We start from the raw sequence: 57,671 nt of genomic DNA, 5'->3' as shown, positions 1-57,671 counted from the left end.
GGAAAAATTCCTTCAATTCGCTGCACAGCTGTGCGGCTAATGTCTTGTTATGGGCAATAAGCAATGTGGGTCGATTTAGTTTGGAAATCACCTGCGCCGCTGTGAACGTCTTGCCCGTTCCCGTAGCGCCAAGCAGTGTCTGATACCTCTTCCCCGCTTGAATACTTGCTAGCAGATTCTCAATTGCCTTAGGCTGATCTCCCTGAGGCAAGAAATCCGATACTAGCTCAAACGGTTTATTGCTCTTCGTTACTTCGTTCATGTAATCACCCGCCCATTGAAAAAAGTCGTGTTCTATTAACTTTTAAACAATTGTTTCCGATAAATAATATGATCTATCGACGTAGATTGACTCCGTTCGACTTTTTCCTTTATAGGAATACTTGTTCCCATATATTATACCTTTTTTCATCTTTTGTTGCAAACGATTAAAGCTTTCCTCTATTAGTGGGTTACAGGAATTTTTAATCATATAGATCTGCATGAAGAGAAACATTAATTTATTGAATCTAGGGGTGGTAAGAACGTGGATTTAACAACGATTATAGGTCTTGTAATAGGATTGGGAGCTCTTCTAGGCGGTTATATGTGGGATGGCGGCCATATTGGCGCGCTTATTGTCCCAAGCGCCATGTTAATTATTTTCGGGGGAACAGCAGGGGCTATAGCAATAAGCTTCCCTATGTCCCGTCTAAAGGAAATCGGTAGAGCACTAAGCATGGCATTCAAAGAAACCAAAAGAGAGCCCGGCACTATTATTGAAGAGCTTGTAGATATGGCCACGGTTGCCCGCAGAGAAGGTGTACTTGCTCTAGAGCAGCGTGCAGTGGAACATCCGAACAGTTTCTTGCGCGGCGGTCTTATGATGGTTGTTGATGGAACCGACCCTGAACTGACACGTCAAATTTTGGAGCTCGAAATGGATGCGCTTGAGCATCATCATGAGGGCTGGGCCAAAATATTCGAAACAGCAGGCGGCTACGCACCTGCGATGGGGATTATAGGTACCGTTATGGGACTGATACACGTTCTGGGCAATTTGGCTGATCCGAGCAGCTTGGGCCCCGCTATTGCCGTTGCATTTTCAGCTACATTATATGGTGTTGCTTCTGCGAATGTAATATATCTACCTATAGCAACCAAAATAAAAATTCGCAGCAAAGAGCAAATTTCTGAAATGGAATTGATGCTTGAAGGAATTTTAGCTCTGCAAGCCGGCGAAAATCCTCAGTTGATTCAAAAGAAACTGAAGTCCTTCCTTCATCAAAACCATAAGAAAACGGAAGGTGATACCAGTGGCGAGGAGAAATAAGAAGCACGCCGAGCATGAAAATCACGAGCGCTGGCTGATTACCTATGCAGATTTAATCACGCTGCTTCTGATCTTCTTTGTCATCATGTATGCGATGAGCAAGATTGATACGGAGAAATATCAAATCCTGTCACAAGCACTTAATTTTGAATACAAGAAGGCCGATTCCGTGCTCCCTCAAGGTCAAGGAGTGCTCGGCCGTGTCAGCACAGCCAAGGCTAATGAAGGCGATAAGTCCGAAAACGCCGAGAAGGAGAAAAAAGAGAGGGAAGAGAAAGAACAAAAACAAACTCGTGAGAAGCAGTTGGAAAATTTATTGGAGCAGATACAGCAGTATATTCAGCAGCAAAGCCTGCAGGCTCAAGTGTTCGCAGCCAATACGCCCAAGGGCATTTCTGTTACTCTAAATGATCTGTTCTTGTTCGATCTCGGAAAGGCTGATTTGAAAAAAGAGGCTTTCCCCATTTTAAACCAACTGGCTACAATGTTCCCGAACTTGAATACAACGATCAGTATTGAAGGCCACACGGATAACCTGCCATTGGCAACAGGGTCTCTATACAAGGATAACTGGGGACTTTCAAACGAACGCTCGCTATCCGTGCTTCGTTACTTCATTAATAACTCAGGCCTGGATCCGAAAAAATTCATATCCACTGGCTATGCAGATACGCGTCCTGTAGTCGGAAATGACACTCCAGAAAATCGGGCCAAAAACCGTCGCGTTGAAATTGTTGTGCTGCGTGAACCGAATTAATAAGCGTCACAAGCGGAGCGGTTTTATTCAGAAAAAAGCTGCTGGAACTCAGGTTCCGGCAGCTTTTTTTCCTTCAATTTTATTAGGCTGTGAGGCTGGTCCTACATAGGTCTGCTGCCAGATCGATTGTTGAAGACCCCTACGAGCTTCCTGCTCAAATAAGAAAATATATGAGATTGCTTTTCTTCCGCATAATACATCGCATCTTGATCAGGAGCCAAAATAATGCCCAATTGATGATGCTCGTCAGAGAATAAAGCTCGCTTCAGAAACTTGCTTTCCCCCTCCAAATTAAGCACCTCGAGCTTGCAAAATGCCGGGTTCTGCTGCATGGCTTGGAACAGCTCCTGCTTCGTAACTACCGCCACTCCGTTCACCTTGTGAATGACTTCTCCTGCGGTCAGCCCCATATCAGCCGCCGCACTGCCCGGTAAAATGCCCAGAATCTTCAGTCCGCGCTGGTCATGAACATAATAGGGGATTCGCTTCGATTCATCCCATCTGCTGTACACCCGCAAAGCTTCATGAAGCAGTATGCAGCCCAGTGATGCAATTATCGTCAGGACAGGCCATACATAGGCCAGGAAAGCCAGCAGCAGTACGGAACAGGCATATAGAGCCAACAGCTTCGCTGAGAGGCGAGCTTTCTCCTTCGGCAGTCGGGACAGAGTCAGCTCAGCAAAGCCGATCATGACGGGGAAGCTAATAATCGTCCAGCCGCCGCTCCACAGCCCTCCACCCACTAGAGGCGTCCAAGGCAACGGGATTGCACTGCCTCCTTGCAGTGGCACCAGCAAAAATAACACAACAGGCCAGAACCCTTGCATATTATAGCCACCGACGATTTTACCCCGCTTGCTTGCGTAAAACATCGGCGTAGCTGTCTTGGCCCCCTGCTGCCTCACTAACAGTGCTTCAATCAGATGAAGGATCGCAATAAGTGCGAGCAGTGACGGCATGTTCAGATTGATCAGCGTATTCACAATCCAGGCTAGCAGATCGGATGCTGGATTCAATCTTGAAGCAAACGAAACGCATAGCACATGCAGAACCCCTATAATCCCAATAGCATAAGCCCAGCATAAAAATCTCACACGAACAAAAAGCAGCAGCAGCGATATGACCCACAACAAGAGCACCGTATCAGCTTGAATGGTAGCTCCAACAACGGCCATAACTACAGAAGCCACTAATCCGCCGATCCACCCCCACAATAATGCCCGCCACGTTTCGGTTAATAAGGAGTGCAGCTTCGTATGAAACAATTTACGTTCAAACAATATTTGCCTGCGGTATTGCAGGATGACAAATAAAATACCAACATAATAAAACGGATGCATGAACAATTGAAGCAGGGCTTGTAGCCCTCTTTGTGCCACTTCCATGAACACGGTCATTGGACTGCTCCTTCTTAGATACATTAAAAAAGAAGGCTGGAATAAATCCAACCTTCTTACTCTTTCGACGCTGCTTATTCAATTTCCTTCCGCTTACTAACATTTCCATTTCAGCTAATCGGAATTTTTACCCTGTACCCTACCCATTTGTACTACTTGGGCATTACGGACTGCAAGTGCTGAGTCGCCGCTTTTAGCTGCAGGTCATTTTTAGGGTCCTTGATTTCGGTCAAAATCGCTTTTTCAATCCGTGTCGCTGTCTCCACATCAACTTCGCCTGTTATAGGCAAGCTTTGCATCCGTTGGAAAGCCTTGACAGCTAGAGCCGTCTTATCGCTGAAGTAACCGTCTGTACGATCCGGGGTTAGTCCCAGCCCTGTCAGCATGGTTTGTAAGTTTTTAACGTCTTCGCTATTGGTATCCGGCTTCAGGGTTGTTTTCTTACTCAGCGGAGCTACCTTGAAGAAGGCAGGCTGCTCAACCGCGATATCCGGTGCAATTCCTTTTTTATGAATCCAGGTGCCATTTGGCGTTAACCACTTGTACACCGTCATCTTAATGTTGCTGCCATCGGCCATTTCCTTCTCAAAGGTTACTTGGACCGTACCCTTACCGAAGGTCGTTTCACCGATCAACTTGCTGCCGGAAGAATCATGCAAGGCTCCTGCCAATATCTCCGAAGCGCTGGCGCTACCTTTGTTGATCAGTACAGTAACAGGATAATTTTTACCTGTTCCCTGTGAAGGTGTATCTTCCTGCTCGCCTTTGCGGTTTTCAATCTTCACAATAGGCTTGCCCTTAGGTACAAAAGGTTCGACAATTTCGACAACGGCGGACAACAGACCACCCGGATCGTTACGAACGTCGATGATTAATCCCTTCATCCCTTTTGCTTCAAGATTTTTCAGCTCGTCTTTGAATCGTTTGGCCGTGTTGCTGGAGAACTGGCGAATCTCGATTTTACCGATATTGCCCTGCAGCATCTCCGCATAGACGGTTTCCACATCAATATCATCACGTACAACAATCATTTGAATCGGCTCAGGCGAGCCCGGCCGCATAATGTCCAGCTTAGCCTGCGTTCCCTTCGGTCCGCGAATTTTCATAATCGCCTGGTTCAAAGTCAATCCGTCAAGCTTCTCTCCATTTACAGCAATGATGACATCATGCGTGTGCAATCCCGCTTTCTCAGCTGGAGAGCCTTTAATAGGCGCCATGATAGTTACCTTTCCATCCTCAGAAGAAACCTCAGCCCCAATGCCTTGAAACGAAGATGTAATACTCTCGTCGAACTGCTTCGCTTCTTTTTGGTCCATATAAACTGTAAAAGGGTCCTCCAACGCCGACAGCATGCCGTTAATCGCTCCGTTGACTACTTTATCACGATCGACTTGCGATAAAAATTTGCTGTCTATCAGCTGGTACGTGGTAGCGATCTTGTTCAAATCCTTAGTACTCAAACCAGACTTCACGGTCGCCGTGCTGCTATCTCCACCTACCGAAGCAAAGATCGATGGATGCACAATCGTTAGCGTCATAATGCTGCTGGCGAACATGGCCAACAAAATAAATGCCAAAACCGCACGTCCTTTAAATGTCATTCCTTAGTATACACCGCCTTTGCTACTTACCTTATCGACTGGCCGTCCGTTTAGTATATGACAAGCTATTTGAAATTATTAACAGCGATTATTTCAAATAAGGTTTAGGATCTACGGGATTTTCATTAATCCGAACTTCAAAATGCAGGTGGTTACCCGTCGATTCGCCGGTTGATCCGACCTCTGCAATTTTTTGCCCTCTTTTGACCGTATCGCCTTTTTCCACATCCGTTCCACCGTTACGGATATGCCCATACAAGGTCCAAACTCCGTTGCCATGGTCAATAATAACACAATTCCCATACCCGCTCCACCAGGAAGCAACGATCACTTCACCATCGGCTGCAGCTAGGATGGAGGTTCCGTTAGGCGCACCAAGGTCGATCCCCTTATGCGTCGCTTTCTTGCCAGTAAACGGGTCTGAACGTGTTCCGAAATCGGAGGTCATAGGCGAATTTTTCGCCAATGGGTAACCCATCCTGCCTCCTGTGAACGCCGGAGTCGAGTTTACCGCAGGAGGAGCAGTGCCTTCCTTCTTGGCTTTGGCTGCAGCCGCGGCTCTGGCTGCTTCCTCCGTAGCCTTGCGCTTCTCGGCAGCCAGCGCGGATTCCTTGCGCGCATACTCAAGTAATACTTTCTCCTGATCCTCGCTTATGTCCTCCAGCTCCTTCTCCTTTTTGGAGAGGCTCGCTATCTTGACTTCCTTTTCTTTCTCTTTGGTCACCAAATCGGCCTTAACAACCGCTGTCTGGCTATATAAATCCTTAACCTGATCGAGCTGCTGTTGAACCTGAACCTGCTTGTCCGCTATCATTGCACGGTCTTTTTGATTGGATTCCAATATCTTTTTATCTTGATTCACAATGGATTTCAATGCATTCAAACGGTCCAGAAAATCACCGAAATTCGTTGAACTGAGCAGAACGTCAGCGTAGGATACGACTCCGTTCATATACATAAGGCGAACCCTTGATTTCAGAAGCTTATCTCTACTTTCAACTCGCGTTTCAGCTTCCTCAAGCTGCTGGCCGGTTTCCTGCAAAGTATTCTTTACCGTACTAAGCTGGCTATTCAGTTCGTTGAGCTTCAGGTTCGTTGCCTCAATTTGACTAAGCAATGAAGTAATATCTGAGCTTGTCTGCTGCTTTTCCTGATGTACCTTGTTCATTTCGGACTGCGCTTCATTCGCTTTTTGCTGAGCGGTTGTTTGCATTTTTTTCAGCTGGCTTATCTGCTGCTCGATTTTCTGCGTTGCCGTCAAAGCAAACGCAAACTGCGGCACAACAATGGTTCCCAACAAACCTGATGTTACAATTAGAGACAGAAGAGACTTTTTCAACTTTTCATTTCCTCCCCAATCCGTTTATTACACCCGTAAAAACTTGCGAACCGACAACGTGCTTCCCCATATTCCGATAACAATTCCAATTCCGAGCAGCAGCGCGGATATCGTGTAGTAAACCTGTTCAAAAGGCAGCAGCTTGATCATAAGCAAGTTCAAGTCCAGCTGCGTAGAATCCATGAGCTCCCAGTAACCATACAGCAAAATGACCACAGGTATTACCGAACCGATAATCCCGAGCAGTGCTCCTTCTATAAAAAACGGCCAGCGGATAAAAGAATTCGTAGCTCCAACCAGCTTCATAATCGAAATTTCGCGGCGTCTGGCAACAATCGTAAGCTTGATCGTATTGGATATAAGGAACATTGCCGTCAAAGCCAGCCCCGCTACAAGTATAAGTCCTGTATACCGTACGATTTCGGTAACCTTGAACATCGTCTCTACCGTTCCTTGTCCATAGCTGACGCGATAAATAGGCTTGGTAGGGAGGCTGTTATTGATAGCGCTTATCTTTTGAGCGACGCTTGCAACCTCACGCGGTTCAGTAACTTCTACTGTGAACGAATCGTTCAGCGGATTGTTCTCGCCATCGAATCCGTCAAGCAATTGCTTGCCGCTCTCGCCAAGCTTATCTCTTAAATAGACCAGCCCTTCTTCCTTGGACACAAATTTCACCTTGTCCACCATGGAGAAGGATGCAATCTGACTCTGTAAAAGCTGAACCTGTTCCTTCGGCGTGTTCACTTCGAGGTAGACGCGAATTTCAACCTGCTGTTCAATTTGCGCAGCAAGATAGTTTACGTTCAAGGTCAGCAGCAAAAAAATACCTAAAACAAACAACGAGATGGCTATTGAGCTTATCGATGCGAATGACATCCAGCCATTGCGGACCACATTCTTCCCGCCTTCGCGTAAGTGGCGGAACCCTGTGCTAATCCTCATAGCCGTATTCACCCCTTACTTCATCACGGGCTATTTGGCCCTGCTCAATGGCAAGCACACGCTTGCGCATCGTATTGACAATTTCTTTGTTGTGCGTTGCCATAATAATAGTAGTGCCGCGGAAGTTAATCTCTTCCATCAGCTTCATAATCCCCCATGATGTGTCCGGGTCCAGATTTCCTGTCGGCTCATCGGCAATGATCACGGCTGGATTGTTAACAATCGCGCGAGCAATAGCTACACGCTGCTGCTCTCCTCCGGATAGCTGTGTTGGCAGAGAGCCTGACTTATCCCTCAGCTTTACCAGCTCCAGCACCTCTAGCACTCGCTTCTTAATAATTTTCTTGGGAGCCTCGATAACTTCCATAGCAAAAGCGACATTTTCAAACACAGACATTTTCGGCAAAAGTCGATAATCTTGAAAAATAACTCCAATATTGCGGCGCACATACGGAATTTTCCGCTGCTTCAGCTTCTCCAAATTAAACCCGTTGACAAATATACTCCCCTTCGTCGGCCGTTCTTCTCTATAAATCAATTTCATGAATGTCGATTTCCCTGCGCCTGATGGTCCCACGACATACAAGAATTCATTGCGGTCTACTTTTACATTGATCCCTTTTAGCGCATTGCTTCCATCGGGATACGTTTTCCATACATCGTTCATTTCGATCACAATATCACATCCTGATTTTGAACTAGCTTATAAACTTTCGACATAAATAGGTAAAATCCTTCGTTGTGAAAATATTTCAACATATTTTCACATTTTGTGCGGATTTTTGAAAGAAGGTATTCATTTATTTTTATATAGGAAACTTCCTCTGAGTGCCGCATATACATAACTTGTACGGGCACGGCTTGTCAATCATTAGGCTTGAAAAAAAGGAGACGTATCCCATGGTGCGTTATCGTGTTTCTATTCGTTATCTCTTGGTTGGCTTGCTGCTTTTTGCTGCATCCGCCTGCGCTTCAATGGCTTGGTATGGATTGCGCGATGAGCTTCCGCATGGACTAACCATAAATAATTGGAATGTAGGAGGTACTCCGCTTCCGGAGCTTGAGCGTCAGCTGACGCTTAAGAGAGAGCAGATGCTGCAGCAAATCGTTCGTCTGAACAGCACGCAGCCTAATGTTCCTTTGCAGCCCGCCGATTGGACAATGGAGCAGTTGGGGCTGGATATCCCTCTTCAGCCATTACTAGCTCGTTTCGAACCGCTGAGATCAGGCTCTCCATTTCAACGGGCCGTATATCGGTGGAAGCTGCGCGATCAGAAGTGGATGCTCTCTTTCGACATGGATGCATCCATACTGCAGAAAACATTAAAAAGAGGGTTTCCCGCCCTCTATGAGGCACAGCCCCAGGATGCTCAAAGAATCATAGGCCCTAATGATGCAGTCAGCTACGTCCCTGAAGTTCCCGTAATGCGGATTGATGAGCAGGAACTGCTGAAGCAGCTGAGGGGAGTTATCCCCCCTATAGAGGCTGTTGCTGCAAAGAAGGAAGAGTCTCCCCTTGCAATTGCTTTGCCTTTTATTAAGGAGGAGCCCAAGCTTACCGTCTCTATGCTGCAGTCGCAGAAGGTGGAGCGCAAAATCAGCGAGTTTACAACCACTTTTCTGCAAAATGGAGAAGGCCGCATTCATAACATCCGTTCCACCGCATCCTCCATCCATGATCTGATCATAAAGCCAGGCGACGTATTCAACTACGCTACCTATATTGCTGAAACGGAGCAAAAGTTTGGATTCAAGGAAGCCCCCGTTATATTAAATGGCAAGCTTGTACCGGGGATAGGAGGCGGCATTTGCCAGGTTTCCTCCACTCTTTATAATGCAGTTCTGCGCGCAGGGCTTGATATTGTAGAACGGCGTAATCATTCGCTGCCGGTCAGCTATGTTCCATTAGGTCAAGATGCCACCTTTGCCAGCGGATATATTAATTTCAAGTTTCGAAACAGCACCCCCAATTATTTACTTATCCGCACTTCCACAGATGAACAAAAGATTACCGTTAAACTGTTCGGACAAATCCCGGCCGATCTGTCCTATACCATCGAGTCAAAAACCGTTCAAACCTTGCCCTCTCCGCTCAAATACGTGGTGAATCCGACACTGCCTAACGGGAAACAAGAAAAAATTAGTGAGGGCAAACCAGGTTACATAGTAGAAACATACCTTTATAAAATGAAAGACGGGATTACCGTCAGTCAAGAGCGCATCTCACGCGACACTTACTCGGCTCAGCCTACAGTGATTGCAAGAAATCAAGCGGGTGTACCTGAAGGTCAGGAGGCTCCGAATCCTTCGCGTCAACCGCAGACACCTTTGCTTGAAGACGGGATTAAAGGACCTGTTTTCAGATAGGCGTGTGCAAGAGAGTATAGTTACGATTCAGATGAGGATTATTGTACTTGAACCTATTGAAGCGAATAAACCGGAGGGCGATGCTCGATCTGGAGCTTTCTCTTTCACTGTGGACTCGGGTCATGCATAGATGTTACGTCTGTAGCAGTATTGATGGATATGAATCAAACAACAATTGATTTGTGGATAAAAATGATTAAGTTGCAGACTTATCCACAAAGTTATCAACAAAACACCCGTTTCTGTCCACAACCTATCCACATCCTTTATATATTGTGAACAGCTAAACAATAACAAATAACCCAAGCCAGGAGTTATTCCCTGCTTGGGTTATTATTTGAAAGGAGCCAGATAAGTAGGTACCTTATCTGCTTTTGTTAAAAAACTGCTCGAACCACTCATTCGTCTGATCCTTCACGGCTTCAGCACGAGCAATAGCTTCACTCACTTGGTTAGTCGCTGTGCCGCCATACACGTTACGAGCATTCACCACTTGCTCTGGTTGAAGCACATTGTAAATGTCCTGCTCAAACAGCTTGGAGAACTGGTGGTACTCCTCGAGCTTCAAGTCCAGCAAAAACTTCTGGTTCTGGATACAATACAGCACGGTTTTACCGATGACTTCATGCGCCTGACGGAACGGAAGTCCCTTGTTTACCAAATAATCGGCAATGTCTGTCGCATTGGAGAAGTCTTGATTCACAGCTTGACGCATCCGGTCCTTGTTCACCTTCATCGTACTGACCATAGGCGCGAACAACTGGAGCGCTCCTTGCAGAGTGCGGACGGTATCGAACATGCCTTCCTTGTCTTCCTGCATATCTTTGTTGTACGCAAGTGGCAAAGATTTCAGCACGGTCAGCAGGCCGAACAGGTTGCCGTATACGCGGCCGGTTTTACCTCGGACAAGCTCGGGCACGTCCGGATTTTTCTTCTGCGGCATAATGCTGCTGCCGGTGCAGAAGGCGTCATCGAGTTCCACGAAGCGGAACTCGGTGCTTGACCACAGCACCATTTCCTCCGACAAGCGGGAAAGGTGCATCATGATCATCGAAGCATTCGACAGAAATTCGATGATGAAATCGCGGTCGCTCACCGCATCGAGCGAGTTCTCGTACACGCCATCGAAGCCAAGCTGCTGCGCTACGTAGTGGCGGTCAATCGGGAACGTTGTTCCCGCCAGGGCCCCTGCTCCAAGCGGCAGCACGTTGATGCGCTTGTAGCTGTCCTGCAAGCGCTCGATATCGCGCTGGAACATCGACACGTACGCCATCAGATGATGGGCGAACAAGATTGGCTGCGCACGCTGCAGATGGGTGTAGCCCGGCACAATTGTATCGAGGTTGCCCTTCGCCTGCTCGATCAAAGCATCCTGCAGCTTGTTCAGCAAGCCGACGAATTCAACCACACGCTTGCGTAAATACAGATGCATATCGGTTGCCACTTGATCGTTACGGCTGCGTCCAGTGTGCAGCTTGCCTCCTACCGGCCCAACCTCGTCGATCAAAGCCTTCTCGATATTCATATGAATATCTTCGTCGCTGACCGAGAACTCCATTTCGCCGCGGCGAATGATGTTCTGAACTTTGTGCAATCCGTCCTTAATCTTTTCCACATCATCCAGCGGCAAAATCCCGCACTTACCGAGCATCGTCACATGAGCCAAGCTGCCTTGAATATCTTCCTCGGCCAGCTCCTTATCGAATAAAATAGAGGCTGTATACTCCTCTACCAGCTGATCCGTTTTCTTCGTAAATCGTCCACCCCAAAGCTTTGACACTTTTATTGCCCCTTTCTAAACGTCTTCCATCAAGAAAAACTTACTGTTCCATGTATATTCGTATACACAATGCAAGGCCTCCCTACTTGAGGTAGGAAAGCCTGCATCGCTAAGCTGCTGCATCTCAGCAGTAGCGCATTTCATTGCTTATTTCGCGTTTTGCTGTACCCCGGAGGATACTTTAAGGCGCAGCGCGTTCAAACGGATGAACCCTGTAGCATCACCTTGGTTGTAAGCTTGTGTCGGGTCCGCTTCCATTGTCGCAATGTTCGGATTGTACAAGCTAACAGGGCTTTGTACGCCTGCTCCGATTACATTGCCTTTGTACAGCTTCAAACGCACCGTACCGGTAACGTTTTTCTGGCTCTCCGTTACCAGAGCTTGAACAGCCAAACGTTCTGGCGCGAACCAGAAGCCGTTGTACACCAACGTAGCATAGCGGGAGATCAAGGAATCACGCAGACTCATAACCTCACGGTCCATGGTCAATGACTCCATTTTGCGGTGAGCTGTGAACAAAATCGTTCCACCCGGAGTTTCGTACACGCCGCGGCTCTTCATGCCGACAAAACGGTTTTCAACCATATCAACACGGCCTACACCGTGCTTGCCGCCCAACTCGTTCAAGCGATCCATAACCTGCAGCGGCTCCATGCGGTCACCGTTCAGACCAACGCAATTCCCTTGCTCAAAATTAAGCTCTACATACTCAGCTTGGTCAGGAGCATCCTCGGGATCAACGCTCAGCACGAACATGTCCTTGTTATCCGTTGCGCTTGGATCAAACCACGGATCCTCCAGCATGCCGCTCTCAAAGCTGATATGAAGCAGGTTGCGGTCTGTCGAATACGGCTTGGAAGCAGATGCGGTTACCGGAATGCCGTGCTTTTCCGCATAAGCGATCATTTCCGCACGTCCCGGGAACGACTCGCGGAACTCATCCAAACGCCAAGGAGCAATAACCTCCAGCTCAGGAGCCAAAGCAGCTGCTGTCAGCTCGAAGCGAACTTGGTCATTTCCTTTGCCTGTAGCGCCGTGAGCGATTGCAGTAGCGCCTTCCAAGCGAGCAATTTCAACCATACGCTTAGCAATAAGTGGACGAGCTATACTCGTGCCGAGCAAATATTGCCCTTCATAGAGAGCGCCTGCTTGAAACATCGGGTAGATGAAATCTTTAGCAAACTCCTCTTGAAGATCGTCGATGTAAATTTTGGAAGCACCGGTAGCCAGAGCTTTTTCTTCCAGTCCGTCCAGCTCATCTCTTTGTCCGATATCTGCCGTGAATGCGATGATTTCCGCATCATAGGTTTCTTTTAACCATTTTAAAATAACCGATGTATCCAAACCGCCTGAATAGGCGAGTACGATTTTTTGCTTTGCCATTTTACTGGTCTCCTTTTAGTCTGAAATAATCCCGAATAACTTACATAATTGCTGCCATGATAGCCTTTTGAGCATGCAGACGGTTCTCAGCTTGGTCGAAAATAATTGAATTCGGACCATCAATGACGCCCTCGCTCACTTCTTCACCGCGATGTGCAGGCAAACAATGCATGAACAGATAATCTTTTTTCGCCAGCTTCACCAGCTCTTCGTTTACTTGGAAGTTCTGGAATGCGAGCTCGCGATCCTTCTGCTCTTCTTCAAAGCCCATGCTCGCCCACACATCCGTGTAGACAACATCCGCACCTTCGATAGCTTCTTTAGGATCATAACCCACGTAGAGCTTAGCCCCATTCTGATTCGCAACATCCTGCGTCGATTGGATAATCCGCTTATCCGGTTCATAACCTTGTGGCGATGCCACAGCAAAATCAATTCCAAGCTTCGCAGCACCCATCATCAAGGAATGCACCATGTTATTGCCATCCCCGATGTAAGCTACCTTCAGCCCGCGCAAACGTCCTTTATGCTCCAGAATCGTCTGGTAATCCGCCAAAGCTTGGCATGGATGGGAACGCTCAGTCAAGCCATTAATAACAGGAATTGTCGCCCCTCTAGCCAGATCAATGACCTTGCGATGAGCATGGGTGCGAATCATAATGCCGTCCAAATAACGGGACATGGTTTGAGCAGTATCATAAACTGTCTCGCCTCGACCCAGCTGCAGATCATTTTTGCTTAAAAATAAAGCCTGACCTCCAAGCTGATACATTCCCACTTCGAACGAAACACGTGTACGCGTTGAGGATTTCTCAAAAATCATACCGAGCGTCTTCCCCTTAAGTGGATGGTACGTCTCGCCCGCTTTCAACTTGCTTTTCAGCTCAATGGCCAAATCGATCAAATACTGAAGCTCCTCTGTCGAAAAATCGGACATTCCGAGGAAGTCTCTGCCTTTAAGTTCAACAGCCAGCTGCTGCTTTGTTTCCGTTTCTGCCAATAGTCTCGCCCCTTTCGCCCTACGTGAATATCCTTCATGCTGCTGTTACGTCTTTCAAGGAGAATGACTACCCACTGCTGCACGAATGAGATATTCATCCGGGATTTTTATCTGGTCATTCTTGCTCCTAAAGTTCCTTATACCGCAGCGGCAGCTTGCTTGCTTAACACCGCGCAAACTACTTCTAATCCACGGTCTATATCTTCCTTGGCAATTACAAGGCTTGGCGCTAATCTAATGACGTTCGGGCCTGCTGATACAACAAGTACGCCCTGTTCTTGAATCACAGTGATCAGATCGGCTACAGGCTGGGTGCACTCAATTCCAATCAACATTCCTAAGCCGCGTACTTCCTTAACCAACGGATTACCCGCTAATTTAGCGTTTAATGTGCTCACGATATATCCACCCAGCTCTTCAGCGCGCTGCGGCAGCTTCTCTTCAAGCATTGTCTCCATAGTAGCAATTCCAGCCGCTGTAGACAAATAGTTGCCGCCAAAGGTGGAGCCGTGGCTACCCGCTGAAAAAGCTTGACGAAGCTTCTCTTTACCAAGCATTGCGCCGATCGGCATACCACTGCCAAGACCTTTTGCCAATGTAAAAATGTCCGGCTCAATGCCAAAATTTTCGTAGGCGAACATTTTTCCAGTACGACCTATACCTGTCTGAATTTCATCGACAATCAGCAGCAAACCGCGTTGCTCGCAAAGCTCTGCCACCTTCTGTATAAAAGCAGGCTCGGCCGGTATAACGCCGCCTTCTCCCTGCACCATTTCGATCATAATTGCGCATGTTTTCGAGCTGATCATCTTCTCCAAAGCTTCCGCATCATTATAAGGCGCGTATACAAAGCCTTCAGGTAGAGGTGCAAAGCCTTCCTTCACCTTATCCTGCCCCGTTGCTGTCAATGTCGCCAAAGTCCGTCCATGGAAAGATTGGTGGAATGTGATGATTTCGTATTGATCGGGCTTGCCGACAATTTTTTGAAAATAACGACGCGCTAATTTGATAGCCGCTTCATTCGCTTCAGCCCCGCTGTTGCAGAAAAACACCGCGTCTCCACAGCTGTTATCTGTCAGAAGCTTAGCGAGCTTTTCCTGATTCGGAATATGAAAAAGGTTGCTCGTATGCCAGAGCGTATCCACCTGCTCTTTTAAGCGTTCTGTAACCTGCTTGGGAGCATGGCCCAGATTAGTAACGGCTAGTCCGCACATGAGGTCTAAGTATTCTTTACCATTCTCATCCCACAACCGGCTGCCTTCCCCTTTAACGAACGCCAACGCATAACGGCCATAATTCGGAAACAGTGAGCTAGCTCCCTCTCCCATGCTTGAATCACTCCTTATTATAATTATTTCACAATGCGTGTGCCGATCGCTGCGCCTTTGATAACCCGGCTCAGCACCTCCGGCTCCGCCCCGTTCACTATGATCACTTCACGCACCTTGCCTTGAATGCATTGTACAGCTGCACGAACCTTCGGTATCATTCCGCCGTAGATTTCACCGCTCTCGATCATTTCATCAATCTCCTGAACGGTTACAGAGGATAAAACCTTCTTCTCCCCATTAACGGTCTTCATAATGCCTGGAACATCCGTTACCACAATCATTCGCTCCACGCCTAATTGCGAAGCAACCGCTCCCGCTGCCGTATCTGCATTAATGTTATAACGCTGTCCGCCGTCAGTCCCCAAACCAATTGGCGCAATGACCGGCATATAGCCCATCTTGATAATACCTTGAACCAGCTCCGCATTCACTCCTGTTACGTCGCCTACAAGACCTACTTCGTGGGCATTTGGTACCGGCTCCGCTTGAATAAGATGCCCATCCACACCGGATAAACCAAGAGCCTTCGCACCCGACAGCTGTATTTTACGCACGATCTCTTTGTTAATCTGGCCTGCTAGCACCATTTCAACCACATCGAGCACGGCTTCATTCGTTTTGCGCAAACCATTAACAAACTCCGTCTCGATCCCCAGCTTGGCAAGCGTTTCGGATATTGCCGGGCCGCCTCCATGCACAATAACCGGTATAATAGCTTCATCCTGCAGCCGTTTCATATCACTGAAAAAAGAATCCGGAAGCGCGGCCAGCGTACTGCCGCCGCATTTCATGACGAAACACATGGCACTCATCTTTTTTACCCCCACCCAAACCCTCCCCGCCGGGAGGGCCCCAAGGGCTCCGCCCTCTGGACACCCGCCATGTTGGGGAGGGAGATTTGTTTGATGCTACTCATGTTCCCCCACCCAAGCCCTCCCCGCCGGGAGGGTTCCAAGGGCTCCGCCCTCTGGACACCCGCTAGGTTGGGGTGGGAGACTTGTTTGATGCTGCTAAGATACTTTAACAGGTACCAGCCGCTTTCGTCCCTTCGGGACACGCTCTACATTAGGTGCTCCTGCATAGAAATCCTATTTAACTGGAATTTTTGCAGCTAATTCAGCCTTAACATCGTTAATAAGGAGATTAACTGGAAAAGCTCCATCAAAATGTAGCATTCATTATAAAAAACACCGTAAAGGACTGTATTAGCTGGAGGATTTCCCGTTATTTATGGTATTGATCCCAAATGTCCCACTATTAACGGGAGATTTTCCTGCTAAACATGCGAAAGAAATGGGTCGTTTACTTTCTTCGAGTTCTCGTTTGTGTTAAGCCTTCCAATCCTTATAACCTTTATATAGAAGCTATTGCTACCCTATCCTTACCCGTCTTAAGTCCGGTAAGCAGCGTTGATACGCACATAATCATAAGTTAAGTCGCAACCCCAAGCCGTAGCCGACTCGCTACCCATGTTAAGATTGACCACAATCTGAACCAGCTCGCCCTTCAAGTAGGCAGCTGCGCGTTCCTCATCGAACTTCACAGGCCGCGATTGCTCGAGAACCACGTTATCGCCTAAGCGGATATCGACAGTCTCGGTGTTAACCGGCTGACCGGAACGGCCAACCGCCGCAATAATGCGGCCCCAGTTCGCATCAGCGCCGAAGCAAGCAGTCTTCACCAGGCTTGAGCCGATAACCGTCTTCGCGATGGCACGAGCCGCTTCCTGTGAAGCAGCGCCTAGCACGCTTACTTCGATCAGCTTCGTTGCGCCCTCGCCATCACGTGCAATGGCTTTCGCCAAATATTCGCCGACATATTTAAAGCCCTCTTCGAACGCCGCCCAATCCGGATGCTCCGGAGTTAGGCTGTCATTGCCGGCCAAGCCGCTGGCCATCACTACAACCATATCGTTGGTGCTTGTGTCGCCATCGACTGTAATCATATTGAACGTTGAGTCCGTTACGCCGTTCAACAGCTTTTGCAGCTGAGCGCTCTCAATGTTCGCGTCCGTTGTCATAAAACCAAGCATGGTCGCCATGTTAGGATGGATCATGCCTGAGCCCTTGGCCGCCCCAGCGATATGTACGGTCTTCCCACCAATGGTCAGACGTACGCAAGTCATCTTCTGCACGAGGTCGGTCGTCAAAATCGCTTGGCAGAAGTCTTCTCCGCCATCTACTTTCACCTGCGTCGGCAGCTTATCAATGCCGCCCAACACCTTGGGCATCGGCAGTAGCTCGCCGATCACGCCTGTCGACGTCACGCCGACGTGGTGCTCCGCTACGCCAAAAGCTTCCGCTGCCGCGGTACGCATGATGCGCGCATCGTCTTCGCCCTGCTGGCCGGTGCACGCGTTGGCGTTGCCGCTGTTGACCAGCATCGCTTGCAGCTTGCCGTCTACAGCGATGCTCTCCTGCGTCACGCGCAGCGGTGCCGCCTGAAATGAATTCAGCGTGTACACGCCCGCTGCCTGCGCTGGAACCTCACATACGATCACTCCGAGATCGAATCGGTTCGTCTTCTTCAACCCGCAGTGCAGTCCCCCTGCACGAAAGCCTATTGGCGTGGTGATTGTACCTTCCGGTACAACCGTAAATTGATCCTTCACCTTCATCTTCTCCTCACCCATTAGAAGTTGTTTAAAAAGTTTTTATCGCTTTTTGAAAGCTGCCTTTTTAAACATACGCCGTTGCATCTATATTATTTAAGGATATACCGGAGTGAAAGCCAATCCGGCTCCTTCGTCCCAGCCCATCATCAGATTCAAGTTTTGAACCGCTTGACCGGCAGCACCTTTTACTACGTTATCGATTACTGAAATTACAGTTAAACGCCCTGTACGCTCATCCAACGAAACACCGATATCACAATAGTTGGAGCCCCATACCTCTTTCGTAGCAGGCCATTTCCCCTTTGAACGAATCCGTACAAACCGGCGTCCTTCATAATATTGCTTGAACATCTCCAGAATTTCATCCTCTGTATGCTTCTCCTTCAGATTAACATACATCGTCGATAAAATCCCCCGAGTCATAGGCACCAAATGTGTCGTAAAAGTGACCACCACTTCTTCCCCAGCTACACGACTCAGCACTTGCTCAATTTCAGGTGTATGCTGGTGTTTATTTACTTTATAAGCCGATAAGTTCTCGTTAACCTCCGAATAATGAGAGGACAGATTTAAACCTCTACCCGCTCCGGATACGCCTGTTTTCGAATCAATGATAATGGATGACAAATCAGCCCAACCATTGCTTATGAGCGGTACTAAACCGAGCAGCGTTGCAGTCGGGAAGCAGCCTGGATTGGAAATAAAATCTGAGCCCCGTACTTCATCGGCAAAAACCTCCGACAACCCATACACCGCTTTCTCCACATATGCAGGATCTGCCGCTTTATGTTTATACCATTTCTCGTAAACCTCACCTGATTGCAAACGAAAATCCCCTGATATATCGATGACCTTCAAGCCTGCGTCCAACAGTTTAGGAGCCAATTCAATAGCAACGCCATGAGGAGCCGCTATAAATACAACATCCGCTTTCTGCTTAATCTCATCAATATCGATGCCATCCAGCTTATCCAGCATAATTTGATTCAAATGCGGGTATCCATCCGCTATAGGCGCTCCAGCACTCGACGAGGAAATCACCGATGTGATCTCGACATTAGGGTGTGACAGCAGCAGCCGAATCAGCTCGACCCCACCATACCCCGTTGATCCGATAATTGCCGCTCTTAATTTTGTAGACATATCCGTTCCCTCCACATGCAAACTATGTATTATTATACATTTAAAAGCATAATAATTCAATTAAGTTTTAACTATATTTGATGCTGCTTTTTGTGCAATTTCTTATATTATATACAAAATGTCCCTATATAAGAAAAGTTTTTAATCCAGGTTCTTCTGATGAAATTGCATTCAATTTTAGGGGTTGCTGATCTTACCCTTAACAAAGTAAAGAGCCCCGAGAAAAGGGCCCTTGCCTACCGTTTTATTTACCGTATTTCTTTAAAAGCGCCATATATGCATCCGCTTGAACCTGGTCAAAATGAGCTTGATAGCTATTCAAAACAGATTCACTTATTCCCAAGCTCCTACCCTCGCTCAGAATACTTTTGAACTGAGTCGTGCATCCACTTACTTTTTTCGAGGCTTCACTTATCGCAGTTTCCTTGTCGATAGTTTTATTAAGATATTGATCTAACACAGCCTGCAATTCCGCACTGCAGCTATTTTCCAAAGCTCTCAGCTTGCCTTCAATTTGAGCTTCAGCAACTGGGTTGGACGAACCGCCTGATGAGCTACCGCCTCGGCTTCCACCACCGCCTCCTCCTCCGCCACCACCAGTGACTACAGGTGTAGTTACTGTCGTATCATCTGGCTTAGCCGGCTCTGGTTCTGTCTTAGGGCCTTCTTGTGTTTTTGCTGAGACTGTATATGTTTTCGCATCCCACTCTATCTTTTTCCCTACCGATTCAGAGAAAAAACGCAGCGGCACGTACAATGAACCCTCATATATGAATCCTGGCAGATCAGCACCAATCTCTTTACTTTTACCATCAAATATGTAATTGACTTTCTCTTTATAAGCCGCAATTTGTGTCGAGTTTAAACTAGATGTATCTGCGGGTTGGCTAGAGACAGCACCATGTACCTTTGTATTTACATTGTAATCGTTGATGGATACGAGATCTGTCGTACTCGGCTCTTCCACTGTGACCGTGTAGGTATCTCCATCCCAACGAACCGCTTTTTTAAGAGAATACGAGATAAACCTTAATGGCACATAAGTGCTGCCTTCATAAATAAAGCCCTTTTGATCAGCATGCGGTGCGAACACATCATTATCTATCACGAATTGCAAAGGAGCATAATATACCTCGATCGGAGTTGGAGTTTGCTCTGCATAAACCGGACTTACCGCTCCTAACAAAAGCATAGTTGATGCGCACCATAATTTCATTTTACGAAACACTTTAATTCCCCCTCATAATTATAAAAATAACAAAACAAACCATAAAAAACAGCAAATACATGTTATACTAGTACTATTAACCTATTGAATTTTGCGACAAGGAGCTGAAAACATGCCATTACTCACACTCAAACGTATATGGACCCCATTAGAACTATTTGGCACACAATTGTTATACGATCCCGAAGAAAAGCAATGGTATATCAAAAAACGCCGGAAACCTTTGAAAAAGATTGGCTAAGGATTATTTTACCACCCTAATTACTTGATGCCAATCTATCTATTACTTTAGTACTAAGGTATCTATCTATTATTTTACGAGCTGGCTTTTGGCTTGCTCTGTAAAACTCTCTCTTGCCTTATCCACTTCTGTATAAAATGTAGCTCTGAACTCGTTCACACTATCCGTTGACAAATTTTTCTCAAGAAGCTCATTTTTCATTTGAAGCAGGATCTGATTAAGCTTGGCTTGTGATTCTTCATGCAAGGCCCCTATTTGCTGAGAATAACTGTTAAATATCTCCGTATTGGATTGTCCGCTTTTCTTCGCTTGTGTCGCTTGATTCAACTGTGTCTGCAATTTACCCACATAATAATCTTTAAGCTGCAGAAGCTGACCGTTATATTTGCCTTTAACTGTTTCTACAGTTACCGCGGCGCTATCCTCTTGCTTCACAGGCTGTGCCTGACTTCCTTCGGACGGAGCTTCAGGCTTATTCCGTGTATTACTTTCGTCGGTCTTTTCGACTTTATTCTTCTCTTCTTGCAGTTTCGACATCGTTTCCTTTTGCTTATTGGCCTCCGGCTCTGTAAGAGTAGGAGTTTTCTCCGCATCTGCAGCCTTGCCGTTATTAGTTGATGTATTAGTAGACACAGGAGGAGTTCCATCCGTTTGCTTCAACTCTGATGGAGGGGCTGGAACAGTTGTCGGTGCCGCTGATTCTACTTTCCCTTTTGACTCACCTGGTGGTTGTTGTGATAATTCGGAAGGCTTAGACTTGTCATAGCAGCCAGTAATAACAAGAAGGCCGACAATCATGGTTGCTATAAAATATGGTTTCTTCATGATGTCCCCTCCTTAAGTTTATTGCTTTTGAAAAACCTGCCCTCTAACCATAAGCCTTTACTCATACCGCAATGCATCTATTGGTTTAATTCTCAATGCTTTTATCGCAGGTGAAATGCCGAATAGAATCCCTAGAACGACTGAGAACAACAAACACCATAGAATCATTTCCAATGGAAATTTTGCTGATAGTACAGGGAAGAAGCTGTGAAGGAGTCGCAATAGCCCGTATGAACCGGCTAATCCAAGGACGCATCCCAAGACACTGATATACGTCGCTTCCATAAGGAACTGCAGCAGTATATCCCACCATCTGGCGCCTACCGCTTTGCGAATTCCAATTTCGCGGGTACGTTCCTTAACTGTAAGCAGCATTACGTTCATAATGCCGATTCCTCCGACTAGGAAGGAAACTCCGGTGATTCCTACTGCTATGGCTGTGACTAGGTCGGCGATGGTGTTGATGATATTTATAGCCCCGTCGGCGGCTAGCAAGCCGAAGTCCTGAATGCCCCCATGGTTAGGAATCATTACATTAGCTATCTTATCTCTTAGAGTATCCAATGGTCCTGTTGATTGAAATGCAAAGAATATCATTGAAGCATTCTTGAGATTCGCGGAATTAGAAACCATCGGGTAGCCTGTATAGGCGCGCTCATCAAAGTTAAACCCAATAAGCTGTTTTCCCCTTAATACCCCAATTACTGTAAAATCAATCCCCTTGATTTTTACCTTTTGATCTAAGGCACTCTTATTCTCAAACAGCAGTTGCTTTACTGTTTGTCCAAGTACGATTACCGGTACTTCATCTTTATTTTCTTCTTCTGTAAAGAACCTTCCCTCCTCCAACTGTAGGGAAAACATGCCTAAATAGTCAGGAGTAGTACCTGTATACATCGTCTCTACACTTTTACTAGCCCAAGTCATATGGGTAACTGTTTCAATTTGAGGTGCTGCTCCTACTACCTCCGGTAGCTTCTCCTTTACATCTATAGCATCCTTATAAGTAAGGGTACTCGTAACAGAGGCAAATGATAAGAGACTCGATAAGTTCGCCTGGCTTATGGTTTTGCCGCTATTCAACAGCTTGCCCGGTGCTGCAATAATTTGCTGTACGCCAACACTCTCTACTTGCCCTACAAGACTACTTTTGAAATTGTAAAGAACCGACAATAAGAATACTATAAGCAAAGTACTAATCATAATACCCAGAACAGCAAGCCATGTGCGAGTAGGATAGCTCCATAAGCCTCGCATGGATATGATTAAAGCTCGAAGGGGTCTCAAAACACTTCAACTCCCTTCATGGATTGCGCCCAACAACCATTTTTTAAAATTAGAATCCGTTTGCCTACTTGTGCCACTTCAGGATCGTGGGTTACTAAGACGATAGTTTTCCCCTTAGAGTTTAAAGATTTGAAGATGTCGAGTATTTCATCCTTCGACTCTGAATCCAAATTCCCACTAGGTTCATCGATCAACAGGAGATCGGGATCATTTATAATGGCTCTAGCTATTGCAATCTTCTGCTTCTGGCCTCCCGATAAATTAATTATCGGTTCTTTCGCCTTATGGACCATGCCTACTTGCTCCAGAGCTTTTTCAATCCTACGGGTTCTTTCTTTTTTATTATATGTAGAATAGAGGAGAGGAACTTCCACATTATCTTTTACACTTAACCGTGGAATCAACATGAAGGATTGAAATACAAACCCTAGTCTTTGATTTCTAAAATCCGCCAGTTGTCTTCCATTCAACCTTCGTATATTGAATCCTTCAAATAGGTATTCTCCCGATGTTTGAACATCAAGTGACCCCAATATATTCATAAGTGAAGATTTCCCTGAACCGGATGGACCCATAATTGATACGAATTCGCCCTTTGCGATAGATAAATCAATATTTCGAAGTATGGGTATATTAAGCCCCGCTTCTAGTACTTCTTTAGATATATTCTTTAATTCTATCAAAAGTTTCATCCCCTCCCACATGTTCTGTTTGCTATCAGGCCGCCTGTGTTGGAGAATTGTTCTTATGGAATTATTTCGAATCCTTATACCTTTCACCCTGACTCAAACCATATTTAGCAGCTATTGATATTAGCTGATTATATTCATTTTCTGTAAGTTTTTTCAAAAACAGTTTTTTTGCTTCACCTTTTTCATCATCAGTTATACCATCAGCTGATATTTTCATGAAATAATTAATATCTTCTGCGCTTAGTTTCTTTAATAACACACTTATAACAACTGCCTTCTCCTTAACTGACATACTTTCTTGTGCTTCTTTAGTTTTTTGTAGCGATATATCCGATATGTACTCCTCCTTTTGATCTGTGCCTTCAATCCCTTTTTCACCGTTAATCTTCGCTTTATCAACATTCTCTTCTAGCGAAGTTTTTAGACTGCCAGCAACTTTTTGCTTAGTCTCTACACGTGGTGATAGGCTTTGATTCGTATTTGTAGTCGCGTCTTGCGGTATGTTCGTCTGTTGTTGGGACTGAGCTTTTGTAGGCTTATCATTTATTTGTTGGTTTTCCGATTGTATAGATAGATTAGTCCCTTGCTGCTCAGTGCCAATGTTTTTAGTTTCGATGCCTATTCTAGGTGAAATTGATTTTAATATGTAATTTACGGACTGATCTAGCACCACGAGGACAACCAAAGTAATTAATAAAAGTACTGCTACCGACCCAAGTAATACTTTTTTAATTTTCTTGTGTTTCACCGTGCACCTCCAACCATAGTTCCATTCTTCCTATGATAAAATCGCCCTGACTGAATCAATAACCCTGTATTGATCTTCTTCATTCATCTTCGTATATATGGGCAAGCTTACTGTCTTCTCATAAGATGATAATGCATTTGGAAAATCGCTTGGTGATAACGAGTACGTGTCACGCCAATATGGATGCAAATGCAAAGGAATGAAATGAACACTACAACCAATCCCACATGACGCCATTCTCTCTATGAAACTATCACGGCTAATGGTAGTTTCAGCCAATCTAATAACATAGAGATGCCAAGCGTGGATATCATTTCTCAACGCCTTGGGCGGCAGAACTATAGGTAATTTAGCAAGCTCTTGATCATACAACTCGGCCATTTTTTTTCGCTTCTGTTGGAACATCCTAACTTTCTTAAGTTGATGAATTCCCAGAGAAGCCGCCAAATCTGTCATATTGTATTTATAACCAGGCGCAACAATTTCATATTGCCATGATGGTTTCGTTGATGTATATCGATCAAATGCATCCCTACTTATTCCGTGCAATCGCATGACCTTACATCTCTCAGCTATCTTACTATCTCGAGTGATTATCATTCCACCTTCACCGGTCGCAATCGTTTTGGTGGCATAGAAGCTATATACAGTAACATCAGTCTTGAGTGTGCCGATTAGATCACCTTTGTAAGTTGTCGGCATAGCATGTGCTGCATCTTCAACTACCTTTAATCCATGCTTTCTAGCTATTGTAATAATTGGATCCATGTCGCAAGACAGTCCTGCAAAATGAACTGGAATAATTGCTTTTGTTCTCGGAGTAATCACCGCTTCAAGTTTACTCGGATCTATGTTGAACGTTGTAGAATCAATATCAACAAAAATAGGATCCGCTCCCAAGTAGCGAATTACTTCTGCTGTAGCTGTAAAGGTATACGGGGTTGTAATCACCTCATCGCCAGGACCTACACCTATAGCCTCTAACGCAAGATGTAATCCAGAAGTTGCAGAATTTACCGAAATTGCTTCGACATTTCCCCCTAGAAAATCGACAAAGTCTTGCTCAAACCTTTTAGTCTTGGGACCAGTTGTCAGCCATCCAGAACGTAACGAATCAACAACTTCAGCAATTTCTTCTTCCCCGATATCTGGCAATGCAAATGGTAAAAAAGATGACATAAATATACCTACCTTCACTTCATTTTATCTGTGGTGCTTTATTGGTTCTTTAGTAATTGATCATCTGGTACTTCTCTTAAAAATTTAGCAGGTGACCCAACAACCAATTCACGTGATATTACATTTCTAGTAACAACACTACCTGCTGCAACAACCCCATCTTCCTCAATTACTTTGCCTGGTAAGATTGTTGAGTTAGCACCAATACGACCGCCCGTTCTTACGGTTACACCTTTAAACTTAGTTAATCGTTCCTTCGTACGCCCCATGTAATTATCATTAGTCGTAACAACATAGGGAGCTATAAATACATAATCGCCTAACGTGGAATAAGCCGTGATGTAGCTATTAGTTTCTAGCTTACACTTTAGACCGATGGTACAATCATTCTCAACAGCAACACCACGACCAACAATAGTTCTCTCACCAATCGATACACGCTCGCGAATGGTAGCCAAATCTGCCACAAACACATCATTAGCCAATTCAGCATTGGCATAAATAATAGCAGAAGTACCAATAGTGCAACCACTTCCTATAATCGTCGGGGGAAGCTTATTAACGTCTGGCAATATTGAGTTCTTGGCCCTTGTCGGTTGCTTACCAATGACAACGTTATCCTGAATTATCGTGTAGCTTCCAATCTTACAACCATCATAAATGACAACATTATGACCAATGGTTACATGCTCACCAAACTCGACATGTTCACCTATCACAGCATTTTTACCTATTACAAGAGAATCAGGATACATTGGAATCTCCCTCACTTAAAGAAATCGTTTATACGAGCTACAATTTTGTTTGAGGCCTTAGCATCACCATAAAGATTTTCTTTATATATTGATTTATGTCCCTTTTGTAAAATCTCACTCAAATCCATCTTTATTGGATCTACTAATCGGTTCCAGCCACAGTGTATTGTCTCAACCCATTCCGTTTGATCACGAATCGTGTAGCAAGGTACCTTAGCAAAATAAGCTTCTTTTTGAACTCCACCTGAATCTGTAATGATGCCTTTTGCGTATTTTTCCAAAATTAACATCTCTAAATATGACACAGGTTGAATTAGTTTAATATGTTTTGACTCATTAATTTGTTTGAATAAACCCAGCTCATTTATATATTTTTCAGTTCGCGGGTGTATAGGAATAATCACATCTTCTTCCAACTGGAGGAACGACTTTATAATAGCCGATAATCTTAAAGGATCATCCGTATTCTCTGCTCGGTGAATCGTTGCTAAGTAATACCCTTTTTCATTTACCCCAAATTGTGAGACAGCATATTTCTCTTCCGCTAATGTGGAATGATTAACGACAGCATCATACATAACATCCCCGACCAAATATACATGGTCAGATATATTCTCCGCCTTAAGATTGTTTACAGCAGTTTCAGTTGGAGAAAATAGCATATCTGAAATATGATCCGTTAGAACACGGTTTACTTCCTCCGGCATTTTTTTATTAAAACTTCTAAGACCTGCTTCGATATGGAATAGAGGTATATGCATTTTGCTGGCGGCTAGTGCCCCAGCCAGAGTAGAGTTCGTATCACCGTATACTAATACTCCATCGGGTCTTTGCTCTAACAGGACCTCCTCAATTTTCTTGAGCATTTCCCCCGTTTGTTGCCCATGGCTCCCCGAACCTATCCCTAAATCATAATCTGGTTTCGGAATACCAAGTTCATCAAAGAAAACCCCTGCCATTTTATAATCATAATGTTGCCCCGTGTTTACTAATATTTCTTTATAGGATTCTCGCAATACTTGGGATACTGGGGAAACTTTTATAAACTGCGGCCTTGCACCTACTATAGTTACAATCTTATTCATGTTATTTCTCCTTATAAAAATCAGCAATTTTCGCTACAACATATTGCTGTTGTTCGGTTGTTAATTCAGGGAAAATTGGTAATGATATTGCTTCCTCCGCAGCTTTTTCTGTATGCGGAAGATCCCCTTCTTTATAACCCAATTCCGAAAATACCGGCTGAAGATGTAAAGGTTTTGGATAATAAATCATGGTTGAGACCCCTTGTTCTTGTAAAAAAGATTGAAGCTCATCACGTCTTTTAACGCGAAGCGTATATTGATGGTATATATGATGATGGCCTTCAGCCTCAACAGGTGTTTGAACTTTACTATTTGAGACTTGCTCATTCAACAGCTCTGTATAATTTGCTGCCTTTTCCCTCCTTAGGCGACTCCAGTCATCTAAATGTGGAAATTTAACATTTAGAATAGCAGCCTGCATTTCGTCCAAACGACTGTTATACCCTAGTACGTGATGATAATACTTAGGCTTGCTACCATGAACACGAATCACACTGATTTTCTCGGCTAACTCAGCATTATTCGTAACTATCATTCCTGCATCGCCGTAAGCACCCAGATTTTTTGTTGGAAAGAAACTGTAACAGCATGTATCTCCGAACTCACCAACCTTTCTACCTTTGTATTCTGAACCAATTGCTTGTGCAGCATCTTCAATAACGTATAACCTATACTTTTTCGCAATCTCCAAAATAGGGTCCATGTCCGCTGTCTGACCATACAAATGAACTGGAATAATAGCCTTTGTTTTACTTGTTATCTTTTCTTCAATAAGTGATGGGTCAATATTGAACGTTACTGGATCAATATCTACAAAGACAGGTATCGCTCCAATTCTTGCAATTGCGCCCGCCGTAGCAAAAAAAGTAAATGACGTGGTGATAACTTCATCCCCCGGCCCTACTCCGCATGCCATTAAAGAAATATGCAAAGCGTCGCTGCCATTGGCTACACCGATTCCATACTTTACTTGACTGTATTCAGCTATATCTGCTTCTAGTTTCTTGACATTAGGCCCTAAGATAAAATGACTGGTACTCATTACTGCTTCTAGCGCATCTTGGATTTCAAGTTTGAGTTGACTATATTGGATGGTAAGATCTAGCATAGGCACTTTCATATATTTACCCCACCTTTACTATTTTTAGTAACGTTGCTATGATAATTTTAATATCAACCCACAGTGATCTTGTTTCTATGTAGTGTAAGTTGAGGTTAAGTTTATCAATCATTATTTCCTCAATATATGTTTTTTCCGGATCTTCACTCTTGTCTAAAATCGAGCTTTCATCACTGTACTTAATTGAGGCGTAGTCGGTTATACCTGGTCTAGTATGAAGTACACGCATTTGTTCATCTGTATAAAGTTCTGTGTAACGCGGCACTTCAGGTCTTGGACCTACAAAACTCATATCCCCTTTGAGAACATTGAATAACTGCGGTAACTCATCCAGTTTGTACTTCCTGAGAAAATGCCCTGTTTTGGTAATACGCGGATCCACTCCGATAGTAATTTGTTTGCCTAACTTTTCTGCATCTGTGACCATAGTACGAAATTTATAAATATAGAACAGACGATTGTATCTTCCGACTCTAATCTGTTTAAAAATTACGGGACCTTTAGAATCTAGTTTTATTGTTATACAAATAACTATATATACAGGCAGCAGCATAATTATTGCAGCCGCTGATAAAACAATATCAAACGTCCGTTTAATTACAAAAAACATAGTCACACCTACTAATTAGCTGAATTTATATTAACTCTAGTAATTTTTTTTCAAAGTTATCAACGATGGTGTCTCTAGAATAATTTTTTATTACATATTCCCGACCCTTTTTACCCATCTCCGCTTTAAATTTTGGATCATTGTATAGCTTCAAAACTGCATTAGCTATTTCAACTGCATTTTCTGGTTCTACAGCCATTCCCCCACCGGATCGTTCTATTAATTTTTTTGCTTCACCATCTACCGCTAAAATAATGGGTAGCTCAGAAGCGAGAGCCTCGAACATTTTCGAGGGCAGTGCACCTTTAAATAGATCTATTTTTTTAAGTGGTACTATAGTCGCACTCATAGAAGCAATAAGAGACGGCATCTTAGATTTAGGTTGAAGTGCTATGAATCGAACATTGGCAAGCTGCATTCGCCTTGCTTTATCAAGGAGTCTAGCCTTTTCGGGACCTTCTCCAATCATTAGGAACTCTATGTTATCATACTCTCTTAAAATATGAGCAGTTTCCAATATAACATCCAGGCCTTGAGCGATTCCAATAATTCCCGCATAGCATACTGAGAATTTATTCTTAACTCCCAGTTCAGTCTGTACTTCATCGTTTTGATTTTGGCTACGGAATAAGTTAGTATCAACTCCATTAGTAAGCAAATAAGTATTCTTGAATCCTCTCTTATTTATATCTTCATTGATCCCTTGTGTTTGGCCTGTTATTAACGCACTTTTTTTGTAACAAAACTCTTCCAGCCATGTTGATAGTTTAATTAGCAACTTATTATGCAATACACCAAGCTTTATAGCTGATTCTGGCCATAAATCAGAAATATTAAAAACAAACTTCGCCTTCTTTAATTTGCTCATTATGTAACCAGACATTCCTAGAAATAAAGGTGGAGATTCTGTTATCACTATATCTTGCTGCTTAATAATAAAGCCACCAAATAAAACCGATGATATTGTAAATGAAAAATAGTTCATAAGCCTAGGAATGAAGCCTGAGTTTTTGCTTACATACAGCCACGTCCTTATCACACGAATATCGTCCATTGTTTCTTGTGAAATGAGTTTGCCCCGATAACGCTCAAATATTTCGTTTGCTGGGTAATTGGGCATTCCTGTCAATACTGTTACGCTATGTCCTTTCTTAACAAGTAGTTTAGCCAATTCAAATATTCGATTTTGCGGAGCGCCGACTTCCGGAGGGAAATATTGAGTTAAAAATAATATTTTCATTCTACTACTCCAATTATCCATGTAATATTTTCTTATCTCAGTTTGTTTTTTGTATCCAGCATAGCACGTGCGTTCTTAGTAAGGGAATTAAATTACAGATGGAGTACATGCTCGGATGAAGTTTTGTAACTCTCCTGCTAATAGGCGGTGCTAAAGTTAATCTCCAAGTTTTTATTTTCCCATCCGGAAATAGTTTTTGTATATTACTAACCGAAACTCCTCTTACATCACTGTTATTGGGATTATTATAAACGAAATCATACCATAATACCCCACCACCGGGCTTAACTAAAGACCACATGTGTTTTGCAAGTTTTTGTTGAAATTCATAGTCTAATATTGATGTAAATACTGTTGATTGAAGGACAACATCAAAGGAGCTTTCCTTAAGATCTAAATTTGATGCATCGCCTAGTATTAGGCTAACAGCTTCAGGCAAATAATGTCTAGCATGTTTACAGCGCTCTTCCAACAATTCGTTCCCTACCAAATTCTCAGGAGAAAAACCAATCTTAATAAATTGCAATAAATTCCCTCCCGAGCCACAACCAACTTCAAGTAATTTCACTTCTGAGATAGGTAACAGCTTCGAATATTTGATCCAACGTATTAGTGCACGTTCTTTTTCCTGCTGACTGAAATAAACCTCAGGATTTAAAAAAGAATATAAGCTTTCCTCATTAATATCATTTCTTCTCTTATAACGTTCTTGAATTTTTTGGACTTCGTTCATATTTTTCATCCTCATTAGGCTGTTATATCAAGTTCTGAAAGACAACAAGCTTAGTTTATTTTTGTTTGAAAATAATTGCACTTAATATTCATATAATATTACGCTAAATGTTTTTCAAACTTTCTTAGCCAAATCTCCAATGCTAGAGGATTAAATATATCCTTAAACCATATGTTTCCGCCACTGTAAGGTTGTTTACAGTATAATTCGTATTTTTTCATAAGGTTTTCTCTATTCACCAGACCATATTTAAACATTAAACTTTCTTGGCCAAAGTACTTTAGAACTCCAATTCTCAATTCCTTCTTTAACCACTCGCTTTCCGGATTGATAAATCCCTGCTTATCTTTTCTCCATGTAATTTCTGGGGGCAGCATTGGCTCCATAACTTTACGGAATATATATTTAGTCCATCCTTTTTTTAGTTTGAATTCAGTAGGAACTGAATTCAATAATTCAATTAATCTATAATCTAAAAAAGGCACACGAACTTCTCGAGACCACGCCATTGACATTCGATCTTCATAATGAGTAAGTACTGGTATTGAGAAATGTTTAATATCAAGCGCCTGCCGTTCAATAACTGTCATACCAGAAGTTAAGCCAACAAACTTTGGCATATAGTGTTCGAGGCTTTCCCCCCGTATATCTAACTCCCTTGGCTTTAAATATTGTGGCATATAACGCTTAGCTTCTTGTATATTGAATTGACTTAATATCGTTCCTTGTTTATAAAACGATCCCAATGTTTTACCCGCTTCGATGTATCTACCTTGGTTTACTAAAGATTGAATATAGAATCCAAGGTATTTTTTGTAACCGCAGAGTAGTTCATCGGCACCCTGCCCGCTTAAAATTACTTTTATATTCTGTTCACTTGCCTGCTTCATCAATAAATAATGCGCGACATTTGAAAAACTACCAACTGGTTCGTCATTAAACCAACAGACTTCCTCTAAATAATCAAATGCTCGATTAGGGTGAAAATCTAAAACTACTTTGTGAACATCACGGTTTAAATGTTTTCCCATAATATTTATAAATTTTGATTCATCATAACGAGCATCTGTACTAACTGCCGATAGTAAATTAAGTTCGGAATTTCTCCCCAATACTTGTTGCATAACTGCGGCAATTGAAGAGGAATCGATTCCCCCTGAGAGTAAGACCCCTACTGGAACATCGCTTCGTAAACGTAGACGAACCGCATCTATGAATAACTCACGAATTTCCTCTATTAATTTTTCTTCTGAATAGAAATGATACACATCAGTAGTAATTGTCCAATAAGGCTTTATATCAAGTTTAATATTATCTGTAGACAGGTCAATCTCACAAAAATGAGCAGCTGGTATTTTTTTTATTCCCTCAAATAGGGTATTTGTCGTTGTTTCTAATAATGATTGAACTAAATATTCACCTATTAATTGATTATTAAGCGTAAATTTATTGGGGGCCATCTCTAAAATTGTTTTTACCTCTGAAGCAAGATACAATTGATTATTATATAGATAATAATTGAGAGGCTTAACACCAGCTCTGTCTCTAGCAAGTATAAGTCGATTATTTTGGGGATCTAACCAAGCAAAGGCCCACATCCCATTAAACTTACTAAGTGCTTCAAGTGGCCCCCAATGATTAAGAGCAGTAAGAACAACTTCTGTATCCGTATCACTTTTAAACCTATGGCCAAGTTGCTCTAATTCTAATTTCAATTCTTTATAATTATAGACCTCCCCATTGTATATAATGGACCCAAATTCTTGCTTAAAACACATTGGTTGGTCGCCCATATTTGAAAGATCTAGGATAGATAAACGTTGGTGACCAAATCCTACTTTCCAATTATTTAAATCTTTTATTACAAATCCCTGCGAGTCTGGGCCACGATGTCCTTGGACCTTCTGAGCGTTTAATAACATATGTTCAATATCTCGATTGTATTGTTTTTGAATAATAATTCCAGTAATTCCGCACATTAAACGCTCAACTCCTTGTAAACACCTAATAGTACTTTTGACTCTATATCCCAATTGTATTTTTCCTGAATAGCCAGTCTTCCATTGTTCCCCATTTTTTCGGCCTCCAAAGGATGGCTAATGATCCATTTAACAGCATTTGCGATATCATTAGGATTCAAGGGGTCTACACAAATTCCGCACTGACTATCTGTAATAATTTCCTTCCAAATAGGGAAGTCAGATGCTATAACGGGTATACCTGCTGACATATACTCAAATAATTTAATCGGTAGTGAATCAATAAAACTTTTAATAGGATTAAGCACAACTAAACCAGCCATTGAGCGATTTAAAGTATCAGCAACCTCTTTTCTATTCAAATGTCCTAGTTCTACTACTTTATTCCAACCAGACATTCCCATTGCTTTTAATCTCTCATCTTCATAAAAATATTCTCCTCCAAGTATTAACATTACATCTGCTAATTCAGCCGCCTCAATCATATTAAATAATCCACGTATTCCATTGATTCCACCTACATAACAAACGGAGCTCTCTTTACTTTCCCAACGTACACCTGGGCTGTGTAACTCACCATTTATTGGATAATTGTTAATATTTACAGCTTCACAACCTTGAAGTGAAAAACGGTTGCAAATAACCGGTGTAGCAGCTACTACCGTATCAAATCGTTTAGCAGAAAAATTCTCAAATTTTTCAAATAAGCATGCTACTATTTTTCGAAAGGGCCTTGGAATCCATTCTTTTAATTGTATATCTCGGGGCATGTCCTCATGTACATCATATATAACTCTTTTTCCAAACATTTTTAATAACAGCCCTAATGGTATTAGTTCCGGGTCATGAAAATGGTAAATTATCGCTTTTTCTTTGAGCGCCGCTATTAGCAACCTCATATAGGTAATTGTAAATCGTTCCCATCTTTTATTAGGCTTTTTTAATGCCTTTATATAAACAGCATCAATACTTTCATCTTTTTCCGCCGGCACAATATAAATTACTTGATATCCATATTTGGCGAGTGTCTTACATTCTTTGTGAAATATTCGAATATCATAAGGCTGATGAACTGTTGAGAAATGAACAACTTTGATATTATTCAAAATTAACCCCCCATTATTAACCTGTTTATAATCTTTTATTTGGAATAATCAATGTAAGCAGAAGGGCTAATCCAATTCCTCCATTTAAAAGTGCAGTTAGTAGAGATGTATTTGAGAGTGTTAGTGCGGGTACTCCTAGCATTAAAGTAACTAACCGTGTATCTTTATCACATGCAATACTATCAAACAGCCAAAAAACAAACCCAAGTAAAGCAGTTATAACAAATAGACCTAAATAGCCGAAATTTGCATATGAATCCGCCCATAAATTAGCGTTCGCAGAAACGTTTGAATCTCCAAAATAAATATACCCAATTAAACTTGCAGGTTCAAAATCATATGGAGATTGTATAAAAAAACTAAAAATACTGTAACTTAAATAATATTTAGGATGCTGTGAAAAAAACTCAAAATAATAAGCTGTTAGAAGACCAGGTATTCCTATTGTTCTTTCTACAAACAAAGAAAATAAATAAACATTCTGGAACCAAAGATATGTTATTATCGAAAGGACGCTCAACAGATTTGCACCCCACACCATAAAAACACCCATAAACTTACCTTTATATTGTATTGAAATTAAAAGGGCAAATATTAGTAGACCTGATAAAAGAACACTTTTAAATCCAGTTATAGAGTATATCATTAAGTCACCAACAATACCTATTATGACTGGAGTTATTCTTTTGTTGATTAATCCATATGCAATTAAAAATGGGTTTAATATATTTGACTGCCAACTGATAATATAGATTGGTAATCTCCCATAATTTGCTAGTGAAGTCTTATAAATATTCCGAACCCCATATACATCATCTAAAGATACAATATTAAACTGAATTCCAAAGACATAGATGATATACGCATAAAATAACGAAATCGTAATGGAAATTATTATCCAGAAATAATGTCTAGGTATACTCATTTGCTTGATAGTCAACAAGGGCATCTTGTATATAAATGATAGAAACATAAATGCAATTAATAAACAAAACTCAAAAATAAATATTTGGCTATGTTCTATAGAAGTCACATTAAAAGGAATTATTTGAACAGGAATAAATACTATAACATAAAGAAACAAATAAACAATTTGTGATGGCCTTAAAAGACTGACCGGTACCCAAAAAGATGGTAATATGGCAATAAACATACAAGTAATTGAAAAAAAAGAAGGCTCCTTTATATTAAAACCCATGTAACCATATCTAGGAGATAAAATTTGTGCATATGCCCAGCTTAATAAAAAAACGTAAGTAATAGAACCGAATATTATGCCTATTCTAAGCTTCATTAAGATCCTCCCAGATTCATTTGCTTACCTTTTTGAGAATCAATAGTCTTCATAAAGCAACAACAACTTAAGTTAAGTGCCCGGCAGATTCATTTCATATTTGAACCGGATTTCGCTACTTCTTATCTCTCTAGATGCCTTAAACTATTTATGAATTCTTAGTTTTTATTACAGAGAAGCGTTGAATTAATGGGAGAACCCATTCAACCTTCCAACGATATAATATAAAAATAAATATTATCATTGTTAATAATCCTGTAATAAAATTTGAAATTATTACAATCATCAATTCATCCTTGAAGTGAAGCATATCAATTACTGTATCATTAACCCACATTAACAAAGCTAACGATAAAGTTAAAATAAAAGTTTTTAACAAAATAATTAGGTCATTAAATAAAAATGGGGGACGAAGTAAAAGCACCACAAGAATAATTGTCATAATTCCAAGTACAATTAGTGAAGCAGCAGAAGCTATTGCTAATGACATACTACTATTGATTAAATCAGAAGATGAAAGAATCTTGTATAGAATGAGCAATACAGATAGAGCAACACTAAGTGTTAATGTATTTAAAGGTTTTGAAGAGAGTGCATCCAATAAATTCCTTAAAACTTCATATATCATATAGAAGGGAAATGCTAACGAAACAATCATTGTAAGTATTACTTGTTCATTTAAATTTATATTAAGCCAAATATGAAGTATTTGAGGTCCTTTAAACATCCACAAGAAAAAGAATAATGAACTAAGATGAATTGTTGATAAAATTAAATTTCTTGATAAATAGGACAACTCTTTTTTTCTACCTTGCATCATTAATTCTGCTCCTCTTGGTAGTAAAACAATTCCTATTGGACTCACAGCTGATGAAAACATAAATATAATATTAAGTCCAGCAGTAATCGCTACTACTCCAAGCATTTCGCCTTGATTTGCCAAAATAATTGAACCTAGAGAAAGAAGGAACGCTGAAACAAAAAAGCTTGGAACTCTAGGTAAGCCGTATAACATAACTTGTTTAAAAACTCTACAATAAGAATATATATCAAATTGTCCTCTAAAGTTAAAATCTTTCAGTATATTAGCTAAAAATATTATTGAAACAGCGATCATTGTGAATCCAATTGTTGAAACTATATACGCTATATTCTTTTGAGGAATAAGTAAAACAATAAACGGTACAAAACCTATGTTAATTAACGTCATAAAGTTAGCAAATTTTATATTTAACATCCCACGGTAAAGAGCAAATACAAAGGAATGAAAACATAATCCTATTATCAAAATCATCATTGGAAGTCCGAGCATTTTCCATGATGTTCCGAGCAGCATTTCTCCCCACTTATTTGGAAGAAACAACGTCCCCAGAAGTACTATAACTAATACAAATAAAATTGGAAGACTAGTAGCAAATGTATATTGCAAGCGAATTTTTGTATCATCTTTTTTAGCAAGAGCCAGATATCTTGTCAGAGCTATTGGCAGTCCAAGCATTAAAAGAGGAACTAACACAGTAGTTACTCTTCTAATTAACATATATTCCCCCATTCCGCTAGCCTCTAATACTCGAGCAGCGATACCATAACTTGCTAAACTCAAGAGCGTAGTTAATAGGGTACTAATTAAGGTCCAAAATATATCGCTAGAAAGAACACTTCTTTTAATCATAATATCTCCTGATTGCTGTTTTCAAATTAGTTTATTTTTCTTCAGACACAGCAAGTAAACAACTGGTAATCGCTTGTAAGAGCGGTCCGGATCCCCATCTAATGGATTGAATATTATATTTTAAACCGAATCGTTTCATTGAGGCAACATCCCCAGTCTTCTCAATTAAGAATTTATCAATTGCCTTTTGTAGCATCTTAGGTAATATGTTTTTTAACTTAATATTAAGATAGTCTGGTAATGGGACCCTTCTATGGAATATTTCAAATATTGCATTTATACCTTCTGAATATCCTACAACCTCCGTTTCACGCCGTTTCCCTGGAAAATAAAATCCCGTTCCATCTTCATTAAATAAATGATTAATATAATAATCTAATCCTTTTATTAAACTTTTGTGAATATCTTTTCTAATTTCATCTGAAAGATCACCAATATGCCAGATAACAGCTAACGCAGCTAAATTCATAGCAGTGTGATGATTATCTATAATTCCTTCTCCACCTAATTTTTCATAGTGTCTCTTTGTACAGTAGTACCATTGACCTTCATTTTGTTGTTCATTAACAATCATCTTTGTTAATCCCAATAAGTGTTTTTGCATTTCTGTAGTTCTTAAATCTAAAGGAATCTCTGCAAGTAAAACTGCCATGTCTGCGCTAGTATTAATTACTTCATCATTAGTATATGGGTAATAACTAATTGTACTTGACCCGTCTTCATAATAGTTTATGTTATGATATATCATCAATCCTTTTGCAGCGTTTATACCATTCTTAATTATATCTGAATCATTATGTTTTTTCCCAACCCTAAGAAATAAAGTCCCAAGTCTTGTCCCAAAATGGGCACAAGACGGGGGAACTTTGGAAACATTCCTATCACTCCACTGTAATCCATGGTGCTTATATACACTACCCCAACAAAGATGTTCTGCATCTACTTTTAAATCGTAGGCTAACCGACACATTTCTTTAGCAAAGAATGAATCGTATTTTGTGTTTATAGCTTCCATTTGCAAGTAAGACATTCCCAAGTGATAGAACGCTGTTGGAAAAACTGTCTTTTTAATCCCTAATATTCTCCGCCAAGCAATAGGAAATAAAATGTCGGGTACTCTTAAAAAGTAACCAATATATCTCCCAAATGGTCGATACAATAAATTAATGTATAATGGATGACTTAAGATATCGCCATAATCATATCTCTCAAAACCCTCAGAATGAACCTTCTCATTAATAGTATGCCAAATCTCCAGTAAATCTTCTCTATAAAACATCTTCACTTCTCCCTAATAAAAAATGCATGAGCCTAGCAGTCTATGCGCAACACTCTGCATACAAACTATCAGTAAGCACTGCAGGTTGTTTAAGGTTAGACACGGGTACTATCCCTTACCAGTTACACAACTAACCTTACTTCTTATTTTCCTACAACGAATTATAATTTACAAATTTTACCAGAAACCTCAATGTTCTTCATAACATTTCTAGTATCAAATATTACTTTTGCATTACTCCCGATCAATTTATAATCAAATGTAGAATGGTCAGTCGTAATTACAGTAATATCACTCTCTTCCAACTGTTTCTTCGTTAATAAAACGGTTTCGTACAAATTCCCTTTGTTTCTAAATTTGGATACAAATGGATCACTACAAATAACATTTGCACCCTTTTTCTCAAGCAATTCAATAATTTTCAGAACAGGTGACTCTCGATAGTCATCAATATCCTTCTTATATGCAACTCCGAGCAAATAAACCGTTGACCCCTTAATCGGCTTAGACTCTTCATTCAATATATGCCCAATTCTTTCAACTACAAAATCCGGCATACTGTTATTAATCTCCCCGGCTGTCTCTATTAACCGAGTATGATAGTTGTATTCTCTAGCTTTCCAAGTTAAATAAAAAGGGTCTATGGGTATACAGTGACCACCAAGCCCAGGACCTGGGTAAAATGCCATAAATCCATATGGTTTTGATTTCGCAGCATCTATTACTTCCCAGACATCGATGCCCATCTTATTACAGAGAATAGCCATTTCATTCGCTAAAGCTATATTGATATTACGAAATGTGTTTTCTAAAATTTTCTCCATTTCCGCTATTGCAGGACTAGAAACCTCATGAACTTCCCCGTCTAGAACGGCTTTATACATAGTAGAGGCAACTCTAGTACATTCTTCTGTAACCCCACCAACGACCTTTGGGGTATTTTTGGTATTAAATTGTTTGTTACCAGGATCTACCCGTTCAGGTGAATACGCAAGAAAAAAATCTACACCACACTTTAATCCGGACTCCTCCAGAATAGGACGGACTAGTTCTTGCGTCGTTCCCGGATATGTAGTACTTTCTAATACAACTAACATACCCGGATGCAAGTAACGGGCGATTTCACGTGTTGAAGATTCTACATAGCTTGTATCTGGCTGCTGATATATATCTAGGGGAGTTGGTACACAAATCGTCACTGCATCTACATCTTTAACAAAAGAGAAGTCCGATGTAGCCTTTAATTTACCCGATTTCACTATCTCCCTCAAGTCATCATCTATAACATCCCCAATATAGTTAATTCCGAGATTAACCATATCTACTTTCTTAGCCTGCACGTCAAAGCCAATAACTTTAAATCCAGCTTTCGCTTTTTCTACCGATAGTGGAAGACCCACATATCCTAAACCCACAACTCCAATTGTTGCAGATCGATTTTCTAGTTTACTAATTAGAGAACTTGCATGCTGACCGAGTTCTATCATTTTTGCTGAGATAGACATACTGTTTTTCCTCCATCCTCTGCTGATGAATAAAGAGCTAAAATCAGTTTTAGCGCTTTTTTTCCATCTTCGCCATTCACCATTGGTTGTCGATCCTGCTGTATGGCCTTAATCATATCTTCAATAATGCATTGATGTCCGGGTCGCCCTAAAGGGTTGTGCTTTATTCTTTCTAACATCTGATTCACTTCATCATTGTTCATATCTGATACATTCCAGTGCTCAATCGTACTTATAGTCGTACCGGCAATTTTAACTGTGCCCAAATCTCCAAAAACTGATAGAGTTTCTTCTAAGTTTTTTGGATAAATGGTTACAGCTGCTTCTATTACCCCTAAAGCTCCGTTTTCAAAACGGACAATTCCTACCGCCACATCATCTGCTTCAATATTTCTAAGCCTCGTGGCGGTAAAACTGCTAACTTCTTTCACATCACCCATAATCCAAGTTAAAAGGTCTAAATTATGTATTGCTTGATTCATTAGCACTCCACCGTCAAGCGATTTCGTCCCGCGCCATGGATCTTTGTCATAATACTCTTGATTTCTGTTCCAACGGACAGTCGCATTTGCATGACTTAACTTTCCAAAGCTGCCGGAATCCATCGCTTTCTTAAGCTCAATAACTGCTGGACGAAAACGATTAGGGTGTACTACCGAAAGTTTTACTTGATTATGTTGGCAAGCATTAATGATAAGATCTGCGTCTTCTAATGTAAGAGCAATTGGTTTCTCGACAATCACATGCTTACCTGCATTTGCGACTTGAACTGCTAAAGGTGCGTGAAGCCCACTAGGGGTACATATATTAACAACATCGATTTCTGGATTAAGTAACATCTCCGATAGTTTCGTATACCCAGCAACTCCATAAGCATCTATGTATTCTATAAGCCTACTCTCATTCGTGTCACAAACTGCAACGAGTTGGGCCCCTTCAATTAATAAAATGGCCTCCACATGCTTCTTGGCAATATGCCCACAACCAACTATTGCGAAATTCATTTCTTTACAACCTCTTCTCTATGAAACATATAAGTATGTAGGGACGATATGTTTTAATTCCTCTGTTAACTTACTTTGATCCCCAGACAAAACCTTCTCTAACTTCTTGATCTCAGACTCTAGTTCAGTTCTATTTATTGTCACTGGCTTACCAACAAATATCCGATCATGTTTGGTAGAACTCAATCCCTCTTCATTCGTAAGTAATTCTTCGAACATTTTCTCTCCAGGGCGAATTCCACTAAATTCAATATCTATATCTTCGTAAGGTTCAAAACCAGAGAACCGAATCAAGTCTTCAGCCAATTGAAGTATTCTAACTGGAGCACCCATGTCGAGGATAAATATCTCTCCGCCTTCTGCATATGCACCCGCTTGAACAACTAACTGTACTGCTTCTGGAATTGTCATGAAATAGCGAATCATGTCTGGGTGAGTTACCGTGACTGGCCCTCCCATGACAATTTGCTCCTTGAAGCGTGGAATAACGCTACCGCGACTTCCTAATACATTTCCGAATCTTACAGCAACGAATTTCGTCCTACTAGCTTTATCAAGCGATTGAATCAGCATTTCTGCTATCCGCTTAGTTGTGCCCATGATACTCGTCGGATTAACTGCCTTATCGGAAGAAATTAGCACGAATCTTTCACTGCCGAATCGATCTGCTGCCTCAGCTACATTCTTAGTCCCGAACACATTATTCTTAACCGCTTCGGCCGGATTACGCTCCATTAGAGGAACATGCTTATGAGCTGCTGCATGGAAGACAACCTCCGGTCTGTATGTAGAAAAGACTTCATTTATCCGTTCAGTATCTTGAATATCAGCTATAATGGTTTCTAACTGCAGATCTGGAAATGTTCTTCTCATCTCCATCTCAATCGTATATATACTGTTCTCGCCATGACCTAGCAACAGAAGCCGCTTTGGATGAAATGGCGCGATTTGTCGACATAATTCGGAACCGATGGATCCGCCCGCACCCGTGATTAAAACGGTTTTATTTTTAACATAAGTGGCAATTCCCTCAAGATCTAGTTTCACTTGGTCCCGACCAAGCAAATCCTCCACATCCACATCTCTTATTTCATTTACCGTTACTTTTCCATCAATTAAATCATTGATTCTTGGTATCATTTTTAGCTTAGCCTTTGTCATTTTGCAGACATCAATAATTTCCGACGCTTCTTTCCTGGTAAGAGACGGTATAGTAATAATTATTTCTTCAATCTCTAGCTTCTCAACTGCTTCAACAATACTCGATCTAGATCCAATTACCGGCAGATTCATAATGCGCTGCTTGTGTTTACTCGGATCATCATCGATGAAAGCTACTGGACGGAGCTCTGCATCCTGATTATTGAGCATTTCTTTGACAATAAGAGCCCCACAGTCACCCGCTCCATAAATGAGGGTTTTCCGTTGATGCTTCCCCTTTGTGATAAACAGTCTGTCCCTAACTATTCTCCACGCAAATCGGGAACCTGCTATGCACAACAATAGTGTCTCGTAATTCCGAAGAACAACAGCAATAGGAACTCTAGTAAAAGTTACAGCATACACGGTTATATAAGCTACCACTACACCAAGGGTTACAGCTTTAAATATGGCTACCATTTCACCTATGCTTGCGTACTGCCATATCCGGTTATAGAGCTTAAAAAAACGCATGCTAATCATACAGGTTAATGTTGAAATGATCCCGTACAATAATATCTGATTTACATAATTGGGATGGATATGGCCATCGAAACGAAGTAAATAAGAAGTATATATACTAATCCATACAATCAACATATCCATAAATACTAGCAGCGAAATTCGCTTCTCGTAACTCATATCCATCCCCCGTAATCAGCCTCAACTACTCCTTGGTTCCGTAGTAGTAATAATAATAAGATTCCGCATTTTTGCGATCCATATTGTTAAGAACGACACCAAGAATTCTTGCCTTTACATACTCTAAATTGGCTTTGGCTTTCAATGCCATCTCACGTTTTACTTTACCAGAGTCCATAACCAGAACAACGCCATCGCATTTGGAGGCAACGATCTGGGCATCTGTAACAGCTAACGCTGGTGGTGTATCAATTAATATAATGTCAAATTGTTCTTTAAGCTCCTCCAGGGTAGCAACCATTCTCTTAGAAGCTAGCATTTCAGAAGGGTTAGGCGGTATGGGTCCTGCAGTGATGATAGATAAGTTAGGAATAGCTGTAGTCCTAACTACCTCGGAGAGATTGGCTTGTCCGGAAAGAACACTCGTGATTCCCCAACGGTTTGTACAATTGAACGTATGATGCATGGTCGGCTTGCGCAAATCTGCATCTATGAGGACTACCCGCTTGTCAGATTGGGCGTAGACAACGGCTAAGTTGGTGATGGTAGTAGATTTCCCTTCCCCGGGGCCTGCAGAGGTAACCATGAGAACTCGGAGCTCTTCATCTATAGCCGAAAACTGGATATTGGTTCTGAGCGTCCGATAAGCCTCTGATATGGGTGATTTAGGGTTCTCATGAGTTATAAGTGGGCGGCTATTCGTTGACAGTAACACGAGATGCTTCACCTGCCTGTAGTTTGGTTAATGATGAGGATGATCTTTCATTAATCAGGTCTTCTTCTTTAATTCGGGCAATCATAGCTAGAGTCGGAAGCTCTAGTACTTTAGTAATATCTTCTTCCGTCTTAATCGTGTCATCCAGATACTCGATCAGGAAGGCAATACCAACCGCAAGCATCAATGATACAACGAAACTGATTGCAATATTAAGTATTTTGTTCGGCTTTACGGGTAGTGCACGTTCCTCAACATCCGCCTCATTCAACAAGGATACGTTGTCTACCTTCATAATTAACGGGATCTCATTTTGAAATACACGTGAAACGGCGTTAACAATACTCGCTGCCTTTTCATACGAAGGATCCTGAACGGCCAATGTCATCACTTGTGTGTTATTCACCGAGCTTACTTGTACCTTGCGGATCAATTCCCTTGCCGTAAGCCCAAACTGCGGGTAATCTTTCTCCACCTTATCCATAATTCGGGGTGTCTTAATAACTTCTTTGTATGTATCTATTAAACGCAAATTCAGGTTGATGGAATTAATGTCTACTTGCTCCATCCCTTGGCGTTCATTCGATTTATTCACTATTAACTTTGTCGAAGCCTCATAGACAGGTGTCAAAAAGAAGAAGCTGACAACCCCTGTAGATAAGGTTGCTACCAGTACAAATATGATAACTAGCCAGATCCTTTTCCTGATGATCCGAATATAGTCTCTCAGATCCAGTTCCATTATTATCCTCCATTCAATCGTGACGAAAATTCAGAATACATCTTGTAAACAAGAAGCATACCCCCCCTTTTGTTTATTCAGAAGAGGAGGTATCTTATGTTTAATATTTTTTTTATTTATTAAGTAGACGATAGATGATTACAGCAGCCTGAGCACGAGTGGAATCGGAGTTAGGGTTGAACGTACCATCCGCTTCACCAACGATAATTCCTTGTGCTGCCGAAAGTGCAACTCCCGCTTTCAATGATTCATTAATGGAGCTTGCATCGCTAAAGCCTTTCAATGCTCCGTTCACATCACTCACTGGATTTAATTGATTAACACTTGTTAGAGCACGCGCAGCGATCGTTGCCATTTCTGCACGAGTTATTTTTCCATTCGGGTCAAACTTCGTATCGGTACGGCCGTTAACCAATCCACTCTTCACAGCTGCCGCAACATAAGGCTTGAACCAATCGGAGTCATTCACGTCATCAAAGCTTTCGGTTGCAGTTGGGTTCTCCAAGCCAAATGTGTTCACGATAAGCTTAGCGAATTCTGCACGAGTTACAGTTCCGTTAGGTACAAATTCACCTGCAGCTCGTCCTTCCAAAATTCCTTTAGCAGCCGCTACTTCAATCTGGCGTCCTGCCCATTCTTTAACCGATGCTGTGTCATTAAATACAACATTGTTTTCTACAACTGTGTAGGTCGAGAAACTACTGCGTTTAGCCTGAAGCTGATTATCCTTAGCGTTATATTTACCGACGAAGATTTGCAGCTTGCCGTCAATAATTTTGGCTAGTGTAAGCTTCTCTACATCAAACTTCGAAACATCTCCAACAGGAAGGCTCAGCTCTACAGGTACAGAGAGATTATTCAATGGTGCGCCATTTGAAGTAAAGTTAATTTCATACACATCGGATGCTACAGGCAACTTCGTAACATCAGTAGCCTCAGTTACAGCCTTCTTCTCTATATTTAATGAAGTTGTTGCCGTAAATGCACTTGGCGCTAACGATACAGTCAGACCGTTGAATTTCAAGCCAATTCTATCCGCACCGTTAGATTTAGCAGCATCAAGAATTTCCTTGGCTACTGGCAGCTCTATCTTGCTCGCACTTATCGAACCGAAATCAAAGGACAATTCGACTTTTGCTTTTGGCGCGTTAGGATCAAGCTCTTTCAAGGCATCTGTCAGCTTCTTCACTTCTGCATTGATATCACTAATCTGCTTCACCAAAGCAGTTACATCCAACTTGGCAACAGCCTTATCGCCCGCCACTGTTACAACAGAGGACAAGTCGATTTTAGCAATCTTGGAGATAGCATCTTCTGTAACAGCCTTAGCTTGCTGCAGCAATTGATCCTTAGCAGCTCCGGTTGCATTTTCTATAGCACTTTTCAAATCACTGATAGCTTTATTTCCCTCAGTTGTTGATCCTGTACTAGGAGCAGGACCTCCGCCTCCACCACCAGATGAACCACCGCTATTACTGCTACCACTACTATTACTTACAACATAACTCAAGGATACATTCTTCTTGAACAACAGCTTCCCATCCAGGCGAGTTGTAGGAGCATTGATTGTACCAGTAATTTGTCCGGTTTGGGTACCATTGGCAGTCATGCTAAGAACAATTCTACCGGATTCGTATTTAACTGTACCAGTTGAGACGTCCGTAGTTAGTGTTAGAACATCCGGCATTGTTTTACCTAAAACAGCAACTGTATAAGTTTGTGTTCTGGAATTTGGAGGATACTCACCAGTTTGTGCAACAACTACTTTTGAGCGGAGAAGTGCAAGGGCTATCATCGTTGTTCCAGAGCGCTGCGCATCATCTACTACGTCCATGATTTTGCTGGCAACTGCTGAAACATCCCCTGCTTGAATATCCAAGTTACGGAAAACGACGCTCAACTTATTATTCCCAGCAACTACGGTTGTGATGGCTGTCTTAATTTCTTCCTTCATCAGCTGCTGACTAGTGGCGATTAAACCTAGCTCCACAAAACTTTTGGCACCAAGCTGTGCGGATATAGCTGCATTAACTGCTAGTGCGAAGTCTGCCGCATCCTGTACGCTCAATGCATCCAGAGTAGTTCCGGACAATTGAGCCAGTTGGCCAAGAATCGCGCGAATTTCAGGGTCGTTCAAAGCATTCGTCAGTTCAGTACTGGAAGTATTGAAGAACAAGCCCAAGCTGCTGAAGAGCTTCAAAATATTTGCATGTGTTAGTTTATCGTATGTATTCGTGTTAGAACCTATTTTAACATCAATCGCAGTCGTAATTTCCGACACAAGACTAACATCAGTCAACCCAGCTAAATTATCGCGTACAGCGCGAATCGGAGCTTTTTCATCTTCACTCCACAAGAAGCTATGTATGTTGACTAATTCATTCGTAATATTCTCTAAGCCTGGAGTAGCCGCATAAGCCTTGCTTATACCAACCTTCTCCAAAACCCCAGAGCTGCTAAGCGGTAAACCCATAATAGAACCAATAACCAAACTAGCTGATAAGGTTGACGCCATTACCTTTTTCTTCATAAATGTCATTCCTCTCTCACTTTTATTATACTAAGCATCTACATTGCTAGACTGATTTTCAAGGCATATCCAACAATTATCCGCAATGTAAAAATACCCATAATTTAGTAACTTTTAAAATATAACATAATATAACAGATTCTGTCGAATCAAGTTTACAAGCATTTTAATAGATTCGACAAAAATATACCATTAAATCTGGAAAAAATATAGCAAAATTTTCTTTATCTCCCAGCCAAATTTTAAAAGAACCACCATTTCTTAGGCTGCTTCCAAATAGGCACTACCGTTTCTACTCTCTCATTGCGAACTAGCTTTTCTGCATTCATCTGATAGTAGGCTACTTGCTGCTTTCCGATCTGAGAGTTAATGCTGAAATAAGCTGCTTGTAATCCAAAAGCACGTTTTGTCGAATTGTGAGCATCTGATGATATAAAATGAACCAGCTGCTGCTTGCACATATTTATGGCTAATTTCTGGATTTTGGCGCCAAACAGCCCATTAATGGAATGGCTGGTCATCTGAGCAAGCGCCCCCAACTGAATTAACCGAACGAGCTTGGACGGATCAGAAGCAATCTCTGCATTTCGTTCCGGATGTGCAATGATAGGAGTCATTCCCAGAACACGTAGTTCATGGAACAATTCCTCGGTATACTTAGGTATGTCTCTGGACGGGAATTCTACTAATATGTAATTAGATTCATGCAATGAGATGATATCTTTCGCGTTAAAAGAGTCTATAAAATCCAAATTGATACGTATCTCTTGCCCAGGATAAATCGTAAGAGGAATATTGTGCTCTTGAAGGACAATTTGAACCTCTTTTACCAATCCATTAACACCATCGCCAGGATTCATATATTGGCCATTCGCATGATGTGGCGTACAAATTATTGTATGAATTCCCTCCTCTACAGCCATTTTAGCCATACGAATCGTCTCATCCAGATCAGACGCGCCGTCATCAATGCCGGGGAGAAGATGTGAATGAATATCAATCATATTCTACTGCTCCTTTAACAAATCAACAAAAACATATAACCATACTAAGTACTATCATACTACATAAAAAAACTATAATTCTGTGAATTTTGACATATTTTTGACTAAATTATGATAATAAAGCACTAAAACACTCCTAATTCTACATGAAACCTACTTGTTTTTATATCGACCATTAGTTCCAAGTAATGAAGTGTAAATTTTTTATGTTATTTGACCGTGAATTTTAAAGCCTTCCCCTAACACCTCATTCGTGTCGCTCAAAATGACAAAAGCTCCCGGATCCGTCGCCTTCACCAGCTCCTTCAACCGACTTACCTCTGTCTGCCCAACGACAACCATCAGCACCATTCTAGCTTCTCCTGTATATCCGCCTGTCGCCTGCAGCATAGTTACCCCTCGATCCAGCTCAGTTAGAATGACTTGCTTGATAACATCCGCATGCCCCGAGATAATAAAAGCTACCTTCGAATAGTTGAACCCAATTTGCACGACATTGATCGTTTTACTCGTTACGAACAGGCCAATCAGCGCATATAACGCTTTCTCAGGCGACAAAACTATTCCCGCGGCCAAAATAACCATTCCGTCCAGCATGGCCACAGCTAATCCCAAGCTCATACCCGTAAACCTATGCACCAGTTGTGCTGCCAAGTCTAATCCGCCTGTCGAGCCTTTTCCCCGAAAAACAAGCCCGAGCCCGATTCCAATCAAAATACCTCCATAAATGCTGGCCAGCAACAAATTGTCTGTTAAAGAGGGGAGCCCTCTAGTAAGCAAAACCAATAACGGAAGTAATACAGATCCAACCGCCGTCTTAGCCCCGAATTTTCGACCAAGCAGCCATAAACCAACTAAAAATAAAGGGATATTAAGGGCCCATTGTGTTAGTGCCGGCTCTATCCCGAATAATTGTCGGATTATGATACTTATTCCTGTAGTCCCTCCGGAAGCTATCTTGTTCGGATTTAGAAACATATTAAAGCTTGTTGCAATTAACAAAGATCCAAGTAACAGCAATATATATTCACTATACCAATGAGTGCGGTGATTCTGGTTCAAGCTTTGGTTTCGCTTCTTTTTGCCGTTCACAGGCGCTCGCTCCCCTTCGTTTATACCCAGTACAGTACATAATAGCTTGCACGAAAAAATCCCACATGCGGATGCCCATACACATAGCACACTGCAAGTTACAGAGGCTTATCCCTCTATTCCTATGATTAGCGGTATGTGTTTAGACATTACATGTAGGATTTGCTTGAAAGACTAAAATTATGAACTGAGGATAAACGATTGCCCCGTCCATTTAAGGAAAGAGCGAGTTTGTCTATTCAATAAAACGTGCCAAATAACTAGGATTCCGAAGATTCGGGTTTGATTTGCTGCCTCAAATAAGCATCGATGAATGTATCCAAATCGCCGTCCATTACAGCGCCAACATTGCCTGTTTCTGCTAAAGTCCGGTGATCCTTAACCATACTGTACGGATGGAACACGTAGGAGCGTATTTGGCTGCCCCATGCGATATCCGATACCTCGCCGCGTATCTCGGCAAGATGTTTCAGGTTCTCTTCGATCTTCCTCTCGTAAAGCTTGGAACGAAGCATCTTCATGGCACGTTCGCGGTTTTTGATCTGCGAGCGCTCGGTCTGACAACTTACGACAACTCCTGTTGGCATATGTGTAATCCGTACCGCAGAGTCCGTGGTATTGATGTGCTGTCCGCCGGCGCCGCTTGCCCGGTAAGTATCTACCTTCAAATCCTCCGTACGAATATCTACCTCCACGTCATCATCGATTTCGGGCATAATATCACAAGATACGAAGGAGGTGTGGCGGCGACCCGATGCATCGAAGGGAGATATGCGCACCAATCGGTGCACGCCCTTCTCAGCCTTCAGGTAACCATAGGCGTTGTACCCCTTGATTAGCAGCGTCACACTTTTCACGCCTGCTTCATCACCCGGCAAATAGTCGAGTACCTCGACTTTAAAGTCCCGCTTCTCCGCCCATCTCCGATACATACGAAGCAGCATCTCCGCCCAGTCCTGCGATTCGGTACCGCCCGCTCCAGGATGCAGCTCAAGGATCGCATTGAGCTTATCGTAAGGCTGACTAAGCAGCAGCTGCAGCTCGAAGTTTTCAAGCTTAGCTACCAGGGCTTTAATACCCTGCTTAATGTCCGCGGCCATACTGTCGTCGAATTCCTCCTGAACAAGCTCGGCCATCATCTCCAAATCCTCGTACTCTGCCGAGAACGCCTGAATTTGATCGACACCGCCTTTGACAGCGTTCATATCTGCGATTACCTTTTGCGCTTCCTCATTGTCATCCCAGAAATCCGGCGCCGCCATCTTTTCTTCAAAGTTAGCGATTTGCTCCAGCTTCAGATCTAAGTCAAAGAGACCCCCTAAGCTCAGCTAACCGTTTAGCCGTTTCTCGTAAATCATGCTTCACATCCGGATCCAACATTCCGACCACTCCCTAATTATTCACAAGATTGCAATTATACTTTCCGGTTATACGAAAAGGGGCCGGCAACACTTCACCGGCTACCCTCCAGACCTCATAAAATACATGATCTTGCTTAAGCTTCACCATGACATTGCTTGTATTTCTTGCCGCTGCCGCATGGACATAAATCATTGCGTCCGATTCGGTCCTCGTTTACAACCGGTTTTTTGGGAGCTGGCTCACCATCGGTGACAGTCATATCCGCTTCAATCACCGGCTGACGCTCCAGATTCGCTTCTACGTGAGCTTTCATAATATACGTAGCAACTTCCTCTTGGATGCTTTGAATCATTTCCTGGAACATCTCGAAGCCCTCAAACTGATATTCGCGCAAAGGATCGGTACCGCCGTAAGCGCGCAAATGAATTCCTTGGCGAAGCTGGTCCATCGCATCGATGTGATCCATCCATTTGGAGTCAACCGCACGAAGCACGACAACCTTCTCGAACTCACGCATAAATTCTTCGCTGATTGCTTGCTCCCGCTCTTCATACGTGCGCATTACAAGATCTTTGATCTGCTGGACGATTTCTTCCTTTTCCTTGCCCCACAGCTCATCTGCGTTTAATTGGCCTTCATGAAGGAATGTTCCGTTAGCATAATCAATAATCGCCTGCAAATCCCATTCTTCCGGTACTAAATCTGCCGGGCAGTGCGCTTCGACAATCCGTTCTACTACAGGCATTATCATGCCCAGTGTAATATCGCGGATATTTTCGGATTCCATAACCTCACGACGCTGCTTATAAATAATTTCACGCTGCTGATTCATCACATCATCATACTGGAGAACAACTTTACGCACATCAAAGTTATTGCCTTCCACACGCTTCTGTGCCGATTCAACGGCTTTCGAGATCAGCTTGCTCTCAATAGGTTGATCTTCCTCGAAGCCCAGACGGTCCATCATGCCCATGATATTCTCAGCACCGAAACGGCGCATCAATTCATCTTCCATGGACAGGTAGAACTGTGAGGACCCTGGATCTCCTTGACGGCCTGCACGGCCGCGCAGCTGATTATCGATCCGGCGGCTTTCATGCCGCTCCGTACCTATAATATGCAGCCCGCCAGCCTCATGTACACCTTCACCCAGAACAATATCCGTACCGCGGCCCGCCATATTCGTAGCAATTGTCACTGATCCTGGCTGGCCTGCACGTGAGACAATTTCTGCCTCTTCCGCATGGTACTTGGCATTCAAAACTTTGTGCTGTACGCCTTTACGCTTCAGCATTTCAGATAGACGCTCGGAGTTCTCAATGGACACTGTACCTACGAGCACCGGCTGATTATTCTGATGCCGTTTGACAATCTCCTCCACTACCGAGCGGAATTTGCTATTGACCGATTTATAAACGATATCCGGGTTGTCTTGACGAATCATTGGGCGGTTCGTAGGTACCACGATAACTTCAAGCCCGTAGATCTTCTTGAACTCTTCTTCTTCCGTCTTCGCTGTACCCGTCATGCCTGAAAGCTTACGGTACATCCGGAAATAGTTCTGGAACGTGATCGTTGCGAGCGTCATGGATTCATTCTGTACCTGCAAACGCTCTTTCGCTTCAATAGCTTGATGCAAGCCTTCGCTGTAACGGCGTCCTGTCATTAGACGTCCTGTAAACTCGTCTACAATGACAACTTCTTCATCTTGAACAACATAATCCACATCGCGTTTCATAATAACATGAGCTTTTAGAGCCTGTGTAATATGATGGTTTATCGTCACATTAGCATGGTCGAACAAGTTCTCGATGCCGAATGCTTCCTCTGCTTTCGTAACACCCGCTTCAGTTAACGTGGTCGACCTCATTTTGATATCGATGGTGTAATCTTCTTCATCCTTCAACCGGCTCACGAAACGATCCGCCTGATAATACATATCTGTTGATTTGGCGGCTTGTCCCGAAATAATGAGCGGTGTTCTCGCTTCATCGACCAAGATGGAGTCCACCTCATCTATGACCGCGAAATACAACGGACGCTGCACCATTTGCTCTTTATACATCACCATGTTGTCGCGTAAATAGTCGAATCCGAATTCGTTATTGGTTCCGTAAGTAATATCACAAGAATAAGCCGCCTGCTTCTGAGGATGCTCCAAGTTATTCAAGTTAACGCCTACAGTCATGCCCAGGAATTCATAGATTCTTCCCATCTCCGCGCTATCCCGTTGGGCCAAGTAGTCATTGACTGTAACTACATGTACCCCTTTGCCTAACAACGCGTTTAAATAGACCGGCAGAGTTCCGACCAAAGTCTTCCCTTCACCCGTTCTCATCTCAGCGATTCGGCCTTCATGAAGCACCATACCGCCGACCAGCTGTACATCATAATGCCGCTTACCCAATACCCGCTTGGAAGCCTCACGCACTACTGCAAATGCTTCTGGCAGCAGATCATCCAGCGTCTCATCCTTCTCTAAACGCTCGCGAAACTCCACAGTTTTGTTGCGAAGCTCTTCATCCGATAACCCCGTAACGGACGACTCCAGCTCATTGATAGCTTCGACGGTTCTCATCAAGCGCTTTATTTCACGCTCGTTGGAATCTCCGAATATTTTCTTAACGAGTCCTAACATGGGCTCATCTCCCTTTTATAAGAACGGTTTGCCTTAAATTGTAGCAGTTTGCGACAAGAGTCGCAAGAACTGTGATGCTGTCTGCTATATCTTTCTGCCATTTGCCTTCCTTTATACCTAAAAAGGAGCCGCCGGTTAGGCAAGCTCCTGTATGTCCTAATTTATTTGGCGGGTTCTATAAGGCCGTATTTGCCATCTTGTCGTTTGTAAACCACATTAACCTGCTCGGTCAACATATTCGAAAATACGAAGAAGCTGTGCCCCACCATGTTCATCTGCAGAATCGCTTCTTCAATGTCCATTGGTTTGAGTGTGAAGCTCTTGGTTCTTACCAGTTCATAATCATCATCTTCTTCAAATTGGGCGGGAGTGTCCACTTTCAATATATCACGAATACCGCCTTCTTGGCGTATCTTCCGATTTACCTTGGTCTTGTGCTTTCTTATCTGCCTTTCTAGTTTGTCGCATACCAGATCAATTGATGCATACATATCATTATTCTTCTCTTCCGCGCGGAGCATCACTCCTGTTAACGGGATCGTCACCTCGACGGTTTGCATTCCTTTAATCACGCTTAACGTTACATACACTTCAGAAGTGGGGGGAGCTTCAAAGTACCTTTCCAGCTTAGTCAGCTTTTTCTCAACATAGTCTCTTAATGCCTCTGTAACCTCGATATTTTCTCCGCGAATGTTGAATTTCATTGTACTTCTCCTCCTTTCATGTACCTAGTATACTATATTCCCCAACCACCTTCAAAAATCCTCTATTATTTTTTGTCATATTTCAGAATTTTCTATCAATTTAGTGAACAAAAAAAATCACCCCGGAATATCCAGGGTGCTGTAGCGTTCGAGCTTCTATACCATTAGGGCAAAATTTTGCCGAAATTACCGAATAATTATAATTTGGTAACGTTAGCAGCTTGCGGTCCGCGTGCGCCTTCTACGATATCAAACTCAACGGATTGACCTTCTTCCAATGTCTTGAAGCCTTCTGTTTGAATCGCAGAGAAATGTACAAATACATCCCCTCCGTCTTCGCGCTCAATGAAACCGTAACCCTTTTCTGCGTTGAACCATTTCACTTTACCTTGCATGCCAAACATTCCCTTCATTATCAAATAAAATCAATTGGAATAAGGGCTGAGCCCACATTTTGAATATATCATCCCCAAATTAAGAATGTCAATTATCTCCACCCATTGTTAGCCAAATATTTAGAAAATTCAAGTATTAACATCATCTTAATAACTAATTCACAGGTAAAAACGCCCTTCCAGCAAGCTTACATCGATGTTTTCAAAAGAGTTGTGCACAGAGTTATCCACATTGTCCACAGGGCAAACAAGGCTTATGCACAAAATGATGGGATATAAGTGATGGTTTTGAGAATCTATTTCCAATAAAAGTAGTAATAATTTTCAATAATGGACACAACAAAAAACCGCACAAACCTGTTTGTACGGTGTTGTTGGTAAGTGTTTAATTGGGCAAGCTTAGATTTTAATATCCATAAATGAACTTAGGCCTGACGGCTGTTGCATAGTACGAGTATTTTTGGCGGGGTCATTGAGCACTTCTTTGATTTGTTGATTGACCACCTGTTCTGCATTTGATTTACCTATTTCAATAGCATTAACCACAACACCTTTGACTGGCGTTCCGCCAATATTAAAACTCATTATCCTCACCCTCCGCAACTAATTACTTTCTTCTATTGAAAAAAACACTATCCATTGTATAGTCCTTATCATAAGCCTGTTTGTATTTATCCGCAGTTTGAAACTTGTCAATCGCTTTCTGAGCTTCTTCCTTAACCGCCATCATTCTAGCGCCTATCAGTTTATCCTGGTCAAGGATTTGGTTGATTCTCTGCTCGTATTCAGCTAGAGGCACCTCTTTAATTTCCGCCAGAAGCCTTTCCCGCTCAAAGACAAATTCAGATAAATCATGATAATCTGCAAACTCCAGATTTTGAACCATCTGGCAAGTCAAAGCTTCAACCTGCAGCAGAATTCCTTCCGTCTTGCTCATGCTTGTGTCCCTGCCGTTGGGCGCACCGCATTGCTAGCTTTCGCAGCTTGAATCCACGTTTCTTTTAATTCTACAAAGTATTGAATAACCTCTTCTATAGGTTCCACTTCTTTCTTGGCGTTCGCTTGAAGCAACCTGTAGAGAAAATAATCATACAGCCTTAATAAGCCTTCAGCCACTGGAGACGAGTTATCAAGTGTGATAATAAATTCATTAATAATATCCTGAACTTTGTTTATATGCATATTCGCTTCTATGTACTGCTGCTTCTGTATATCTTGGATAGCGAGCTTGCTAAACCGGATAGCACCATCGCACAGCATGATTAATAATTGAGCCGGCGAGGCAGTCTGGATGGCATTTTCTAAATACTTATTGGCCTGTGGGTTATTAATCATTAGATGGCCTCCTTCTACATCCTTATTTACCTGCCATTTGACTTATCAATTGCGAGCCTTGAGAGTTTAATTTATCTAAAGCCTTCTCCATTGCTGAAAACTGTCTATAATAATTGTCTTCAATTGTAGCCAGTCGTTTCTGCATAACTGTCATATCTTTGGATATAAGTGAAATTTGTTTCGACAATAGACTGTCATCATAAGAAATATTAGCAAGACCTGCTTTCGTTGTCAGCGAAGAGAGTCCAGTATTTAACTGACTGTACAATCTTTCACCGACCCCTGCTTTTGCAGGATTATCATCCGTAGCATCTCCAGTAAATATTGCTTTTACGGCTTCTGGATTAGCCTCAATCGCTTCACGGAGTTTAGTCTCATTATTTAAATATAACTTCCCGTTTTCAAAATATTGACCCGTATCAATACCAATGGAAGCTAGCGAGTTATATTTACTGGATCCTGAATCAACGATAGCTGAAATATTGGACCGCAAAGTGCGAGTTATGCTCGCAAGGATCGGATCATTACGCAGAATTCCAGCTTTGGCCTTATTTTCCCAGCTTTCAATTTGTTTCTCGGAGAGCGCTTCTTTCTGTGCATCTGTCAATGGTGCGTAATCAGAGTTTCTGGTTTCTGTACTCTTATCATTTACGGTTTTGAGGATATCATTGTAATCGGAAATAAAGCTCTTGATCGACTCCACTATCTTGTCTGTGTCCGGCTTGGTGCTGATTGTTGAAACGGGTCCCCCGGATTTTTTGAGCGTAACTTCAACACCATTGAAGGTGAATACATTACTGGTACGGGTTGTACTTAAGCCATTAATTGTAACCTGTGCATCAGCACCAGCAATACGGCCGGTAGCAGAGTTTGTATTGACTTTGAAAACATCAGTTAGCAAACTGCCTTCAAATGTGATGACTTCCCCTTTACCGTTTGCTCCATTTGTTTTCCCAGTGGCGTTAGACATGAAAGAAATCTTTTTCTCAGCAGAATCATAAAACGCAGTTACATTCGTATTCTTGTTGATTTTTGCAATGACATCGTTTAAAGATTCTTTTGAAGAATCCACAGAAATTTGCGTTCCATTAATCTTTATTGAATAATTACCGGTTACGGGGGAATTTACAAATTTGGCACTTTGACTTGCCAACGTTGCAGTAGGGTCGAAGCCATCTGTCGTAATTGTATCTTCACTAACCTTGGATGCCGCAACTGCCAGCCCATCAACTTTAATCAAAAGATTGGTGTTTATCGCACTCGCTGTTCCCTTTGCCGTAACTGCATCCGTATTTCCTGTTATGGTAACCGTTTTGGCATTAAAGGTGCTTTCCGCCTTGAAGTTAAAAAGTTTAGTGTTACGAAACTCGGTCACCTTCGTATTAATCTCCCGATAAGCATCCCTTTGCCATTCAACGGTTTGTTTCTTTTGGCCTAACTTGTCCAATGGCACTCGCTTGGCCTGCATCAGCTTCGTTACAGTTCCATCCGTATCGAAGCCGCTGGACAATCCACTAATACGCATAACCATAAATGTCACCTACCTGACTTTATCTTTTTTCATCTACAAGAATGCCCGCCATCTTCCAGAGATTTGCTACCATATCCATAGTCTTCTCCGGCGGAATTTCGCGAATCACTCTTCCCGTGTCTTTCTCCAGTACTTTTACCATAATTTGCTTGGTTTGTGCATGAATGGAGAACTCCAAGGATGTCGCACTGCCTTCTGCCGCTTTAATGGCTCTATCAATCGCTTTAATAAGCTGTTCCTCACTTATAGGGATATGCTCTCCCTTGTACTCAGCCGTCTTCATTTCCTTCAAGCTCTGAACCGTTGGTGCCACCGATTCTGTCGTCGCTTTCTCAGTTCTAACTGGAATGCTAGTCGCGACTCCTTGATTTACCGTCCCTGTTGTATTGAAATTTGCTTCCATGCCCATCCCTCCAACATCCTTTATACAAGTATATCGGAATAAAAAATGGATATTATTAGATAGAAACCGGATTTTTGCTAAAAGCCCCAACTATTTTTTTCGTTGCATCTATGACATCCTTAACATCTTGATCCGTCATTTTGGGAAACAACGGTAGTGTAAGTGCTTCTTCATAATAGCTTTCCGCATTCGCACACTGTCCTTGGGCATATCCCAGCTCTTGATAATACGGTTGATTATACACAGGAATATAGTGCACATGAACACCAATATTTTCTGCACGGTAAGCATTAAACAGCTCTTTCCTGCCGACCGGATATGATTTCTTATCGAAACGAAGAACATATAAATGCCAACTTGAATTGGCTTTTTCAAGCTGATGGGGTACAACTATTCCCGGGATACCACGAAATGCCTCTGTGTATAGTGCAGCAATTTCTCTTCTTCTGGTTACAAATTCATCTAGTCTATTCATTTGTGAACTGCCTAGCGATGCCTGCAGATCCGTCATCCGGTAATGATAGCCGAGCGCTTGCATTTCGTAATACCATGGTCCATCATTCTGATTCAGCAGTTCAGTATCTTTAGTTATGCCATGACTGCGGAACAGCACGAGCTTTTGATAAAATTCCTCATTGTCCGTAACGATCATCCCACCCTCAGCGGTTGTCACATGCTTAAGAGGATGAAAGCTAAACATAGTCATGTCTGCAAGCGTCCCGATCTTTTTCCCGTCATATTGGGCACCTAGCGAATGAGCAGCGTCTTGAATAATAATGAGTCCATGTCGGTTAGCCAAATCGCGAAAACGATCCATCTGCACT

At 42.3% G+C, this 57,671-nt stretch carries 51 protein-coding genes (2 of these 51 only partly in view); 3 read left to right on the top strand and 48 right to left on the bottom strand.

Going from position 1 to position 57,671, the window contains the following annotated elements; translation table 11 throughout:
* Positions 1-262, bottom strand: the beginning of a protein-coding gene (uvrB, locus tag ACFQ0C_RS28830) for an excinuclease ABC subunit UvrB (RefSeq protein ID WP_379371836.1). It extends 1,736 nt beyond the left edge of the window; 262 of the gene's 1,998 nt are visible here — the first part of the coding sequence; the start codon lies at positions 260-262; the stop codon falls past the left edge of the window.
* Positions 263-526: 264 nt separating this feature from the next.
* On the opposite strand from uvrB, the gene ACFQ0C_RS28825 reads away from it, so the two are divergent.
* Together ACFQ0C_RS28825 and ACFQ0C_RS28820 are read left to right on the top strand one after the other, a co-directional pair.
* Positions 527-1,312 carry a flagellar motor protein gene (locus tag ACFQ0C_RS28825; RefSeq protein WP_379371834.1) on the top strand — a complete coding sequence of 262 codons (786 nt, stop codon included), beginning with the start codon at positions 527-529 and terminating at the stop codon, positions 1,310-1,312.
* Positions 1,296-2,069: a flagellar motor protein MotB gene (locus ACFQ0C_RS28820; protein ID WP_379371832.1), complete on the top strand. Its 774-nt coding sequence runs from the start codon at positions 1,296-1,298 to the stop codon at positions 2,067-2,069. The genes ACFQ0C_RS28825 and ACFQ0C_RS28820 overlap by 17 nt, the downstream gene beginning before the upstream one ends.
* A gap of 101 nt (positions 2,070-2,170) precedes the next feature.
* Here the strand turns inward: ACFQ0C_RS28820 and ACFQ0C_RS28815 are convergent, their stop codons facing one another.
* The 5 genes from ACFQ0C_RS28815 to ftsE all read right to left on the bottom strand — a co-directional run bounded on the left by ACFQ0C_RS28815 (position 2,171) and on the right by ftsE (position 8,027).
* Positions 2,171-3,466, bottom strand: a complete 1,296-nt coding sequence (locus ACFQ0C_RS28815; RefSeq protein WP_379371830.1) for a PDZ domain-containing protein — start codon at positions 3,464-3,466, stop codon at positions 2,171-2,173.
* 152 nt (positions 3,467-3,618) lie between these two features.
* Positions 3,619-5,067 carry a S41 family peptidase gene (locus ACFQ0C_RS28810; protein WP_379371828.1) on the bottom strand — a complete coding sequence of 483 codons (1,449 nt, stop codon included), beginning with the start codon at positions 5,065-5,067 and terminating at the stop codon, positions 3,619-3,621.
* A gap of 88 nt (positions 5,068-5,155) precedes the next feature.
* Positions 5,156-6,406, bottom strand: coding sequence for a murein hydrolase activator EnvC family protein (locus ACFQ0C_RS28805; RefSeq protein WP_379371826.1), 1,251 nt, complete (start codon positions 6,404-6,406; stop codon positions 5,156-5,158).
* A 27-nt stretch (positions 6,407-6,433) separates the two neighbouring features.
* Entirely contained in the window at positions 6,434-7,351 is a 918-nt protein-coding gene (ftsX, locus tag ACFQ0C_RS28800; RefSeq protein WP_379371824.1) for a permease-like cell division protein FtsX, read from the bottom strand.
* The gene (gene ftsE, locus ACFQ0C_RS28795; protein ID WP_258214014.1) at positions 7,341-8,027 is read right to left on the bottom strand and encodes a cell division ATP-binding protein FtsE; all 687 of its coding nucleotides are present in this window, start codon (positions 8,025-8,027) and stop codon (positions 7,341-7,343) included. The genes ftsX and ftsE overlap by 11 nt, the downstream gene beginning before the upstream one ends.
* Positions 8,028-8,251: 224 nt before the next feature.
* Here ftsE and ACFQ0C_RS28790 point away from each other — a divergent pair, with 224 nt between their 5' ends.
* Positions 8,252-9,718, top strand: coding sequence for a VanW family protein (locus tag ACFQ0C_RS28790; RefSeq protein WP_379371821.1), 1,467 nt, complete (start codon positions 8,252-8,254; stop codon positions 9,716-9,718).
* A 364-nt stretch (positions 9,719-10,082) separates the two neighbouring features.
* Here the strand turns inward: ACFQ0C_RS28790 and argH are convergent, their stop codons facing one another.
* From argH to pseC, 42 genes are all read right to left on the bottom strand, one after another.
* On the bottom strand, positions 10,083-11,498 hold the full coding sequence (gene argH / locus ACFQ0C_RS28785) for an argininosuccinate lyase (protein ID WP_379371819.1): 1,416 nt from the start codon (positions 11,496-11,498) through the stop codon (positions 10,083-10,085).
* A 147-nt stretch (positions 11,499-11,645) separates the two neighbouring features.
* Positions 11,646-12,881 (bottom strand): argininosuccinate synthase, encoded by a 1,236-nt coding sequence (locus tag ACFQ0C_RS28780; RefSeq protein ID WP_379371817.1) that lies wholly within the window; start codon positions 12,879-12,881, stop codon positions 11,646-11,648.
* Positions 12,882-12,921: 40 nt separating this feature from the next.
* Positions 12,922-13,881: an ornithine carbamoyltransferase gene (gene argF / locus ACFQ0C_RS28775; protein WP_258214010.1), complete on the bottom strand. Its 960-nt coding sequence runs from the start codon at positions 13,879-13,881 to the stop codon at positions 12,922-12,924.
* 137 nt (positions 13,882-14,018) lie between these two features.
* Positions 14,019-15,209: an acetylornithine transaminase gene (locus ACFQ0C_RS28770; protein WP_379371815.1), complete on the bottom strand. Its 1,191-nt coding sequence runs from the start codon at positions 15,207-15,209 to the stop codon at positions 14,019-14,021.
* Between the two features lie 23 nt (positions 15,210-15,232).
* Positions 15,233-16,024 (bottom strand): acetylglutamate kinase, encoded by a 792-nt coding sequence (gene argB / locus ACFQ0C_RS28765; protein ID WP_258214008.1) that lies wholly within the window; start codon positions 16,022-16,024, stop codon positions 15,233-15,235.
* 578 nt (positions 16,025-16,602) lie between these two features.
* Entirely contained in the window at positions 16,603-17,844 is a 1,242-nt protein-coding gene (argJ, locus tag ACFQ0C_RS28760) for a bifunctional glutamate N-acetyltransferase/amino-acid acetyltransferase ArgJ (RefSeq protein WP_379371812.1), read from the bottom strand.
* A 75-nt stretch (positions 17,845-17,919) separates the two neighbouring features.
* Positions 17,920-18,969, bottom strand: coding sequence for an N-acetyl-gamma-glutamyl-phosphate reductase (argC, locus tag ACFQ0C_RS28755; RefSeq protein WP_379371810.1), 1,050 nt, complete (start codon positions 18,967-18,969; stop codon positions 17,920-17,922).
* A 244-nt stretch (positions 18,970-19,213) separates the two neighbouring features.
* Positions 19,214-20,197, bottom strand: a complete 984-nt coding sequence (locus ACFQ0C_RS28750) for a copper amine oxidase N-terminal domain-containing protein (RefSeq protein WP_379371808.1) — start codon at positions 20,195-20,197, stop codon at positions 19,214-19,216.
* A gap of 310 nt (positions 20,198-20,507) precedes the next feature.
* Positions 20,508-21,263: a hypothetical protein gene (locus tag ACFQ0C_RS28745; protein ID WP_379371806.1), complete on the bottom strand. Its 756-nt coding sequence runs from the start codon at positions 21,261-21,263 to the stop codon at positions 20,508-20,510.
* Positions 21,264-21,320: 57 nt separating this feature from the next.
* Positions 21,321-22,550 (bottom strand): ABC transporter permease, encoded by a 1,230-nt coding sequence (locus tag ACFQ0C_RS28740; protein WP_379371804.1) that lies wholly within the window; start codon positions 22,548-22,550, stop codon positions 21,321-21,323.
* Positions 22,547-23,233, bottom strand: coding sequence for an ABC transporter ATP-binding protein (locus ACFQ0C_RS28735; RefSeq protein WP_379371802.1), 687 nt, complete (start codon positions 23,231-23,233; stop codon positions 22,547-22,549). Before ACFQ0C_RS28735 ends, ACFQ0C_RS28740 begins: the two co-directional genes overlap by 4 nt.
* Before the next feature lie 70 nt (positions 23,234-23,303).
* Positions 23,304-23,990, bottom strand: coding sequence for a hypothetical protein (locus ACFQ0C_RS28730; RefSeq protein WP_379371800.1), 687 nt, complete (start codon positions 23,988-23,990; stop codon positions 23,304-23,306).
* Positions 23,991-24,020: 30 nt separating this feature from the next.
* The gene (locus tag ACFQ0C_RS28725) at positions 24,021-25,169 is read right to left on the bottom strand and encodes a DegT/DnrJ/EryC1/StrS family aminotransferase (RefSeq protein WP_379371798.1); all 1,149 of its coding nucleotides are present in this window, start codon (positions 25,167-25,169) and stop codon (positions 24,021-24,023) included.
* Between the two features lie 38 nt (positions 25,170-25,207).
* Entirely contained in the window at positions 25,208-25,924 is a 717-nt protein-coding gene (locus ACFQ0C_RS28720) for an N-acetyltransferase (RefSeq protein ID WP_379371796.1), read from the bottom strand.
* An 11-nt stretch (positions 25,925-25,935) separates the two neighbouring features.
* On the bottom strand, positions 25,936-27,009 hold the full coding sequence (gene wecB, locus ACFQ0C_RS28715) for a non-hydrolyzing UDP-N-acetylglucosamine 2-epimerase (protein WP_379371794.1): 1,074 nt from the start codon (positions 27,007-27,009) through the stop codon (positions 25,936-25,938).
* Between the two features lies 1 nt (position 27,010).
* Positions 27,011-28,129, bottom strand: coding sequence for a DegT/DnrJ/EryC1/StrS family aminotransferase (locus tag ACFQ0C_RS28710; RefSeq protein ID WP_379371791.1), 1,119 nt, complete (start codon positions 28,127-28,129; stop codon positions 27,011-27,013).
* 4 nt (positions 28,130-28,133) lie between these two features.
* Complete coding sequence (locus ACFQ0C_RS28705; RefSeq protein ID WP_379371789.1) at positions 28,134-28,739, bottom strand: sugar transferase; 606 nt, start codon at positions 28,737-28,739, stop codon at positions 28,134-28,136.
* A 25-nt stretch (positions 28,740-28,764) separates the two neighbouring features.
* Positions 28,765-29,979: a glycosyltransferase family 4 protein gene (locus tag ACFQ0C_RS28700; RefSeq protein WP_379371787.1), complete on the bottom strand. Its 1,215-nt coding sequence runs from the start codon at positions 29,977-29,979 to the stop codon at positions 28,765-28,767.
* A gap of 37 nt (positions 29,980-30,016) precedes the next feature.
* Positions 30,017-30,712 carry a class I SAM-dependent methyltransferase gene (locus tag ACFQ0C_RS28695; protein WP_379371785.1) on the bottom strand — a complete coding sequence of 232 codons (696 nt, stop codon included), beginning with the start codon at positions 30,710-30,712 and terminating at the stop codon, positions 30,017-30,019.
* Between the two features lie 98 nt (positions 30,713-30,810).
* The gene (asnB, locus tag ACFQ0C_RS28690) at positions 30,811-32,691 is read right to left on the bottom strand and encodes an asparagine synthase (glutamine-hydrolyzing) (protein WP_379371783.1); all 1,881 of its coding nucleotides are present in this window, start codon (positions 32,689-32,691) and stop codon (positions 30,811-30,813) included.
* A complete protein-coding gene (locus tag ACFQ0C_RS28685) occupies positions 32,691-33,797 on the bottom strand; it encodes a glycosyltransferase family 4 protein (RefSeq protein WP_379371781.1) in 1,107 nt (368 codons plus the stop codon). The genes asnB and ACFQ0C_RS28685 overlap by 1 nt, the downstream gene beginning before the upstream one ends.
* Before the next feature lie 25 nt (positions 33,798-33,822).
* Entirely contained in the window at positions 33,823-35,091 is a 1,269-nt protein-coding gene (locus ACFQ0C_RS28680; RefSeq protein ID WP_379371778.1) for an O-antigen polymerase, read from the bottom strand.
* 148 nt (positions 35,092-35,239) lie between these two features.
* Positions 35,240-36,763 (bottom strand): oligosaccharide flippase family protein, encoded by a 1,524-nt coding sequence (locus ACFQ0C_RS28675; protein ID WP_379371776.1) that lies wholly within the window; start codon positions 36,761-36,763, stop codon positions 35,240-35,242.
* A gap of 31 nt (positions 36,764-36,794) precedes the next feature.
* Positions 36,795-38,042 (bottom strand): hypothetical protein, encoded by a 1,248-nt coding sequence (locus tag ACFQ0C_RS28670; RefSeq protein WP_379371774.1) that lies wholly within the window; start codon positions 38,040-38,042, stop codon positions 36,795-36,797.
* 161 nt (positions 38,043-38,203) lie between these two features.
* Positions 38,204-39,547 carry a nucleotide sugar dehydrogenase gene (locus ACFQ0C_RS28665; RefSeq protein ID WP_379371772.1) on the bottom strand — a complete coding sequence of 448 codons (1,344 nt, stop codon included), beginning with the start codon at positions 39,545-39,547 and terminating at the stop codon, positions 38,204-38,206.
* Positions 39,526-40,551, bottom strand: coding sequence for a Gfo/Idh/MocA family protein (locus ACFQ0C_RS28660; RefSeq protein ID WP_379371770.1), 1,026 nt, complete (start codon positions 40,549-40,551; stop codon positions 39,526-39,528). The genes ACFQ0C_RS28665 and ACFQ0C_RS28660 overlap by 22 nt, the downstream gene beginning before the upstream one ends.
* 18 nt (positions 40,552-40,569) lie before the next feature.
* Positions 40,570-42,393, bottom strand: coding sequence for a polysaccharide biosynthesis protein (locus tag ACFQ0C_RS28655; RefSeq protein WP_379371768.1), 1,824 nt, complete (start codon positions 42,391-42,393; stop codon positions 40,570-40,572).
* A 25-nt stretch (positions 42,394-42,418) separates the two neighbouring features.
* Positions 42,419-43,108 (bottom strand): CpsD/CapB family tyrosine-protein kinase, encoded by a 690-nt coding sequence (locus tag ACFQ0C_RS28650; RefSeq protein ID WP_379371766.1) that lies wholly within the window; start codon positions 43,106-43,108, stop codon positions 42,419-42,421.
* Entirely contained in the window at positions 43,089-43,850 is a 762-nt protein-coding gene (locus tag ACFQ0C_RS28645) for a YveK family protein (protein ID WP_258213988.1), read from the bottom strand. Before ACFQ0C_RS28645 ends, ACFQ0C_RS28650 begins: the two co-directional genes overlap by 20 nt.
* A gap of 112 nt (positions 43,851-43,962) precedes the next feature.
* Positions 43,963-46,380 carry an S-layer homology domain-containing protein gene (locus ACFQ0C_RS28640; protein WP_379371764.1) on the bottom strand — a complete coding sequence of 806 codons (2,418 nt, stop codon included), beginning with the start codon at positions 46,378-46,380 and terminating at the stop codon, positions 43,963-43,965.
* Positions 46,381-46,622: 242 nt separating this feature from the next.
* Positions 46,623-47,384, bottom strand: a complete 762-nt coding sequence (locus ACFQ0C_RS28635) for a tyrosine-protein phosphatase (RefSeq protein WP_379371762.1) — start codon at positions 47,382-47,384, stop codon at positions 46,623-46,625.
* A gap of 204 nt (positions 47,385-47,588) precedes the next feature.
* On the bottom strand, positions 47,589-48,446 hold the full coding sequence (locus ACFQ0C_RS28630; protein WP_379371905.1) for a YitT family protein: 858 nt from the start codon (positions 48,444-48,446) through the stop codon (positions 47,589-47,591).
* A gap of 290 nt (positions 48,447-48,736) precedes the next feature.
* Positions 48,737-49,856, bottom strand: a protein-coding gene (prfB, locus tag ACFQ0C_RS28625; protein ID WP_258213985.1) for a peptide chain release factor 2 whose coding sequence is annotated in 2 segments (ribosomal slippage) — positions 48,737-49,783 and positions 49,785-49,856 — 1,119 coding nt in all. Because the reading frame shifts where the segments join, the coding sequence is not laid out codon by codon here.
* A 115-nt stretch (positions 49,857-49,971) separates the two neighbouring features.
* Complete coding sequence (gene secA / locus ACFQ0C_RS28620; RefSeq protein WP_379371759.1) at positions 49,972-52,479, bottom strand: preprotein translocase subunit SecA; 2,508 nt, start codon at positions 52,477-52,479, stop codon at positions 49,972-49,974.
* 161 nt (positions 52,480-52,640) lie between these two features.
* A complete protein-coding gene (gene hpf, locus ACFQ0C_RS28615) occupies positions 52,641-53,183 on the bottom strand; it encodes a ribosome hibernation-promoting factor, HPF/YfiA family (protein ID WP_379371756.1) in 543 nt (180 codons plus the stop codon).
* Positions 53,184-53,380: 197 nt separating this feature from the next.
* Positions 53,381-53,578, bottom strand: coding sequence for a cold shock domain-containing protein (locus tag ACFQ0C_RS28610; protein ID WP_133233880.1), 198 nt, complete (start codon positions 53,576-53,578; stop codon positions 53,381-53,383).
* A 399-nt stretch (positions 53,579-53,977) separates the two neighbouring features.
* Positions 53,978-54,163, bottom strand: coding sequence for a hypothetical protein (locus ACFQ0C_RS28605; RefSeq protein ID WP_258213982.1), 186 nt, complete (start codon positions 54,161-54,163; stop codon positions 53,978-53,980).
* Positions 54,164-54,185: 22 nt separating this feature from the next.
* Positions 54,186-54,515 (bottom strand): flagellar protein FliT, encoded by a 330-nt coding sequence (gene fliT / locus ACFQ0C_RS28600; RefSeq protein WP_379371754.1) that lies wholly within the window; start codon positions 54,513-54,515, stop codon positions 54,186-54,188.
* Positions 54,512-54,913 carry a flagellar export chaperone FliS gene (fliS, locus tag ACFQ0C_RS28595; protein WP_379371752.1) on the bottom strand — a complete coding sequence of 134 codons (402 nt, stop codon included), beginning with the start codon at positions 54,911-54,913 and terminating at the stop codon, positions 54,512-54,514. The genes fliT and fliS overlap by 4 nt, the downstream gene beginning before the upstream one ends.
* A 22-nt stretch (positions 54,914-54,935) precedes the next feature.
* Positions 54,936-56,438 (bottom strand): flagellar filament capping protein FliD, encoded by a 1,503-nt coding sequence (fliD, locus tag ACFQ0C_RS28590; RefSeq protein ID WP_379371903.1) that lies wholly within the window; start codon positions 56,436-56,438, stop codon positions 54,936-54,938.
* Between the two features lie 25 nt (positions 56,439-56,463).
* On the bottom strand, positions 56,464-56,847 hold the full coding sequence (locus tag ACFQ0C_RS28585; protein WP_379371750.1) for a flagellar protein FlaG: 384 nt from the start codon (positions 56,845-56,847) through the stop codon (positions 56,464-56,466).
* 55 nt (positions 56,848-56,902) lie between these two features.
* Positions 56,903-57,671: the 3' portion of a UDP-4-amino-4,6-dideoxy-N-acetyl-beta-L-altrosamine transaminase gene (gene pseC, locus ACFQ0C_RS28580; RefSeq protein ID WP_379371901.1), read on the bottom strand. 392 nt of this gene lie beyond the right edge of the window; the window shows 769 of its 1,161 coding nt (coding positions 393-1,161); its start codon lies beyond the right edge, outside the window — the gene reads right to left on this strand; the stop codon is at positions 56,903-56,905.

Source organism: Paenibacillus sp. GCM10027630, from assembly GCF_042676305.1.
Lineage (GTDB): Bacteria > Bacillota > Bacilli > Paenibacillales > NBRC-103111 > Paenibacillus_S.
Note: the sequence above shows the minus strand (reverse complement) of the source record. Positions and strands in the feature narration are given on the sequence as shown.

What these genes read in the sequence shown, in the direction of transcription:
- ACFQ0C_RS28815 (WP_379371830.1), bottom strand. Translation starts at nt 3,466, where the DNA reads ATGACCGTGTTCATGGAAGTGGCACAAAGAGGGCTACAAGCCCTGCTT.
- ACFQ0C_RS28810 (WP_379371828.1), bottom strand. Translation starts at nt 5,067, where the DNA reads ATGACATTTAAAGGACGTGCGGTTTTGGCATTTATTTTGTTGGCCATG.
- ftsX (WP_379371824.1), bottom strand. Translation starts at nt 7,351, where the DNA reads ATGAGGATTAGCACAGGGTTCCGCCACTTACGCGAAGGCGGGAAGAAT.
- ACFQ0C_RS28790 (WP_379371821.1), top strand. Translation starts at nt 8,252, where the DNA reads ATGGTGCGTTATCGTGTTTCTATTCGTTATCTCTTGGTTGGCTTGCTG.
- ACFQ0C_RS28780 (WP_379371817.1), bottom strand. Translation starts at nt 12,881, where the DNA reads ATGGCAAAGCAAAAAATCGTACTCGCCTATTCAGGCGGTTTGGATACA.
- ACFQ0C_RS28770 (WP_379371815.1), bottom strand. Translation starts at nt 15,209, where the DNA reads ATGGGAGAGGGAGCTAGCTCACTGTTTCCGAATTATGGCCGTTATGCG.
- argB (WP_258214008.1), bottom strand. Translation starts at nt 16,024, where the DNA reads ATGAGTGCCATGTGTTTCGTCATGAAATGCGGCGGCAGTACGCTGGCC.
- argJ (WP_379371812.1), bottom strand. Translation starts at nt 17,844, where the DNA reads ATGGGTGAGGAGAAGATGAAGGTGAAGGATCAATTTACGGTTGTACCG.
- argC (WP_379371810.1), bottom strand. Translation starts at nt 18,969, where the DNA reads ATGTCTACAAAATTAAGAGCGGCAATTATCGGATCAACGGGGTATGGT.
- ACFQ0C_RS28745 (WP_379371806.1), bottom strand. Translation starts at nt 21,263, where the DNA reads ATGAAGAAACCATATTTTATAGCAACCATGATTGTCGGCCTTCTTGTT.
- ACFQ0C_RS28725 (WP_379371798.1), bottom strand. Translation starts at nt 25,169, where the DNA reads ATGTCATCTTTTTTACCATTTGCATTGCCAGATATCGGGGAAGAAGAA.
- ACFQ0C_RS28720 (WP_379371796.1), bottom strand. Translation starts at nt 25,924, where the DNA reads ATGTATCCTGATTCTCTTGTAATAGGTAAAAATGCTGTGATAGGTGAA.
- wecB (WP_379371794.1), bottom strand. Translation starts at nt 27,009, where the DNA reads ATGAATAAGATTGTAACTATAGTAGGTGCAAGGCCGCAGTTTATAAAA.
- ACFQ0C_RS28710 (WP_379371791.1), bottom strand. Translation starts at nt 28,129, where the DNA reads ATGAAAGTGCCTATGCTAGATCTTACCATCCAATATAGTCAACTCAAA.
- ACFQ0C_RS28705 (WP_379371789.1), bottom strand. Translation starts at nt 28,739, where the DNA reads ATGTTTTTTGTAATTAAACGGACGTTTGATATTGTTTTATCAGCGGCT.
- ACFQ0C_RS28700 (WP_379371787.1), bottom strand. Translation starts at nt 29,979, where the DNA reads ATGAAAATATTATTTTTAACTCAATATTTCCCTCCGGAAGTCGGCGCT.
- ACFQ0C_RS28695 (WP_379371785.1), bottom strand. Translation starts at nt 30,712, where the DNA reads ATGAACGAAGTCCAAAAAATTCAAGAACGTTATAAGAGAAGAAATGAT.
- asnB (WP_379371783.1), bottom strand. Translation starts at nt 32,691, where the DNA reads ATGTGCGGAATTACTGGAATTATTATTCAAAAACAATACAATCGAGAT.
- ACFQ0C_RS28680 (WP_379371778.1), bottom strand. Translation starts at nt 35,091, where the DNA reads ATGAAGCTTAGAATAGGCATAATATTCGGTTCTATTACTTACGTTTTT.
- ACFQ0C_RS28675 (WP_379371776.1), bottom strand. Translation starts at nt 36,763, where the DNA reads ATGATTAAAAGAAGTGTTCTTTCTAGCGATATATTTTGGACCTTAATT.
- ACFQ0C_RS28670 (WP_379371774.1), bottom strand. Translation starts at nt 38,042, where the DNA reads ATGTTTTATAGAGAAGATTTACTGGAGATTTGGCATACTATTAATGAG.
- ACFQ0C_RS28665 (WP_379371772.1), bottom strand. Translation starts at nt 39,547, where the DNA reads ATGTCTATCTCAGCAAAAATGATAGAACTCGGTCAGCATGCAAGTTCT.
- ACFQ0C_RS28660 (WP_379371770.1), bottom strand. Translation starts at nt 40,551, where the DNA reads ATGAATTTCGCAATAGTTGGTTGTGGGCATATTGCCAAGAAGCATGTG.
- ACFQ0C_RS28655 (WP_379371768.1), bottom strand. Translation starts at nt 42,393, where the DNA reads ATGAGTTACGAGAAGCGAATTTCGCTGCTAGTATTTATGGATATGTTG.
- ACFQ0C_RS28645 (WP_258213988.1), bottom strand. Translation starts at nt 43,850, where the DNA reads ATGGAACTGGATCTGAGAGACTATATTCGGATCATCAGGAAAAGGATC.
- ACFQ0C_RS28640 (WP_379371764.1), bottom strand. Translation starts at nt 46,380, where the DNA reads ATGAAGAAAAAGGTAATGGCGTCAACCTTATCAGCTAGTTTGGTTATT.
- ACFQ0C_RS28635 (WP_379371762.1), bottom strand. Translation starts at nt 47,384, where the DNA reads ATGATTGATATTCATTCACATCTTCTCCCCGGCATTGATGACGGCGCG.
- secA (WP_379371759.1), bottom strand. Translation starts at nt 52,479, where the DNA reads ATGTTAGGACTCGTTAAGAAAATATTCGGAGATTCCAACGAGCGTGAA.
- hpf (WP_379371756.1), bottom strand. Translation starts at nt 53,183, where the DNA reads ATGAAATTCAACATTCGCGGAGAAAATATCGAGGTTACAGAGGCATTA.
- ACFQ0C_RS28610 (WP_133233880.1), bottom strand. Translation starts at nt 53,578, where the DNA reads ATGCAAGGTAAAGTGAAATGGTTCAACGCAGAAAAGGGTTACGGTTTC.
- ACFQ0C_RS28605 (WP_258213982.1), bottom strand. Translation starts at nt 54,163, where the DNA reads ATGAGTTTTAATATTGGCGGAACGCCAGTCAAAGGTGTTGTGGTTAAT.
- fliT (WP_379371754.1), bottom strand. Translation starts at nt 54,515, where the DNA reads ATGAGCAAGACGGAAGGAATTCTGCTGCAGGTTGAAGCTTTGACTTGC.
- fliS (WP_379371752.1), bottom strand. Translation starts at nt 54,913, where the DNA reads ATGATTAATAACCCACAGGCCAATAAGTATTTAGAAAATGCCATCCAG.
- fliD (WP_379371903.1), bottom strand. Translation starts at nt 56,438, where the DNA reads ATGCGTATTAGTGGATTGTCCAGCGGCTTCGATACGGATGGAACTGTA.
- ACFQ0C_RS28585 (WP_379371750.1), bottom strand. Translation starts at nt 56,847, where the DNA reads ATGGAAGCAAATTTCAATACAACAGGGACGGTAAATCAAGGAGTCGCG.